Here is a 56,628-nt window from a genome sequence, read left to right on the forward strand (position 1 = left end):
TTGCTTGAGCGCGAGCAGCGATTTCATGGCGCCACCGCCCTGATGGATCAGTTGCTGGAGGATCACGCTGGTGTCGGTGAATTCGTCTACCGCCAGCAGTGTTGCGGTCTTGTGCAGTTCCTGGCCGAGTTCCAGGCCGGAGTCGACCCGCGTCAGGATCAGCCGTAGTTCACTGGTCAGTTCCGGCAGCAGTTGGTGCGCCTCGCTGCTGAGTACACGCAGTGACTGCTCTACGGCCATGCCTGATTCGAAGAGAATTCGCAGTAATGGAATGAACGTCGAGATCTCGATGGCAATGTTTTTTTGCCGACGTTTTACCGCATAGGCCAGTAGCCGTTTGGGTAAGAGATAACCCAGCCCGGCGCCCAGTAACGGCGCGAGCCAGTGGTTTTGCGCAGTGGGGTAGAACACCTGTTGAAAGAACACCGCGAGCCCGAGCACCAGCAGGGGTGTGCCGACCTGGCACGCGGCGAATAACGAGCGCTCGCTGGATTTGCGCCAACCCAGGCGTGCGAGCAAGGTCTGGGTTTCGCTGTCGATGCTGAGCGAGCGCTGGCCAAACCGGCTGTTGCCGAGTGTCCGCAGCCAGTTGCCGAATGCATTGTCGTGCACCACATGCCCTTGCAGGCGTTGGGTGACATGCCGCGCGCGTCGTCGCTGTTCCAGCAGATGACCGAGCACCAGGGCTATGGCTCCGAGAAACAGCAAGGCGCTCACCAGTAAGGCCATCTCAGACACTCCGTAACATGCGCCGTAGCGCCAGGCACCCGACGATCTGTAAGCCAACCGCGGCAATCAGCATGTGCTGGCCGGCAGGGTCGTGCCACATGCTCAGCATGTAACCGGGGTTGGTTAGCATGAAGTAACTTGCGATAAGGACGGGCAAGGCCCCCAGAACCCAGGAGGTCATTCGGGTTTCGCCGGTCATGGCCCGAAGCTGACGGGCGCCTTGCTCGCGTTCGCGAATCAGCTTCATCAGGTTCTCCAGCAGCTCGCTGGCGCTGCCGCCGTAACGGTGATTGACCTTCAATCCGAGGGCAAACATACGCAGTTCATCCTGGTCGTAAAACTCGGCAAAATCGTGCACGGCGTCGGGCAGGTTGACTCCCAATTGCACGTTACGCTGAATTCGCCCCATTGCTCTTTTAAGCGGGTTGGCGCTGGCGTCGATGGCGCCCATCACCGCGTCGGCCAAGGTACGGCCGGATTTGAGACTGCGTATGGTGTGATCGAGCAACGGCGGTAACTGTTCAATCATTCGTCTCAGGCGACGTCGATAACGCCAGAAAATGTACAAGCGCAACGCCATGGGTGGCAGCAGCAAAAGGACGAGCAGCCCCACCCAGCCCCCCAGAAAAAAACCGAGAAACCCGGCGCAAGCCCAGCCGCCCAGCCACATCGGCAGACGCTCCGTCGGGCGGCCCAGGCCTGCGCGCACAAAGGTCCGCTCAAGGTTGGCCCACGCCGGGCTTTCGACGATCAGATGCGGTTGGCCCTGAGCAAGGCGATTCAGCACGCGTTCGTTGCTGGTCTTGCGCAGGCCTTGATAGAACAGCCAGATCGACAGTCCCAGCAACACGAGGAACATCAGGCTGAGCAGTATCGGACCGATCATCGCGCAAGCCTCGTCAAGTCAGTTGAGGGGCAGAGCCAGCTCATGGCGCAGCTTGTCGCCAGCGGGGTTGACCGCCTCGCGCAGAAAGCCGAAACCGGTCCGTCGGTCGAAACGAAACAGGGTGTTGGTGACGTAGATGTCCTCGCGGATCCCCACCACTTCCACCACCTCGCTGACGCAGCGTCGGCCATCGGGCAGGCGCGTCAGTTGAATCACCACGTCGAGTGCCGCGCAAATCATCTGCCGTAGCGTGCGCTCGGCGATTTGACGCCCGGTCAGGCCCACTAACGTCTCCAGGCGCAACAGCGCGTCCTGAGCATTGTTGGCGTGGACGGTGCTCATCGAGCCGTCGTGACCGGTGTTCATGGCGGTCAGTACGTCGAGCACTTCAACGCCACGGATTTCGCCAAGGATGATTCGATCCGGGCGCATCCGCAGGGCGTTGCGGATCAGGTCACTGGCTTTCACTTCGCCGTGGCCCTCGGCGTTCGGCGGGCGGGTTTCCAGGCGCACGACGTGAGGGTGGCCCAGTTGCAGCTCGGCGACATCTTCGATGGTCACCAGGCGTTCGTGAGGATCGATCAGTTGACTGAGGATGTTCAGCAGCGTGGTTTTACCGGTGCCGGTCCCGCCGCTGATGAGGATGTTGCAGCGCTTGCCGACGGCTTTTTCGATGAAGTCGAAAATCGCCTGGTCAATGGTTTGCATCGCCATCAGGTCGCTGCTTTTAAGCATGTCCTTGCGAAATTTACGAATCGACAGGCACGGCCCGTCCAGCGCGATGGGCGGGATGATCGCATTGACCCGGCTACCGTCCGGCATGCGCGCATCGACCATCGGCGATGACTCGTCCAGACGCCGTCCGAGTGGCGCGAGGATCCGTTGCATGACCCGTTCGACATGATGCGCGTCGATGAATCGCAGGTCGCTTTGGTGCAATACACCGTCACGTTCGATGAACACCCGGTGAGGGCCGTTGACCAGGATTTCGGTCACGGCGGGGTCGCGCAGCAGCACTTCCAGTGGACCGAAACCGGTGAGTTCGTCGACGATTTCTTCTGCCAGACGCTCCATTTCGTAGCGCGAAATCGCCAGGTGCAAGCGGGCGATGTATTCGGCGACCTTGTCGGTGACGAATTGCGCAAGGAGCGGGCGCGAACCTTCCAGCAGGTTTTTCCCCGACTCTTCGATGGCATCGATGACATAGCGATGCAGCACCAGCTTCAGGCCCTCGTGGTCGGTGTTGCCGATCGGGCTTTGAGTCTGTGCACCGAAGAGTTTTTCACCGCTCATTTGTGGCCTCGCAAGCGATTCAGCCAACTGATTTTGGGGGTTGCCAGCGTTTCAGAGTGCTTGGCCAGACGTTCGCCCAAGGTGCGCAAGCTTTGGGTCAGGACCTCGCGGGGAGCCAGGTCAAACAGGGTTACGCCCTGGTTTTTGGCGTTGAGCCGAACCTCTGGGCTGTAGGCCAGGACGGCGATGACTTCGAGGCCAAAGGTTTTGCCCAGGGTGTCGGCGTCCGGGGCGGAGTGGCGCAGGTAACGGTCGACCAGCAGTTGGGCGTGCTCAAGCTTCATGCCTTTTTCGCGCCACAGGTTGAGCACCGTGAGGTTGCGTCGGCAGTCGAGCACGCTCTGGTCGGTGTACCACAGTAATTTGTCGCAATGGCTGACGAAGGTGCGCAGGGCTTCGCTGTCAGGTTGGCCGGTGAGGTTCACCACGATGTGTTGAAAGTGTTGTCGCAAGGCGCTGAGCAACATGTACAGCTCGGCGGCGCTGGTGCGCTCCAGCGGTTCGTCATTGTTGGCGTAGGCGAGGATTCGCAATCCGGCTTCGGCGCTGGTGAAGGCGCTGTCGATCAGCGTCGCATCAAGGCGCCGCAGATGCCGCAATGCATCACCAAAATGGAACGAGCTCTCCAGGCCTAACAACGCCAGGCTGTCACCACGGGGCAGGCCGAGGTCGAGCAGCAAGGTGTGCTGGCCACTCTTCTGGATCACCAGGGCCAGGTGTCCGGCGAGCAGAGCGCCGTCGGCGTTGCTTTGGGTGCCGAAGAGCACTGTCAGGCCACCCATTTGGGTAGTGGTTGCGACAGGCGGCAGACGTTTGCTCAGGCGTCGTACCAGGCCCGAAACTTCGCTGGCGCGTGAGCCGTAGGCAACAAAATCCCGGGCCCCGGCGCGCATGGCATTGAGCACCAGCTGATTGTCCATGCCGTCGCCCAGCGCGACGATGGCCAGCATCGGTTTGGCTGCCAGCGCGCCTTCGATCAACGCGCTCTGGGCCACTACATGGTCGCGGTCGAGGCCGATGAACACCAGGCTGGCGAAGGTCACGTCGACCAGCGCGAGCAGTTCATCGAGGCTGCCGCCACCGGCGCTGACCACTTGGCCCAAGGGCGCCAGTGCGCCTTGCAACCATTCAAGGTCAGTGCTGTTGCGAGTAATCGCAAGGAACGTCTGGCTCAGGTTCTGGCTCATGGTGAGAGTCCGATGCGTGTGTCGAAGTTGCCGTTTTTGAGGCCATGCACCCTTGCGCAATCAAGGGGTTTGTTGGGTGACCTGATTGCCGCGTATGACCTCGATGCCGCGCCGCGACACCTCTACCGTGCGGGTGTGGACGATGGTTTTCGGTGCAATGCCCTGGGCCAGTTGATTGAACTGGAATAGCTGACTGTTGGCGCTACTCAGGCGGGTGGATGAGTCGCTTTCACCGGCCCAGTATTTGGCCAGGAGCTGTTCTTCGCTGCTGCGTACGGCCAGGCGCAAGGTGCCGACCTGAGTCGCCAGCATCATTCGGCTGAGAAGCTGTTCGGGTACCGCCAGCACGACGCTGCGGGCCGCGATGCGGCGTTGATCCTGTTTGAGTTTTTCGTCGGTGCTGGCGGTGGGGGAGGCGGGTTTGCCTTCGTTGGTCAAGCCAAATTGTTCGCCAACGCCGAGTACTCGCATGGCCGGAATGACGATTTGCGCCGAGTGCTGCGTATTGATGGCGTCCTGACGCAAGAACAACAGCACGTCGACGTAATCCCCCGGGATCAGTTGTCCGGCAGCGCCAATGACTTCGTCTACCGCCACCGCCAGCGCGCGTTCATCGCTGTGGATCATTCGTGCCAGCGCGCCGCCGGCCTCGAAACTCTCGTTGCTTAGCCAAGTGCCCGCGCTCAGGCGCCGCCAGGGTGTGCGGCCAACGGCCTGGTCCAGGCTGTTCAAGCTGCCGCCGGGGGCGCTGCGGAGTTTTTCCAGGGTCAGGTCGGCGGCGGTGAGGGGGGTAAACGGCAGGACATCATGCACCAGCACAACGACGGCCTGGCGCGTCTGGTCTTCGGCGCTAGCAACGGTTTTTTCCAGCGCAACGGTGACAGGGGGGGTGACGGGTTCGGTTGCTAGCGGTTGCCGGCTCAGCACCAACCCCCAGTACCCGACAATGACGGCTGCGACTAACAGTAGTCCAGCCAGACCCATAGTGACGCGGCTGTTCATGACGGCTCTCCCTTTCCTGCTGCACCATCGGCTCGTGACGTTCAACGAGTTAATTCGCAATCAGGCAGCTATGAACATGCAACTAATTCGCTATTTGAAAGTAGCGCAGCTAAATCAAAACGCCATCACCGGTCAAAAAAATAACTCACAACCGTATGACATTTCGGTTAATCCCCAGTCGCCACCATTCCGGTTAATACTTTGTGATTAATCGCTTATTACAGTTGCTGGCGCGGGGTTTGTTGGCAATGATCCGATGGCAAAGCGCAATCATGTTGTGCACCCGCTACATGTGCGTCCTCGGCGCATAAGGAGAAGTCGTATGTTCCTTAAATTCGTGCGGTATCTGTATATCCGCCTCCAGTTGTTCATGACCAGGACCGAGGGCGCTTCAGCCATTGAATATGCGTTGATTGTCGCGATGGTGGCGTTGATCGTCGTAGCCTTTATCCCAAATATGGGCAAGTCGGTTCATGACACTTTCAACAAAGTCATTACTGCACTGGGGGGGACGGTTGTGGCCTGACCAGTGGGGCCGCGCGCGAACCCGATTGTTTACTCAGTGACAGGAATCGCACATGAACGCTTCTTCAACTGCGCGCCAACAGTTGCTTTTGGTGGACGACGAAGAAGACGCCCTGTTGGAACTTGCGGAATTGCTGGAGGGCGAGGGCTTTTGTTGCTACACCGCAACCTCGGTCAAACTCGCGTTGCAGCATCTGACTCGTCACCCCGATATCGCGTTGGTCATCACCGATCTGTGCATGCCCGAAGAAAGTGGCATGTCATTGATCCGCCGTTTGCGTGAACACACATCCCGACAGCACTTGCCGGTGATCGTGACCTCCGGCCATGCCGACATGGACGACGTCAGCGACATGCTGCGCTTGCAGGTGCTGGACCTGTTTCGCAAACCGATCTATCACGTTCGCCTTCTGGAGACCCTGGACAACCTGTTCCCGCAATCGAAGATGCACCGTGTCAGTCCTTAGAACCTTCAGAGTGTTCTACATCTTGCAGGAGAAGTCGTATGTTCCTTCATTTTGTGCAGTATCTGTCCATTCGATTCCAGCTGTTCATGAGCCGGACCGAGGGTGCTTCGGCGATTGAGTACGCGCTGATCGTTGCGATGGTGGCCCTGGTAGTTGTTTCCTTTATCGCGCCGCTAGGGGATTCGGTGAAAGCCACCTTCAACAAGGTCGTCGGTGCATTGGGCGGCGTGCAGGTCACTTGACCCATTGAAAAAACTGACGTCATTCATTTGGCATTTTTTGGTGGTGTCTAAATGATGGCACCTGTATATTGCCCGCGCCTGAACCAGCCCCCGCTGGTTGGCCGGTATGGATGCCTGAAAGAAGCTGGGCGCGCCTGCTGAAAAACGCGTCTTCCATAGGCTTCTGAAGGGAACCTGCATTGAACACCTCTTGCCTGCGCCGCTCGTTGTTGGCGCTTTCCGTGGCTGCTGCCGCGATTCATACCCCTGTTATTGCCGCACCTTTGAACCTGATCAACGACGGCTCGATCAAGGTCTATGGTGACGGGGCTTTTGGCATCAAGGATCAGGGCAGCGTTGTCACCAACAACGTCCTGAATTCGGGCGATATCGCTGTCAGCGGAATGAACGCGACCGGGATGGCACTGATCGGTACCCGCATAGGTAACGTTGTGATCAACCAAGGCACGATCACCGCCACGGGCGCCAACGCTGAAGCGTTGCGACTGGATGGCGCTTCGTTCGCGCTTACGTCCAGAGACACCTTGTCGAGCATTAACAACACCGGCCTTATCTCCGGCGAAAGGTTTGGCATCCATATTCGTAACCAGGTGAATACCTATCCTCTCCTGTCGATCAGCCAATCCCGTGGCTCGATCGAAGGCGGTGACGCAGCCATTCAGGTCGACGACGGAAACGCCTATTTTTACTGGAATGGCGGTAACGTCAAAGGCAACCTGATGGGCCTTTCCGGCGTGTTGATCAATGGTGATGTGAACTTCGACGGTTCGACCATCAAGGCTGGCTACATCACGGTGGAAAAGGGCGAGCTGACGCTACAGCAGGCCCACACCACGATCATCGGCGAATTTGACATGGAAGAGCCGAGTTCGGTGTTGCATATGTTCCTGGGCAACGACACCAACCCCAATCTTCCGGTGCTCAAGGTCACCGGCCTGGCGGATATCGGCCCAGGTGCTCGTCTTGAGTTGAAGGCGCGCTCCGAAGACTTCCGTACGGCTAATGGCGGTACCCGTTATACCTTGATCAGCTCCGGCAAGCTGGAAGGCGGCGAAAACCTGACGGTTTCGTCTTCTTCGGCGTTGCTGGAAGTGAAGAGCTACGGCGTCGAGGGCAACGACGTGAAGGCATTGGTCGATGCCAAGGGTGAGGCCGTCGTGGGGCAAAACGTTCTGAATGCCGGTGGTTCCTCGAACGCCGCCAGTGCGGCAGCGCGTGTCTCGAATGGCTTGATGACCAAGCTGGATGAACATGATCCAGTGTTCCAGGCCTTCGCCAACGCCAGCAGCGACGCCGAACTGGCCAAACTGGCTGAAAAGCTCACTCCTGACGTCAGCGGCGGTGCGACCCAAGCTGCCGTCAGCGGACAGTCGTTGATCAACAGTGTGATCAACACGCGCTCCAGCAGTGCCCGCAGCGGTTTGTCCTCGGGTGATGTGTTGGCCGAAAAAGGCGTGTGGCTGCAAGCCTTGAACAGCGATGCCGATCAAGGTTCGCGCGGCGGTGTCGCCGGTTATAGCGCCAACAGCCAGGGTATCGCCGTGGGCGCTGATGGTCAGTTGAATGCCGACACCACGCTGGGTATCGCTTACAGCTACCTGAACAGCAACGTGACGTCCGACGCCGGGAGCAAGACCGATGTGATCGGTAACGCGCTGACGCTGTACGGCAACTGGACTCACGACAATTTCTTTGTCGACACCTCGCTGACCTATGGCTGGAATACCAACGAGTCCAAACGCTACATCGCCGGCACCCGTGCCAAAGGCGATTACGACAGTGATATCTTCGGCGTGAACGCGTTGGCCGGTTACACCTTGCGCTTCAATCAGCAGGTAGTGCTGGAGCCGCAGATCGGTGCGCGCTATGCCAACGTGGCGATCGATGCGTACCGCGAGAAGGGCAGTTCGGCCGCGTTGAACGTCGGCAGCCAGCGTTATGAAGTGGGTGAGATGGGCCTCGGTGCACGCCTGGCCGCGGCCTTCGATGTCGGCGCCGGCAGCCTCCAACCCGAAGCCAAGGCCATGGCGTGGCACGACTTCATCGGTGACCAGGCCAACGCGACCTCGACCTTTGTGCTCGGCGGCACACCGTTCACCACCAGCGGTGCGAAACCTGCGCGTGACAGTTATGAGCTGGGTCTGGGCGCCACCTACCGGATCGGGGCGTGGAGCGTGGGCGGTTCGTATGATTACCTGACCAAAGCCGACTTCAATGCAGACACCTTCACCGCCAAGGTTCGCTACGACTTCTGATTGATTGGCTGTCACCCAAGCGACCCGCCATGAGCGGGTCGTTTTGTTTCTGCGGCTCTACAACTGGTAGCTGAAACTGATGCTGTAACGCGTACGCCGATTGAAAGTGTCCAGTGCTTCATCGGACATGGCCTTGCCCGCTTCAAGGGCGATGTTGTAGTACCTGGCGTCACCGAAGCGCAGGCCGACGGCCACCGAGGACAGGTTACTGCCTTGTATCGGCAGGGTGTTGAACCAGGTTTTCGCGCGGTCCAGTACTACGTAGGGTTGCAGGATGCGCACCCAGTTACCGGCGCGATTGAAGCTGTAGTTGACTTCATAAGCCGCGCCCCAGCCCTTGTCGCCGGAGGCCTGGTCGTCGGGGTAGCCACGACCGAAGTTCTGCCCGCCGAATACCGCACGCTCACTGTCAGGCAGGGTGTCGTCGGTCCAGTACAGCGCGGCTGACAGCACACCTTGCCAGTTGTCGAAGAACTTGTTGCTTTGCACACCCGAGAGTCGCAGGCGGAAGAAGTCCAGGTCATAGGTCGGGTTGTTGGTGTTGGCACCCATGCCATTGATGCCCTGGTACACGCCGCCACTGATGATGCGCAGTTGTCGGTCATCGGCTTTGCGCCAGTCACCTTCGAAGGCCAGGGCGCGGACATCGGTTTTTTCATCGACCGTAATCGGATAACCCAGCACTTTGTAGCGGGTCATGTCGTCGACCGCATACAAGCGCGTGGTGAGCGTGAGCAGTTGGGTGGGTGAGGCAATCAGTGGATGGCTGAACCCAATGGAGTAGCGATCGTTTTCGCGGTGTGATTTGAGTTGCAGGCCGTTGTCCAGTTGCACAAGCGTCGCCGGGTCGGCGCGGTAGCTCGAACCGGACAACAATAGCTGCGTGCCTTCGGCATTGAGGAACTGGTTGTAGTCCAGGCGGTAGTATTTTTCGTGGTCATCGCCCGGTGGAAAAAGACCGCTGAGGGTGATCTGCTCACCCATCGACGTTTGCGAGTTGCTGCTGACACCGAGCAAGGCTTTGGTGCCTTTGCGGTTGTCTTCGGTGGTGCTCAGGCTACTGGCGAACGGTTTGCGACTGGCCTGCGCGATCAAGTAGGTCGCGCCGTCGGTAGTGCCCGGTGGCGGCACTTGCGCTTGTACAGTGACGCCGGGAATGCGGCTCATCAAGGTGGTGTAGCGCTCGAAAGTCTTGCGCGTCAGCGGGCGTTCGGCCTGCAGCTTGGCCACCAGTTTGTCGAGCAGGCTCTTTACCCGACCGACATCGCCCTGCAATTGATAGTCCTTGATATAGCCCTCTACCAACACCACGCGCACCACGCCTTTATCGAAGGTTTGCTGTGGCAGAAACGCGTAGGACAGCAAATAACCATCCTCCTGATAGCGTCGGGTGATGCTGCGTGTCGCTTCGATCAGTTGCGCGAGCGTGGTTTCATGGCCAAGCAACGGTTGATAGACGGCCCCCAGTTCGCGCAACGGGTAAAGGGTCCCGCCTTCAATTTGCACGGTGCGCACGCTGACCTTGGTGCCCATCGTCAAGGGTTGTGCCGAGGTGGTGGCAGGCTCCGGGACTTGCAGCTTTGGCGTGGCCGGACGGTAGGCATCGGCAGGCAGGTTGGGGACAGGCAGGTTGCGGGTGGTTTCGTTGCTATTGAGGAAAGCGGGGAGGGAGTCGGCATAAACACCAGAGCAACAGATGAGCAGCAGCAAGCAAGTCAAAGCGCGCATAGAACACCCCATGATCAAAACCGCAGCATTGCGAAAGGATCTTCGATCAGCTGTTCCCGTCAGGTTCTGAGGACGTGATTCGGAGACAGCCGAGGTCTTGCGCCAACATAGAAAAAGACGGAAGACCCATTTGAATCCTCCGTCTCCAACCAAGCGTAGGCGCTGTAGGAATGGCCGTCGAATCGGCCAGGTGCAATGACTACTTGGTACCCGTCAGTGTGCCGGTCAAACTGCCCAGCACGCCGAGCCCACTGGTAGTACCGCCAGAGGTCGTGCCGGTGAGCAGGTTGCTGACGGTAGTCCCTGCGGCGGTCACGGTATTGCTGACCGCAGTGACAACCGGGTTGGTGGCGGCAGCGGTGATGTTGGTGCCTGCGCCGCTGATGGCGACACCGCTGGTGACCGGATTCAACGCAGCACCGAGCGTTGCGCCAACTGCGGCCAGAGGCGCGGTCGGCGCCGTATTGGCGATACCCGTACCACCCAGGAGCGTACCTGTTCCAGCCACCAGGTTACCCGCCGAGCCGCCCGTTACTGCGGCAGAGCTGATCGTTGGGTTGGTGCTGCCGGCGTTGAGTCCGCCAGCGACATTCACGACTGCACCGCCGACGGTTTCCAGCAGCCCGCTGCCCGTCAGACCACCCACTCCACCCGCCGTACCCGACGTGCTCGTCAGGCCACCGGCCGCGCCAGTGGTGGTTGCCGTGTTAGCCAGTGCGCCACCGACGATGTTGGTCAGCGGATTGCTGGTGCTCGAGGTGGCGACATTGCTGCCCAAACCACTGAGTGCGCCGCTGACGTTGTTGAGCAGACCATTGACCGGGGCGCTTAGCCCGGTGGCACTGGCGACCTTTCCAGTCAGTCCTTCAGCCAATGTGACCACCGGAACCAGCGTGTTGGTGCCCACACCATTGCTCAACGAGCTCAGCGGACCACTGCTGGTCACGGTGCTCAAGGTGTTGCCGAGCATGGAAACACTATTGCCTACCCCACTCACCACGGGTGCAACCTGGGTGATCAGGCCGCCGACCAGAGGAATGCTTTGAGTGGTTGTCGACAGTTTGCCGCTCAGATCCGTCACGCCGTTGCCGACGTCAGTCACGACATTACCGACCACCGCTGTGGTGCTACTCACCGCCAATGGGTTGGAAGCCAGTGTTCCCAGCCCGCCGCTCAGGCCGCTGCCCAGGCTATCGACCACATTGCCCGTGGTGTTGACGGCACTTTGGAGGACGCCGCCGACTACCGGAAGGGGCGCGACGGCAGTGCCGAGATCGCTCACGCCAGCACCTACACCGCTGATGGTATTGCCCAGATCGGAAACCAGCGTACTGGTTGTCAGGGCAGGGCTGGTGGTGCCGCCACCGGTTCCGCCAGTCCCGCCGCCTGTTCCTGTCGTGCCGCCGGTAGTGCCACCGGTTCCGCCTGTTCCTGCCGTGCCGCCGGTAGTGCCACCGGTTCCGCCAGTACCTGCCGTGCCGCCGGTAGTGCCACCGGTTCCGCCTGTTCCTGCCGTGCCGCCGGTAGTGCCACCGGTTCCGCCAGTACCCGCCGTACCGCCACCACTGCCGTCCGTACCACCGCTGCTACCCGAACCACTGGAGCCGCCTGCACCTGCGGCACCCGCGGCGCTATCAGGTGATGAGCTGCCGGGACTGCTGTGATGACCGCCACCGCCGCTGCTGCAACCGGTCAGGCTGAGACTCAGGACCAACGCCAATGCAGTACTGGTTTTCAACAAAACGTGAGAGCTCATGAGTAAGTTTCCTTGCACCTGTCACAACGATCACTGTTTTCGATGGCCTGCCAGTTCTGTTGCTGGCAATGCCTCGTCCGTTGCTTATCTATCTAATGCAGGTGCTGTTTCATGCCATTCTCAACTTGGTATTAACCACTTATATATCGCGGATCGGGTTGTACTTGAGGGCTAATACCAACGGTGTGAAATGGTGCGCTTTCTTATAATAAAATCCTTATAAATCAATGAGCGGTGTTTTCTTGAAAGCCGTGAGGCACTTCGAAAAACTTAAGTTATATATATACAATTAACCGGGGGCGATCAGGCGTGGCTGCACGCAAATGTCGCCCACGGTTCATCCGAGGGCGGCGTATACTGCGCGCCTCATTTACTCAGTGGAGAACAGCATGCCGGCCCCCGTCTGGTGGTTGCTTTGCCTGCCTTTTGTCGCGGGTGCGTTTTTGCCCTTGCAGGCCGGTATCAATGGCCAGTTGGCCAAACAGGTGTCGAGCGTACTGGCTGCCGCGCTGATTTCGTTTTTTGTCGGCACCGTGGCGTTGTTTCTGCTGGTCCTGATCCAGCGTGAAACCCCGGCATTGGAGACACTCAAAAGCCTGACCTGGTGGCACTGGAGCGGTGGTCTGCTCGGTGCATTTTTTATTACCACGGCGGCTTTCGCCGGACCGCGCATCGGCGCCATGCTGTTCATGGCACTGGTGCTGGCCGGGCAACTGGGGATGGCGATGACCCTGGATCATTTCGGCTGGGCCGGGTTTCGCGAAGCACCCGTCAGCGCCGGCAAAATTGCCGGGCTGGTGTTGATTATGGCGGGTGTGTTCTTTATCAGGCGCGGCTGATTCGGCGCGGCTGAGCCGTTTCAGGCAAGCGGTCGCCAGGTGCCGGACATGTGTTCCAGATCCCCGGCGCCGATCACCTTGAAGTCACCGCTTGAGCCGGCAACGCTGGTCAGCAAGCAGACCTCGCTGGGCAAGCGCACGGGCTTCTTGAACTGCACGGCAATCTCGATGTTCGACGTCGGCAGATGCCCGCTCAGGGCCGCGAGGGTGCGCGCCTTGATCCACAAACCGTGGGCGATGGCCCGGGGGAAACCGAAGAGTCTGGCGCTGAGAGCGCTCAGGTGAATCGGGTTGTAGTCACCGGAAACCCTGGCGTAGCGCCGGCCAATCTCACTGGGCGCCCACCAGCGGGTGACCTCGTTCATGGTCAGGGCAGAATCCGTCGACGGCTCAATTGCTTCGCCGGGAAGCTTCACGCCTTTGCAGAGCATCTGGCTTTCGGCTTCCCAGAGCGGCCCGAGTGCGTCGTCAATCGTGGTGATCAACTCAAACACCGCGCCCTTGGCGTGGGGTTGCAGGTTCTGCACCCGCACGCTTACCCGCACTCGAGCGACTGCGCCCAAGGGGCGCAGAATACGGATGCGATTGGCCAGGTGAACCAGCCCCAGCAGCGGAAACGGAAACGTCCTGGCCGTGAGCAATTGCATCTGCAGGGCGAACGCCAGCACATGAGGATAGGTCGGTGGCAACAGGCCGTTATCGGTAAACCCGCACACCTTGCGATAGGCTGCCAAACGCTTGAGGTCAACGTTGACCCAGCAACGAAAGCCATCCTCGGGCAGGGTGGTGCCGGTGATCTTGCGCCGCGTCGCCGCCCGCCAATATAACTCGGGCAAGTACGGTGTAGTGCTCTGTGAATGCCAATCTGTTTCCATGTTCAGGCCCCCAAGACACTTTGCCCACACACCCGCAGCGCCTGCCCGCTGACCGCGCCGCTGCCGGGTTGGGCCAGCCAGGCGACGGCTTCAGCAACGTCTTGCGGCAGTCCGCCTTGGCCCAGTGAACTCATGCGTCGCCCGGCCTCACGCAAGGTAAATGGAATCTGTGCGGTCATTCGGGTTTCGATAAAGCCAGGGGCGACGGCGTTGATGCTGATTCCGCGCGCTGCCAACAGTGGCGCCCAGGCCTGCGCCAGACCGATCAGTCCGGCCTTGCTCGCGGCGTAATTGGCTTGCCCGCGATTGCCGGCGATGCCGCTGATCGACGCCAGCAGAATCACCCGAGCGTTATCGTGCAGGGCGCCGCCGTCGAGCAGCGCTTTGGTCAATACTTGCGGTGCATTCAGGTTCACTGCAAGCACCGCATCCCAGAATTCCGGTGTCATGTTGGCCAGGGTTTTATCGCGGGTGATGCCCGCGTTATGAACCACAATGTCGATGCCGTTCGGTAATTGCTCGATCAATTGCGCAGCGGCGTCTTCGGCGCAGATATCGAGGGTGATGCTGTGGCCGCCGAGGCGGGCGGCGAGGGCATCGAGATCGGTCTTGGCCGGTGGTACGTCGAGCAGCACCACCTGCGCACCGTCGCGGGCCAGAGTTTCGGCGATCGATGCGCCGATCCCGCGAGCGGCGCCCGTGACCAGCGCCGTGCGCCCCGCCAACGGGCGAGTCCAGTCCTGGACCTGAGTGTCGCAAGCATTCAGCCGCACAACCTGTCCCGAGACATAAGCACTCTTTGGCGAGAGGAAAAACCGCAGCGCCCCTTCGAGTTGGCCTTCAGCCCCGGCGCCGACATACAGCAACTGCAAGGTGCCGCCACTGCGCAACTCTTTGGCCAGCGAGCGACTGAAGCCTTCGAGTGCACGTTGGGCACTGGCGGCGAACGGGTCACTCAAGGTTTCCGGTGCGCGCCCGAAAATCACCAGATGGGCGCTGTGCTCGAGGTTTTTCATCAACGGCTGGAAGAACTCACGCAGCTGCTTGAGCTGCCCGGTCTGCATCAGGTCACTGGCGTCGAACACCACGGCCTTGAGCTTGGGACCGTGGCCCGGAATCCATGCCTGGGCCAGCAAGGGTTCAGGGCCGTAGCTGTAAATCTGCTCGGTGAGTTTGTTGGCGAACGCGCTGACGTTCTGTGACAGCGGGCCGCCACCGATCAACAGCGCGCCATTGACGGGCCGCAGGCGACCGGCCTCCCAGCGTTCCAGACGAACCGGCGACGGCAGGCCAAGGGCCCCGACCAGGCGGTGGCCGAGGGCCGAATTGGCGAAGTCGATATAGCGGTCAGACATGGAAGGCTCTCCGGCAGTGGGGGTTCAAGGTGTGGACCATGAATCGCGATCAGTCGTTCGACCCACGAGATAAGGCCTACGCTTGTGGGTTATGCCTTTCACAGAATAGGAGCTTTTCATGACTCAGTTGCGCCGCGTTGCGATCATCGGCGGTAATCGCATTCCTTTTGCTCGCTCCAACGGGCCGTATGCCACTGCCAGTAATCAGTCAATGCTGACGGCGGCGCTCGAAGGCTTGATCGAACGCTACAACCTGCATGGCCTGCGCATGGGCGAAGTGGTGGCGGGGGCGGTACTCAAGCTTTCCCGGGACCTCAACTTGACCCGCGAATGTGTGCTCGGCTCGCGACTGTCACCGACCACCCCGGCCTATGACATTCAGCAGGCCTGCGGCAGCGGGCTGGAAGCGGCGTTGCTGGTGGCGAACAAGATTGCCCTGGGGCAGATCGACTGCGGCATTGCCGGTGGTGTCGACACCACATCCGATGCGCCGATCAGTGTCAGCGACGGCTTGCGCAAGATTCTGCTGCAAGCCAATCGTGCCAAGAGCACCGGCGACAAGCTGAAGACTTTCCTGCAATTGCGTCCCCGGCATTTGATCCCCGAGTTTCCGCGTAACGGCGAACCGCGTACGGGGCTATCGATGGGGCAGCATTGCGAGTTGATGGCGCAGACCTGGAACATTCCCCGTGCCGAGCAGGATCAGCTGGCGCTGGAAAGCCACCAGAAAATGGCCGCGGCCTACGCCGAGGGCTGGCAGAACGATCTGATGACCCCGTTCCTCGGCCTGACCCGCGACAACAACCTGCGCCCGGACGTGACGCTGGAAAAACTCGCGTCGTTGAAACAGGCATTCGACAAGAGCGACAAAGGCACGCTCACCGCCGGCAACTCGACACCGCTGACCGATGGCGCGTCGCTGGTGCTGCTCGGCAGTGAGGAGTGGGCGAAAGAGCGCGGCCTGCCGATCCTCGCTTACTGGCGCGACGGCGAAGCGGCAGCGGTGGATTTCGTCAACGGCGCCGAAGGATTGCTGATGGCGCCGGTCTACGCCGTGCCGCGTTTGCTGGCACGCAACGGCCTGACCTTGCAGGACTTCGACTACTACGAAATCCACGAAGCCTTCGCCGCGCAAGTGCTCTGCACCTTGAAGGCCTGGGAAGACCCGGATTACTGCAAAAACCGGCTCGGCCTCGATGCTGCGCTAGGCTCGATCGACCGCAGCCGACTCAACGTCAAAGGCAGTTCACTGGCCGCCGGGCATCCGTTTGCCGCGACCGGTGGGCGCATCGTCGCCAACCTTGCCAAGCTGCTCGACGCCGCCGGGAAGGGGCGCGGATTGATCTCGATCTGCGCCGCCGGAGGTCAGGGAGTGACCGCCATTATTGAGCGCTGAGAACCGCAGTGTTTTGTTGTTCGGCCAATACCCGATTGCGGTTGGCATAACGCTCGGCCATCACCGAGCAGACGATCAACTGCAGCGGGTGATAGATCATGATCGGCAACAGGATCAGACCGAGCCCCGGGTTGGCACCGAAGATCAGCGCGGCCATCGGTGCACCGGCGGCCAGGGATTTTTTACTGGCGCAGAACACAGCAGCGATCTCATCGGCGGGGCTGAACTTCAGGGCACGGGCGGTGCGGGTGGTCATCCACAGAATGATCGCCAGCAACACGGCACTACCGACCAATGCGTTGAGAATCACCGTGTTGCCCTGTTGCTGCCACATCCCGGAAACCATCGAGTTGCAGAACGCCGCGTAGACCAGCAGCAGGATCACCAGTTTGTCGACGATGTTGGTGTAGCGCTTGTGGCGACTGAAAAACTTGCCGAACAGCGGCCGCAGCAACTGACCCAGTACCAGCGGCAACAGCAACATGGCACAGAGATCGAGCAGGGTTGAACCCAGGTCGATGCCGCCAGCGCCGCTGCCCACCACCAGGCTCACCAGTAATGGCGTGAGGAAAATTCCCAGTACGCTGGACAGGCTCGCGTTGAGAATCGCCGCCGGCACGTTGCCACCGGCGCTGCCGGTCAAGGCCACGGAAGAGGAAATGGTCGAGGGCAGGGCGCACAGGTAGAAGAACCCGAGCATCAGCAGCGACGGAATGTGTGAGCCCAGCAGCTTGTCGCTTATCAGCCAGATCAGCGGGAACACCAGAAAGGTGAAGCCCTGGACCATCAGGTGCAGGCGCCAGTTTTTCAAACCGTGGCGGATTTGCTCGCTCGACAGGTTGACCCCGTGCAGGAAGAACACCAGGAACACGCCAATGTTGATCACCCACTCAGCATGCATCGCGCCCCCCGTTGCACCGAAGTGCGGGAAGACCCAGGACAGCAGCGTGGCGATCAGCATCCCGCACAGGAACCAGTCGGTGACCACGCGTTTGAGGTGTTTGAAGGCATGCATAACGGGCACCGAAGGCATTGTCAGAAGGGATGACCTAGCCTAATGTCAAGACTTTCGCCCGTCTTGCGACATAAGGCCAACCAATGCCGGCTAACGGACAAATTTCCCTCGAACGGACCATCCCGACCCTGACAGCGTTGCCGCGCCCGCTGTTTGCCCGTGCGGAGAGCCTCAGCGCCGGCTCGTGGACGCCACCTCATCGCCACGATTGGGTGCAGTTTTCCTACGCCATCAGTGGCGTGCTCGGCGTACACACCGCCGAGGGCAGTTTCTTTGCGCCGCCGCAGTGGGGGATCTGGATTCCGGCTGACCTGGAACACCAGGTGGTGACTTCGATGCGCGCGGAAATGCGCAGTCTCTATGTGCGGCGTGAGGCATGTGCCTGGGCGGACGAGCGTTGTCGGGTGCTGGAAGTCACGCCGCTGGCGCGTGAGCTGATCAAGAGTTTTTGCCTGTTGCCGGTGGACTACCCAGAGGGTGACAGCCGTGAAGCACGCCTGGTCGAGGTGCTGCTGGATCAGCTGGCGAGCCTGCCGGAAGTCGGTTTCTCTCTGCCGTTGCCACGTCACCCGCGTTTGCTTGGGTTGTGTAACGAACTGATCGAAAGCCCTGAACAGAACGTGACGTTGCATGAATGGGCCGAACGATTGGGGACGTCGGAGAAAACCTTGATGCGCCTGTTCCAGCGTGAAACCGGATTGAGTTTCCGCAGCTGGCGCCAGCGCATGCGGCTGTTGTCGTCATTGAGTTTGCTGGAAGACGGTAACAGCGTGACCACGGCGGCGCTGTCCAGCGGTTATGACTCGACGTCGGCGTTTATTGCCGCGTTCAAAAGCCTGTTCGGGTTTACCCCGGGAGAGTTGTTCAAACAGTAATTGTGGCGAGGGAGCTTGCTCCCGCCGGCCGGCCGGTCCGCGCTCGGGCGAAGCAGTCGTAATCCAGAAAATGTGGTCTACCTGATAGACCGCGTTGACTGAATGGGGACCGCTTCGCGCTCCAGCGGGAGCAAGCTCCCTCGCCACAGGGGGCAGTGTCTGCTGGGGCGATCGAGGTGATTAAGTACGGAACCGCCGAACCAACCCGTCCAGCTCATTCGACAACCCCGCCAGACTCTGGGAGTCGAGCCGTGCCGAGTTGGCCAGTTCGGCCACCAACTGCGCATCGCCATGGATCTGGCTGATGTGGCGGTTGATGTCTTCGGCGACCTGATGCTGTTCTTCGGCGGCGGTGGCGATCTGGGTGTTCATGTCGCGGATCACATCCACCGATTCGCGAATCTGCCCGAAACTGTTGCGCGCTTCGCCGATCCGGCTGACCGACTGTTGCGACACCTCGAGGCTGGCGTGCATTTGCTGGGTGACCTGGCTGGTACGCTTGGCCAGGTTGCCGAGCAGTCCGTCGATTTCCGCGGTGGAATCGGCCGTGCGTTTGGCCAGTGCGCGAACCTCATCGGCCACCACCGCAAAACCACGACCCTGCTCGCCAGCGCGAGCCGCTTCGATCGCAGCGTTCAGTGCCAGCAGGTTGGTTTGCTCGGCGATGGAGCGAATGGTGCCGAGGATTGACTGAATGTCATTGCTGTCGCGTTCCAGCTGCTGCATCGACTGCGCCGACTGCTCGATTTCCTGGCTCAACTTGTCGACGCTGTGCACGGCGGCATCGATCTGTTGCTGCCCTTCGCGGGCCTGACGCTGGCCGCTGTCGGCCGACTCGGCGGCCTGGCTACAGGAGCGCGCGACTTCGTTGGCGGTGGCGACCATCTCGTGGAACGCCGTGGACACCATGTCCACCGCTTCACGTTGGCGCCCGGCGGCGTCGGCCATGTCGCTGGAGACTTGGGTCGCGCTTTGCGAGTTGGCAAGAATTTTGGTCGCAGCGCCGCCGATGTGCTGGATCAGGCTGCGAATCGCGGCGAGGAACTGGTTGAACCAGTTGGCCAGTTGCGCGGTTTCGTCGCTGCCCCGGATCTGCAGGTTCTGGGTCAAGTCACCTTGACCTTGGGCGATGCCTTCCAGACCGCTGGCGACGCTGCGGATCGGCCGCACGATGAGGCTGGCGAAACTGGCGCCGACCACGGCGAAGAATACCGCCAGTACGGCGGCGATGATCGCGATCAGCCAAGTCAGCGCAGTGGCAGAGCTCATCACGTCGGTTTGCTTGATCAGGCCGATGAAGGTCCAGCCCAGTTGCTCCGACGGCCAGACGTTGGCCATGTAGCGCTCGCCGTTCAACTCGACTTCGACCAGGCCTTTGCCAGCCTTGGCCAGTTGCGCGTAACCGTCGCCCAGGCTGCCCAGCGCTTTGAAGTTGTGCTCTGGCTGTTTCGGGTCGACCAGCACCGTGCCGTTGTTTTCCATCAGCATCAGGTAGCCGGTTTCACCGAGCTTGATCTGTTTGACGATCTCGGTGAGCTGCTTGAGCGTCACGTCGATGCTGACCACGCCGCCATTGGTGCCGAGCTTGTTGTCGAGGGTACGCACGGTACTGACGTAAGTCGCATCATCCTGAGCCCAGTAATAAGCCTCGGTGCGAAACGGTTTGCCCGGTTTGGCTTGCGCTGCCTTGTACCAGGGACGTTGGCGCGGGTCGTAATTGGCCAGTTTCGGGTCATCGGGCCAGGACACGTAACCCCCGGCACTGGTGCCGACGATGGCGTACGCGTACGACGGATGACTGGCGCCCAGGTCTTGCAGCAAGGCAAACACCTGCTTGTCCATCTCGCCTTGCGGAATTTCCGTCGCATTGGCGCTCATGTAGGTTTTGAGACTGGCGTCGGTGTTTTTGATCAGCGGCTGGGAGGCCAGGTAGTTGACGTTCTGGCTGATGCCGTCGAAGAACAGTTGCATGGCGTTGCTGACCTGGCGGATCTCTCGACCGCTGCCGTCGACAAAGTTATCTTTGGCATCGCTGCGCAGGTTCATGACCACCAGGGTGGCAACCAGCACAACTGGCAAGCAGGCGATGATTGCAAACGCCCACGTCAGTTTTTGTTTGATGTTCATCCGCGCTCCAGTTTTTTTCTTATTAAGCCCACGTAGTGCTGACGCCCCGCGGATTGTCGGACAAACTCCTTTCTCTTTGATGACTTCGGCCGCCAGGGGCGGAAATTGAGGACTATTGGTAAAAATCCTACAAAGAGTGGCTTGTCTGATCTCAGACGCTGTCGCAAATGCCTGCTGATCCAGTCGCCAACGTGCGGCTGACTCTCGGCTATGATCTTCGTCGCTCAACAGGGTTTACCTGATTAATCTGGCACATTGGGTGCATCTGCAACGTTCATAGGTCGGCAACCCCTCCCCGACGGGAGAGGATTGCCGTATAACGAATGACATTCGCGTGTTTGGTAATAAAGGACCCACAATAAAAGCTGATGAAGACTCCAAAACGCATTGAACCGCTGATCGAGGACGGTCTGGTTGACGAGGTGCTGCGCCCACTCATGAGTGGTAAAGAAGCAGCTGTTTATGTGGTGCGCTGCGGCAACGAGTTACGTTGCGCCAAGGTTTACAAGGAGGCGAATAAACGAAGTTTTCGTCAGGCGGCCGAGTATCAGGAAGGTCGCAAGGTCCGTAACAGCCGTCAGGCTCGCGCGATGGCCAAGGGCTCCAAGTTCGGTCGTAAAGAAACCGAAGACGCCTGGCAGAACGCCGAGGTTGCGGCATTGTTCCGTTTGGCCAGTGCCGGGGTGCGAGTCCCCAAGCCGTTCGACTTCCTGGAAGGCGTGCTGCTGATGGAACTGGTGGCGGACGAGTACGGCGATGCCGCGCCGCGTCTCAATGACGTGGTGCTGGAAGCGGATCAGGCGCGTGAATACCACGCCTTCCTGATTTCACAGATCGTGCTGATGCTGTGTACCGGTCTGGTGCACGGTGACCTGTCCGAGTTCAACGTACTGCTGACCCCGGATGGTCCGGTGATCATCGACTTGCCCCAGGCAGTCGATGCTGCTGGCAACAACCACGCGTTCAGCATGCTGGAGCGCGACGTGGGCAACATGGCCTCGTACTTCGGGCGTTTTGCGCCGGAGTTGAAGCGGACCAAGTACGCCAAGGAAATGTGGGCCCTGTATGAAGCCGGCACCCTGCACCCGGCCAGCGTCCTGACCGGTGAGTTCGACGAGCCGGAAGAGCTGGCGGACGTGGGCGGCATCATGCGTGAGATCGAGGCCGCACGCCTTGACGAGGAGCGACGGCAAGCGGTTCGCGCCGCAGACGACGCCCCACCAGGTAAAACCGAAGAACCGCCTCCACCGTGGATGCAGTGATCGGTTGAATAAAAAATCCGGCTTCGGCCGGATTTTTTGTATTGAGCGAATGCAATCAACGCCGGGTCAGCAAGACCCCGGATTCCATGTGGTGCGTCCACGGGAACTGATCGAACATCGCACAGCGGGTGATGCGGTGGGTGTCGTGCAATTGGGCGATGTTGGCCGCCAGCGTTTCCGGATTGCACGAGATATACAGAATGTTCTCGAAGCGTCGGGTCAGCTCGCACGTGTCCGGGTCCATGCCGGCGCGCGGTGGGTCGACGAACACGCTACCGAACTCGTAGCTCTTCAGATCAATGCCGTGCAAACGGCGGAACGGGCGAACTTCATTCAGCGCTTCGGTCAGCTCTTCGGCAGACAGACGCACCAGGGTGACGTTATCCACAGCGTTTTCACTGAGGTTGCTCAGCGCCGCATTCACCGAGGTCTTGCTGATTTCGGTGGCCAGCACTTTGCGCACGCGGGTCGCCAGCGGCAGGGTGAAGTTGCCGTTACCGCAATACAACTCCAGCAAATCGTCGCAACGATCACCCAGAGCGTCGTAAGCCCAGTTGAGCATCTTCTGGTTCACCGTACCGTTCGGCTGGGTGAACGCGCCTTCCGGTTGGCGATAGCTGAAGGTGCGACCACCGACTTCAAGTTTCTCGACCACATAATCATGGCCGATCACTTCGCGTTTGCCCTTGGAGCGACCGATTACGCTGACGTTGAGGTCGGCGGCCAGTTTCGACGCGGCCGCGTGCCAATGCTCGTCCAGCGGGCGGTGATAACACAAGGTGATCATCGCATCGCCGGCCAGGGTGGTCAGGAACTCCACCTGAAACAGCTTGTGGCTCAGGGCGGCGCTGGCTTGCCAGGCGGCCTTGAGCTGCGGCATCAACTGGTTGATGCGCAGGCTTGCGATCGGGAACTCTTCGATCAGGATCGGCGTGCGTTTGTCTTCCTGGGAGAACATCGCGTAATGACGCTCGCCGGCTTCGCGCCACAAGCGGAATTCGGCGCGCAGGCGAAAGTTCGCCAGCGGCGAGTCGAACACCGCAGGTTCTGGTGCATCGAACGGCGCCAGCAGGTCACGCAGGCGCGTGGCCTTTTCTTCGAGCTGAGTGGTGTAAGCCTGGGAATCGAAAGTCATGCGTTGAACCAACCCAACTTGATCACGAACAGAATCGACAGAACCACCAACGCCGAGTTCAGCTCACGGCCACGGCCGGACAGCAACTTGATAGCGGTCCAGGAAATGAACCCGAACGCGATACCGTTGGCAATGGAGTAAGTGAACGGCATGGCCAGCGCGGTAACGACCACGGGCGCGGCAACGGTGATGTCGTCCCAGTCTATTTCCGCCAGGCCGGAGGTCATCAGTACGGCGACGAACAGCAAGGCCGGTGCGGTGGCGAAGGCCGGTACGCTGGCGGCCAGTGGCGCGAAGAACAACGCCAGCAGGAACAGAATGGCCACTACGACGGCTGTCAGGCCGGTACGACCGCCGGCACTGACGCCCGCTGCCGACTCGATGTAACTGGTGGTGGTCGAGGTGCCCAGCAGGGAACCGGCCATGGCCGCGGTGCTGTCGGCGATCAGTGCACGACCCATTTTCGGCATGTGGCCGTCCTTGCCCATCAGGCCGGCGCGCTTGGCGACGCCGATCAGGGTGCCGGAGTTATCGAACAGGTCGACGAACAGGAAAGCGAAAATCACACTGACCAGGCCGATGTCCAGCGCGCCCTTGATGTCCAGTTGCAGGAAGGTCGGCGCCAGCGAAGGTGGCATCGCCATCACGCCGCCGAACGGTGTGAAGCCCAGGGCGATGGAAACGATGGTCACCGCCAGGATGCCGATCAGCACGGCACCGCGCACTTTCAGGGCTTCGAGGGCGACGATCAGCGCAAAACCCAGGGTCGCCAGGATCGGTGCCGGTTGTTTCAGGTCGCCGAGGCCAACCATGGTCGCCGGGTTGCTGACCACGATGCCGGCGTTGTGCAGGGCGATCAGCGCCAGGAACAGACCGATACCGGCGGCAATCGCCGAGCGCAAGGCCAGCGGGATGCTGTTGATGATCCATTCGCGGATGCGAAAGATCGACAACAGGAAAAACATGACCGCCGAGATGAACACCGCCCCCAGCGCCACTTGCCAGGTATGGCCCATGTGCAGGACAACGGTGTAGGTGAAGAAGGCGTTCAGGCCCATGCCTGGCGCCAGCGCGATCGGGTAGTTGGCGATCAGGCCCATCACCGTCGAGCCAATGGCCGCTGCCAGGCACGTCGCGACAAACACCGCGCCCTTGTCCATGCCGGTCTCGCCGAGGATGCTCGGGTTGACGAACAGAATGTAGGCCATGGCCAAAAAGGTGGTGATACCGGCAAGAATCTCGGTACGCACGTTGGTGTTGTGTGCCTTGAGTTGAAACAGCCTTTCCAGCATGCCTGCTCCTCGTGGCGCACCCGGCGCCGTGAATGTATCGACTTCAACAGCAAAGCACAGGCCGTGCCAGGCGCCTGAGTATTTTCTGTCGGTCGGAAAAAGCCGCGCATCATACCAGCAGCGTGCGGCTATGGCTGCCTAATGGCGTTGATCGTCGGCGATGTTTTGCAGTTTGAGGGAGTGGGGCATACTGCGCGCTGGTTTTGGGAGTGGATATGTCTTCTATAAAGAACAGGATGATTCTGGCTTTTGGCTTGTCTGGTGCCATGCTGCTCGGTGCGCACACCGCACTGGCAGCGTCCGCACCACCGCTGAGCGAAGTCAAGGTGCTCAAGGTCCAGTCGACCTCCTGCGGCATTGAAGATATTGCGCCAGGGCAGGACAAGACGAAGTGCGATCACGCAGGCCCCAACATCAAGATCTACGTGCTGGAGATCGGCTACGGCCGCCTGCCGAATGCAACGCTGGACGGCTTTGAAGTCAATGGCGTGCGGGCGCCTGTCTGCGCCTATGGCAACGGCAATCTGACGGAATGCTCCGGGGTGGCCAGCAAAATCGTCGGCAACCTCTACACCTTTGATCTGGCGGGTAAGCAGGAAGGCACTTTCACCTTCAGCAATACCTCGATCAATGCACCGGGCAATACGATGTCGACGCAGCTGTACATCAAGTAACTTTCACTGGGTAACAGCAGGCTCGAACATCTGTCGACAAAGCTGACTACGCTTTAAGGATCACCCTGTGGACGCAGACCATGACCTTTAGAGCCCTGATTACCCTTGCCGAAGGTATCGACGACCTGCAAGCCGTGACACTGATCGACGTGTTGCGCCGGGCGAAAGTCGAAGTGGTGGTGGCGAGCATCGAGTCACGGCGCATGCTCACCTGCGCCCGTGGCACCCGATTGACTGCCGACGCGATGCTGGTCGATGTGTTGGCGCAACCTTTCGATCTGGTCGTTTTGCCGGGTGGCGCCGTCGGCGCACAGCGCCTGGCGGCTCATCAACCCTTGTTACAGCTGGTCCAGGATCAATCCGCCGCCGGGCGCATGTTTGCCGGTATCGCCGAGTCGCCGGCGCTGGCACTGCAAGCCTTTGGCGTATTGCGTCAGCGGCGCATGACCTGTCTGCCTGCGGCCAGTCATCAACTGCTCGGCTGCACATTCGTCGATCAACCCGTGGTCATCGACGGCAACTGCATCACCGCTCAAGGTTCGAGCGCTGCCCTGGCGTTTGCCTTGGTGCTGGTTGAACGACTGTGTGGCAAAGCCGTCAGGGCTGCGGTGGCGGGGGAGTTGCTGGCGTAGCGGCTTTCACGCCTGGGCGGCGAAACGCTCGATGGGGGGCTGTTCGCGGTGCTCGGCTTGCCAGAGATCGTAGTCAGTCTGAACGCCTAGCCAGGTTCTTGCCTTGCCGATACCGGCGCGCTCCAGCCGTACTGCCAGATCCGGGCTGATAGGGGCATGACCGTGAAGCACCCGCGAGAAATGCGGGCGGGCGTAGCCAAGCCGCTTGGCCAGCTCGGTGATACTGACGCCGAGTTCCGGCAACACATCCAGCAGAAGTGTTTCGCCAGGGTGTGGCGGGTTGTGCATAGGCATGTCCTGCCTCCTGTTCAGTGATAGTCCAGATAGTCGACCAGTTCGATGTCTGAACCGATAAAGCGAAAAATCAGCCGCCAGTTCCCGGAAACGTTCAGTGACCAATAGGTCTGAAGATCGCCCTTGAGCGGATGCAGGCGCCAACCGGGAAGGTCCAGGTCGCCCGGGCTCAGTGCACGATCCATGAACGGCAACATGCGGGCCAGGCGTTTCGCATGATCGGTGCGGATCCCACGAGTCGAACCGGTTTCATAGAAGCCACGAAGGCCTTTGTGCTGAAAGGATTTGATCATGGCGTCAGTGTAAGGCGATACATTACACCTTATGCACTAACTATGTACCGCCCTGCGTCGCCTAAATGCTGCTTTGTTCACCTGGCAAACGCTCGGTACTTGCCTTCGTTTCATCTACCGGCACATGCATACGGTCGCGTTGGGCCAGGGTCGGGAACAGTTTGATCCATGTCCCGGTGACCAGCAGCGTACCGATTCCGCCCATGACCACCGCCGGTACGGTGCCGAACCAGTGGGCGGTGAGTCCGGATTCGAATTCGCCCAACTGGTTCGAGGCACCGATGAACAAGCCGTTCACCGCGCTGACCCGGCCGCGCATTTCGTCCGGGGTTTCCAGTTGCACGAAGGACGCGCGGATCACCATGCTGATCATGTCGGCGGCTCCGAGCACCACCAGCACCGCCAGCGAGAACCAGAACGAGGTCGACAGACCGAAGGCGATCGTTGCGACGCCGAACACCCCGACGGCGGTGAACATGACCCGTCCGACGTTGCGCTCCACGGCAAACCGCGCCAGCCATAACGACATCAACAAGGCCCCGACCGCTGGCGCCGAGCGCAGCAGCCCGAGTCCCCAGGGGCCGGTCAGCAGGATGTCCTTGGCAAATACCGGCAGCAGCGCCGTGGCGCCCCCGAGCAATACCGCGAACAAATCCAGGGAGATCGCCCCAAGAATGTCCGGGCGGCTGCGAATGAAGCGAATCCCTGCAAGCAATGAATCCAGGGTCGCCTTGCCCTTGTTCAGCGGGGTTTGTCGTGCGGGCAGGTTGAGCATCAGGCTGCAGGCGATGAGGTACAAAATCACCGTCGGGCCATACACCCAGACGCTGCCGAAGGCATACAGCAAACCACCCAGCGCTGGCGCGACGATGGTTGCCGATTGCTGAGCCGACTGGGACGCGGCCACCGCGCGCGGAAACAGTGCACTGGGGACAATCGTCGGCAATAAGGCCTGGGTGGTCGGCATTTCGAATGAGCGGGCGGCGCCGAGCAGGAACGCGAGGATGAAGATCATCTCGCGGGTGACGTGGTCAGTGGCACTGCCAATCGCCAGGGCGAGCGCGATCATCGCCTGCACGGACTGGCAGATGGCCGCGACCTTGCGCCGGTCATAGCGGTCTGCCACATGCCCGGTGTGGAGCATGAACAACACCCGTGGCGCGAACTCCACGAGCCCGACCAGACCCAGGTCCAGCACGTTGCCGGTGAGTTGGTAGAGATTCCAGCCGATGGCCACGGTAAGCATCTGGAAACCGCTGGCGGTGAACACCCGCGCCAGCCAGAAGGCAATGAATGGGCGGTGATGGCGCAACAACAGCGGGGCTTGGGTCGGCATCGGCGGGTAGTTCTGAGCGAGGAAAAATCGAGATTATCACCAACTTGTAACCTGAAGTTGCGTGTGCGGAGAATTTAGTTAGCTAGACACCTATCCTGAAGCCCGCGTCCTGTCTTCGCCACAGCCAATACCGCAGCCCTGAACAGAACGGTGAGGCAACCTGTCACGCGGCAAAAGACCACACAGTCGGGCGCTGAAAATGGGACTACTCTTTCATCGTTACTTGATCCAGATCAAAACCCTTGGTGGATTTGCTCTGACGGCCAGATGGCCAGACTCCCTGCGTTGCGATGGTTGTAAAAAACAACGAATTTGAATTCGCCACACTCCATAACCGTGGGGGCGGTGGGTGCAGGCTCCCAGCCAGCAGCCGTATTACCAGACAGAGGAAGACTTATGTTCGGTTTGGAGGCACTTGATCTCGCCCGAATTCAGTTCGCGTTCACCATCTCGTTTCACATCCTGTTCCCGGCGATCACCATCGGCCTGGCGAGTTACCTGGCGGTGCTCGAAGGCTTGTGGCTGAAGACCCACAACGATACCTACCGTGATTTGTATCACTTCTGGTCGAAGATCTTTGCCGTCAACTTCGGCATGGGCGTGGTCTCCGGATTGGTCATGGCCTATCAGTTCGGCACCAACTGGAGCCGCTTCTCGGACTTTGCCGGTTCCGTCACCGGGCCGCTGCTGACCTATGAAGTGCTCACGGCGTTCTTCCTCGAAGCCGGTTTCCTCGGCGTCATGCTGTTTGGCTGGAACAGGGTCGGGCGCAAGCTGCACTTTTTTGCCACGGTCATGGTGGCTATTGGCACGCTGATCTCGACGTTCTGGATTCTGGCCTCCAACAGCTGGATGCAAACCCCGCAGGGCTACGAAATCGTTAACGGCCAGGTGATTCCGGTGGATTGGATCGCGGTGATCTTCAACCCGTCGTTCCCCTACCGCCTGATGCACATGGCTACGGCAGCATTCGTTGCCACTGCATTCTTCGTCGGCTCGTCGGCCGCCTGGCACCTGTTGCGCGGCCGTGATAACCCGGCGATCCGCACGATGCTGTCGATGGCCATGTGGATGGCCTTGATCGTTGCACCGATTCAGGCGGTGATCGGCGACTTCCACGGCCTCAACACGCTCAAGCATCAGCCGGCAAAAATCGCCGCGATTGAAGGTCACTGGGAAAACGTCGGCAATGAGCCGACCCCGCTGATCCTGTTCGGCTGGCCGGACATGAAAGCCGAGAAGACCAAATTCGCGGTAGAGATTCCGTACCTGGGCAGCCTGATCCTGACTCACTCGCTGGACAAACAGGTTCCGGCACTCAAGGAGTTCGCGCCTGAAGACCGGCCGAACTCGACCATTGTGTTCTGGTCGTTCCGGATCATGGTCGGGCTGGGCTTCCTGATGATCTTCACCGGTCTGTGGAGTCTGTGGCTGCGCAAGCGTGACAGGCTGTATTCGAACCGTGCGTTCCTCTACCTGGCGCTGTGGATGGGGCCATCGGGCCTGATCGCGATACTCGCCGGTTGGTTCACTACTGAAATCGGTCGCCAGCCGTGGGTGGTGTACGGGCTGATGCGCACTGCCGATGCTTCATCCATGCACAGTTTCCTGCAGATGAGCATTACCCTGGCGCTGTTCGTCGTGGTGTATTTCTCGCTGTTCGGGGTCGGTCTTGGCTACATGATGCGCCTGGTGCGCAAAGGGCCGAAGATCAACGAAGGTGCCGAACCGAGCCACGGTGGTCCCGGGCAGCAACGTACTCCGGCCCGTCCGCTTTCCGCTGCCGATGAAGGCGACGAAAACGGCGACGCCAGCCTGAACAAGGGGAATTGAGTCATGGGTATTGATCTTCCGCTGATCTGGGCCGTGATCATCATCTTCGGGATCATGATGTACGTGGTCATGGATGGTTTTGACCTGGGAATCGGCATTCTCTTCCCCTTCATCAAGGGCCACCGTGACCGCGATGTGATGATGAACACTGTCGCGCCCGTCTGGGACGGTAACGAAACCTGGCTGGTATTGGGCGGCGCGGCGCTATTTGGCGCCTTCCCGCTGGCGTATTCGGTGGTGCTGTCGGCGCTGTATCTGCCGCTGATCCTGATGCTGATCGGCTTGATCTTCCGCGGTGTGGCGTTCGAGTTCCGCTTCAAGGCCAAGGACCACAAACGACACATCTGGGACAAGTGCTTCATCGGCGGCTCGCTGACGGCGACGTTCTTCCAGGGTGTGGCGCTGGGGGCGTTTATCGACGGCATTCCGGTGGTCAATCGGCAGTTCGCGGGCGGCACGCTGGACTGGCTGACACCGTTCTCGCTGTTCTGTGGCGTGGCGCTGATCGTCGCTTATGCGCTGCTCGGCTGCACCTGGCTGATCATGAAGACCGAAGGCAAGTTGCAAAAGCAAATGCACGACCTGGCCCGCCCGCTGGCGTTCGTGGTGTTGGCGGTGACCGGTATCGTCAGTATCTGGACCCCGCTGGCCCATGCCGAGATCGCTGCGCGCTGGTTCACCCTGCCGAACCTGTTCTGGTTCCTGCCAGTGCCAATCCTGGTGCTGGTGACGATGTACGGTTTACTGCGTGCTGTGGCGCGTAACGCTCATTACACACCGTTCCTGTTGACCCTGGTGCTGATTTTCCTCGGTTACAGCGGTCTGGGAATCAGCCTGTGGCCGAACATCGTGCCGCCGTCGATCTCGATCTGGGACGCCGCCGCACCGCCGCAAAGCCAGGGCTTCATGCTGGTCGGCACCCTGTTCATCATCCCGTTCATTCTGGGCTACACCTTCTGGAGCTACTACGTGTTCCGCGGCAAGGTGACCCACGAAGACGGTTATCACTAGCAGGAGCAAAGCTTGCTCGCGATGGCGTCTTGACAGGCGCCATCAAACCCAGACCGAGGACCGAGGCAATGGTTAATAAACATTCTTTGCAGGAAATCGAACAGGCTGAAAAGAAGCCGCTCTGGCAGCGGCTTGGCTGGCTGGTAATGATCTGGACCGGCAGCGTACTGGCGCTGTTTGTCGTAGCCAGCCTGATGCGCATGTTCATGAATGCTGCAGGCCTGACCACTCACTGATCGACCCGAACATCCCATCCCGTGCTTTGCGGCACGGATTTATAACCCTCCACTGGAGGGTTTTTTTTGCCTGGGCGTTGGCCGTTATTTGCGGGCCTTGAGGATCACGAATTTGGGCGTTGCCGCAACCTGCTCGACACCCCGGAACAGACGCGCCAGTTTGCTGTGATAGCCCAGATGACGGTTGCCGACGATGTACAGCGCGCCGCCCACCACGAGGGCTTCGCGAGCTTGCTGGAACATCCGCCAGGCGAGGAAGTCCCCGACCACTTGTTGCTGGTGGAAAGGCGGATTGCACAGCACCACGTCCAGCGACTGCGGCTCCTGCCCGGCCAGACCATCGCCCGCACGCACGATGACTTCGCGCGAACCGAGGGCGGCCCGCCAGTTTTCGGCAGCGGATTGCACGGCCATGAACGATTCGTCCACCAGCGTGTAGTGGGCTTGAGGGTTTTGCAGGGCGCTGGCGATGGCCAAGACGCCGTTGCCGCAACCCAGGTCGGCGACCCGCGCGTTACCGAGGTTTTTCGGCAGGTGAGGGAGAAACGCCCGAGTGCCGATGTCCAGGCCTTCGCGACAGAACACGTTGGCGTGGTTGAGTAACTCGATTGCCGGATCGTCGAGTGTGTAGCGAGTCGGGTAGGGCGACTGCGCGGGTTGCCTGGCATCGGCTGTGGCAATCAGCAAGCGGGCTTTCTTGACCGCCAGCGACGCTTGCACCGGGCCGATGTAGCGCTCCAGCAGATCGCCGGCTGCCCGCGGCAGGTGTTTGACCATGGCCGCAGCAACCACTTGTGCGCCGGGTGCCAGCTGCGTTTGCAGGCGGATCAGTTGCTCTTCCAGCAACGCCAGGGTTTTGGGGACGCGGATCAGTACCCGATCGAACGGACCGACCAGTGGCGCACTGGCCGGCAGCACTGACACAACATCAAAGGGAAGGCCATTGCGTACCAGGTTCTTTTCCAATGCCTGGGCTGCGAGAAACGAATCACCGCTACTGGTGACCTGAGCCTTGCCGACAAGGCTCGCCGCCAGTGCACCAAAACTGTCATTGAGCACCAGAACCCGGGTATCAGCGTTCGGCTGCTGTTCGGCCAGAAAATTAAGCAGGTACTCGTCAGCCGCATCGAAGGCTTGCAGCGGTTCGTTCTGCTGTTCGGGCTGGCGGATCAGGTCAAGTTGGGCGAAGGGGCTTTCGAGCAGGGGCATGGGGCGGGGACTCTGGGTAATCAACGGGTGTCCCGCGGTTTTGCACGTATTCAATGCTGGACGGGACCGTCTGAGTGGACTGCGTTGCGGTGTCGTTCGCTTCATCACTCAGAAGGGGCGTAAATGGTACGTTTTTTTCCGTCGAATTACTCGCAGGTTTTCCGTCGTGTCCAGCGCTGACAAGCACTGGTATTGGGTCAGGCTCAGATATATCTGCACTTCGCGGCCTGTACCACCGCAGAAATTTTGTTGGTGACACCCAGTTTCTTGATCGCATTGCCTATGTGGAAATTTACCGTACGTTGGGTGATGTTTAGGATTATCCCGGTTTCCAATGCGTTCTTGCCTTTCGAAGCCCACTTCAGCACATCTGTTTCCCGCGTCGATAATTGAGTCGCGCTCAAGCCGTCCGGATTCTTGCAGGCCAGCTTTTGCATTGCGAGGACATGCAGCTTATGGCTGATGAACGTTGCATAACCGAGGTTTTCATAGAGTTCGTAAGCCGTGATACGGCAATGGCTTCGGGCGACGCAGAGCATGCCGCTGCTATGGTTGTTCAGCTCATGTAGCGGCAGCGACCAACCGTGCTGCATGCCTTGACCCGCGAGTGCGCGCCGTAGATCGGGGACGTTGGCGAAGGTATCACTGTCCCAGAGAATGGGCAGCATTGAATGATTGCAATGAGCTACTATTGGGTCTATTGCGCAGTAGTTGTTTTGTTCATAACGGGTGTTCCAGTCAGGTGAGTAATTATTAAGGTTCAGGTCATTGTCACAATGATTTGGCGCATGAGAAGTCATTGAAAACGCACAATATTCGTAGCCAAGATTATTAAAGAAGCCAAGTGCTATCGTGTAAGCCTTTTCAAGGCTTGACTCATAAATCAGCTGTTTTAACCGAGTCTCCTTCCAGGTATCCATACAAACTTCTCCCTGTGTTTCGCTTCGTAGGTGTTTATTGGATCCAAAATTGGTACGTTGCGAGTGTAGGGTAAATCCTACAGGTGCGAAGTGAGTTTTTTGCTCTTGATAGGTTCGCAAAATAAATAACCGGTTATTAGAGAAACAGTACCTGTACAGATCATGCGATTTGCTCCGACATCTGTAGAGATATTAATACTATCTTTATATTCAGGTTGCGAACCCTGCCTTTAACTCTTTAGTTAACTGTTAGTCATCTGTTGATTAATACCACTACAAATCGGCGGTGTTTCTTCGTCCGGCTTTGCGGGACACTGGAGCAATCAGACCTATGGAGCGCCCCATGACCGCCAGCGCAGAGAAGTTCACCCGACAAACCCTGCTCGATGTCCAGCCACTGACGTCCAGCCTGTTCACGCTACGTACTACGCGAGATCCGGGTTTTCGTTTTCGTGCCGGGCAATTCGCCCGTTTAGGGGTTACCAAGGCTGACGGCAGCACGGTTTGGCGCGCCTATTCCATGGTCTCTTCACCCCATGACGAGTTTCTCGAGTTCTTTTCCATCGTCGTTCCGGGTGGCGAATTTACCAGCGAACTGAGTCGTCTGGAGGTAGGCGATACCTTGATGGTCGACCGTCAGGCCTTTGGTTTCCTGACCCTTGATCGCTTCGTCGATGGGCGTGATCTATGGTTATTGTCCACAGGGACGGGTATTGCGCCGTTTCTGTCGATCCTGCAGGACTTCGAGGTCTGGGAGAAATTCGAGCGAATCATTCTGGTGTATAGCGTGCGTGAAACGCGGGAGCTGGCTTATCAGGCGCTGATTGCTGAATTGGAAGAGCGTGAGTATTTGGCGGAGCACGCCCATAAACTGCAATTTATCGCCACGGTTACCCGTGAGCCGCATCCGCAAGCATTGAGCGGGCGAATCACCCAGTTGATCAACAATGGCGAGCTGGAGCGGGTGGCTGGCGTCGCCATTACGGCCGAACATTCGCGAGTGATGCTCTGTGGAAACCCGCAGATGATCGATGACACGCGCAACTTGCTGAAAGCGCGCGACATGCAACTGAGTCTGACTCGGCGACCTGGTCAGGTGGCTGTGGAAAATTACTGGTAATGAAAAACGACGCCATCAGGCGCCGTTTATTTCGCAACCCAGCCTTCAGGGCTTATTGTTCTGCGCTTTGAGCAGGTCGCGAATCTCGCTCAACAGTTCTTCTTCCTTGGTCGGAACCGGCGGCAGGCTTGGCGCCACAGCCTCTTCACGCTTCAGGCGGTTGATGGCCTTCACGCCCGCGAAGATCGCGAACGCGACGATCAGGAAGTCGATGATGCTCTGGATGAATTTGCCGTAGGCCAGCACCACGGCCGGGACAGTGCCTTGACCCGCTTTCAGCGTGACCGCCAGGTCCGCGAAGTCCACCCCCCCGATCAGCAGGCCGATTGGCGGCATGACAACATCACCGACAAACGACGAAACGATCTTGCCGAACGCGGCACCGATGATAATACCGACGGCCATGTCGACCACATTACCTTTGACCGCGAAGGCCTTGAACTCACTGAGCACGCCCATAGGTTATTCCTTGTTACAGATGAGGTTGGTGAACGCAGTGTAAATCAGCAAGTCGGGTCTTGCTCGACACAACTACTTACAGTGCTCGCTGCTATCGACCCGCTTACTGGCAAATAGTTTACAAAGTGCCATCAATCGCGCGTGAATACGCGCCAACTCACTGATAGACCAGAAAAAACTCTCAATCGACGCATTGCGTTCTTTCTATTTATGTTTTGACTGTCTGGTCACTAGCCTCTGTTCAGCGCACCTGGATGCGCTACACAAAACCAGAGGAGTTCGACATGACCACCGCCATTAGCCGAGGGGCTTTTTCCCAGCGCCGTGTATTCGGCGTCTTGACCGCCAGCCTGCTGTCATTCTCCGTTCACGCGGCGACCCTGACCCGCGATAACGGCGCTGCCGTGGGCGACAACCAGAACTCGCAGACCGCGGGGGCCACTGGCCCGGTGCTGTTGCAGGACGTGCAACTGATCCAGAAACTCCAGCGCTTTGACCGCGAACGCATCCCGGAGCGGGTCGTACATGCCCGTGGTACGGGTGCCCATGGCAGTTTCACGGTAACCGATGATCTCAGTGACCTGACCAAGGCCAAAGTCTTTGCCGCTGGCCAGACGACGCCGGTGTTCGTGCGTTTTTCTGCGGTGGTGCACGGCAACCATTCCCCGGAAACCTTGCGCGATCCACGAGGCTTTGCCACCAAGTTCTATACCGCAGACGGCAACTGGGACCTGGTCGGCAATAACTTCCCGACCTTTTTCATCCGTGATGCGATCAAATTCCCGGACATGGTCCACGCCTTCAAGCCAGACCCGCGCACCAACCTGGATGATGACTCGCGCCGGTTCGACTTCTTTTCCCATGTCCCGGAAGCCACTCGGACGTTGACCGAGTTGTATTCCAACTCCGGCACACCGGCGAGTTACCGGGAAATGGACGGTAATGGAGTTCACGCCTATAAATTGGTCAATACCAAAGGCGAAGTCAGCTATGTGAAGTTTCACTGGAAGAGTTTGCAGGGGATTAATAACCTTGACCCACAAGCGGTTACCAAGGTTCAGGGGCAAGACTACAGTCATATGACCAATGACTTGGTGGCTCATATCAATAAAGGCGACTTTCCAAAGTGGGACTTGTACATTCAGGTTCTAAAACCACAAGACTTGTATAAGTTTGACTTCGATCCTTTGGATGCTACCAAGATCTGGCCGGGTATCCCTGAGCGAAAAGTTGGACAAATGGTGCTCAATCGTAATCCTGCGAATGTCTTTCAGGAAACCGAACAAGTTGCCATGGCACCGGCCAATCTAGTGCCGGGAATTGAACCTTCGGAAGATCGTTTGTTGCAAGGTCGAGTGTTCTCTTATGCCGATACGCAACTGTATCGCCTGGGCGCCAATGCGTTGCAGTTACCGATCAATGCACCAAAAGTAACGGTGAACAACGGTAACCAGGACGGAGCGATGAACACAGGTCGCAGCAGCGGGGGTGTGAACTATCAGCCGAGTCGTCTGGAGTCACGTGAGGAGCCTCAAGCGGCACGCTACAGCCAGTCGACGCTGTCGGGTACGACCCAGCAGGCGAAGATCCAGCGCGAGCAAAACTTCAAGCAGGCCGGCGATCTGTATCGTTCGTTCAGCAAGAAGGAGCGCAGCGACCTGATCGAAAGTTTTGGTGGCTCGCTGGCCACCACGGATGACGAAAGCAAGCACATCATCCTGTCCTTCCTCTATAAGGCTGACCCGGAATACGGCACCGGCGTGACCAAGGTCGCCAAGGGAGATCTGAGTCGCGTCAAGGCGCTCGCGGACAAACTGGTCGACTGATCGTCATTGCCTCAACCGGCTCTCGCACGACTCAGTGCCGTGCGAGAGCCCAGGAGCTATGCCATGCGAATATATCTTTGCCTGTTTCTGGCCAGCCTGGCGAGCAGCGTTTATGCAGAACCGGGTGCCGACCTGACCAAGGACCCGGTAGCGCTCAAGGCGCAATTGCAGGATTACTACTTTGACGCCGCTCGTCGCGGCGATGTGCCGATGCTCGAGACGTTCATCGAGGCGGGTTATTCCCTCGAGACTCGCGACAGCAAGGGTTACACCGCTTTGATCCTGGCGGCTTACCATGGTCAGTCTGCGGCGGTAGAGCGCTTGCTCGGCGCCGGGGCCAATGCCTGTGCCCAGGACCTGCGTGGCAATACGGCGCTGATGGGGGCGATCTTCAAGGGCGAAGTGCAAATAGCCCGGCGACTGTTGGCGACCGATTGCAGCCCGGAGCAACGTAATGGCGCAGGCCAGACGGCGGCGATGTATGCGGGCCTGTTCAAACGGGTCGAGTTGCTCGACGCGTTGGCTGCCAAGGGGGCCGACCTGAATGCCGAGGATCCGCTGGGTAACAGCGCCGCGCGTCTGGCCGCGGGCGAAATCCGTACCCCGGCGCCGCGCTGATCGTGTCCAGCTGAGCTATCATCGCGGTTTTTTCCGGGAGTTCAGATGGCCAAGGCAAAGCGCATGTACGGCTGCACCGAGTGCGGCTCGACCTTCCCCAAGTGGGCCGGCCAATGCGGCGAATGCGGGGCCTGGAACACCCTGACCGAAACCCTGGTGGAAAGTGGCGGTGCCGCTGCCCCCAGCGGTCGTACCGGCTGGGCCGGGCAGCAGGCGCAGATCAAGACGCTGGCCGAAGTCAGTGTCGAAGAAATTCCACGTTTCTCCACCGCGTCCGGCGAGCTGGATCGGGTGCTCGGTGGCGGCCTGGTCGACGGCTCGGTGGTGTTGATCGGCGGTGATCCGGGGATCGGCAAGTCGACGATCCTTCTGCAAACCCTGTGCAACCTCGCAACCCGGATGCCGGCGCTCTATGTCACGGGCGAAGAATCCCAGCAGCAAGTGGCCATGCGCGCTCGACGTCTGGGCTTGCCGCAAGATCAACTGCGAGTCATGACCGAAACCTGCATCGAAACCATCATCGCCACGGCACGGGTGGAAAAACCCAAGGTCATGGTGATCGACTCGATCCAGACGATTTTCACCGAGCAACTGCAATCGGCACCGGGCGGCGTTTCTCAGGTTCGCGAAAGCGCGGCATTGCTGGTGCGTTACGCGAAACAAAGCGGCACGGCGATTTTCCTCGTCGGCCACGTGACCAAAGAAGGCGCGTTGGCGGGGCCCCGAGTGCTGGAACACATGGTCGACACGGTGCTGTATTTCGAAGGCGAGTCGGATGGACGCTTGCGTCTGTTGCGAGCGGTGAAAAACCGCTTCGGTGCGGTCAACGAGTTGGGCGTGTTCGGTATGACCGACAAGGGTTTGAAAGAGGTCTCCAACCCTTCGGCGATTTTCCTCACCCGCGCGCAGGAAGAAGTGCCGGGCAGCGTAGTGATGGCGACGTGGGAAGGCACGCGACCGATGCTGGTGGAAGTTCAGGCTCTGGTGGACGACAGCCACCTGGCCAACCCGCGCCGTGTCACCCTCGGCCTGGATCAGAATCGCCTGGCCATGCTGTTGGCGGTGCTGCACCGTCATGGAGGCATACCGACTCACGACCAGGACGTGTTCCTCAACGTGGTCGGCGGGGTCAAGGTGCTGGAGACGGCGTCCGATCTGGCGTTGATGGCAGCCGTGATGTCCAGCCTGCGCAATCGGCCATTGCCACATGATCTGTTGGTGTTTGGTGAGGTTGGCTTGTCTGGTGAAGTGCGGCCGGTGCCAAGCGGTCAGGAGCGCTTGAAGGAAGCCGCCAAGCACGGCTTCAAACGCGCCATCGTGCCCAAGGGCAATGCGCCGAAGGAAGCGCCTGCCGGGTTACGGATCATCGCGGTGACGCGACTGGAACAGGCCCTGGACGCGTTATTTGAATAAACCCAGCCCTTGTAGGAGCAGTCTGCGGCAGCTCCTACAAGAGTGGTCTAATGTGGATCAGCGCACCCAGCTCCCGCTCAAGCTCGGCCTGATCGCCCGTGTTGAGTTCGACCAGCCGCCGCAGTTTGCTGACAGACTCCAGATCGATGTACCGACAGACGAAGCCTAACTGGTGGTTATTGTCATGGGACAGTTGCACATCCATGCGGATCTCGGTGTCGCTGCTCAGGTGAATGTCGACCGAAAACATCTTCTCTTCGTCCCCAAGCCAGGGCTCGGGACGTTCGATCAACAGGCCCTTGAGTGACAGGTCGAGCAGTTTCACCGGCCACCGATGCTCGCCTTGGCTGAGCTCGGTTTTGGCATCGAAGGCAATGCGTTTGAAGCGGCGGTGATTGGCGGGGTGGTCCCTCATGGCGCAATCCTCTGGGTGTTCGCTGACTATAGACCAGCATCCGCGCAGGCTGCCACTGTCGGTACGACTCTAGACCTAGGTCGGGGTATGGTCTTTGGCGCCAGTAGCGCTAAACTCGGGGTGGCTGTCTTTTTTGTCCACTCTGGCTGGAATCAAAAATGAAAAATAATAATAGCCTGCTACGCCACTTACCTTGGCTGGTGCTGGCAGTCGTAGGCGCGTGCGCCTTGGGAGTTGTGGCCCTGCGCCGCGGCGAAGCCATCAACGCCCTCTGGATCGTAGTCGCAGCAGTCGCCATTTATCTGGTCGCTTACCGTTACTACAGTCTGTTCATTGCCAATAATGTGATGCAGCTCAATCCGCTGCGAGCCACCCCCGCTGTCGTCAACAACGACGGTCTGGACTACGTGCCCACCAACAAACACATTCTTTTCGGTCACCACTTCGCGGCCATCGCGGGTGCTGGTCCGTTAGTCGGTCCAGTGTTGGCGGCGCAGATGGGCTATTTGCCCGGCACGCTCTGGCTGATCGCCGGTGTGGTGCTGGCCGGTGCCGTTCAGGACTTCATGGTCCTGTTCATGTCGACCCGCCGCAACGGTCGCTCCCTGGGCGACATGGTCCGTGAAGAAATGGGTCAGATCCCCGGGACCATCGCGCTGTTCGGCTGCTTCCTGATCATGATCATCATCCTCGCGGTGCTGGCGCTGATCGTGGTCAAGGCCCTGGCCGAAAGCCCGTGGGGCATTTTCACGGTGATGGCGACCATCCCGATCGCCATGTTCATGGGCGTGTACATGCGCTACATCCGCCCGGGCCGCATCGGTGAAATCTCCATCGTCGGCGTGCTGCTGTTGCTCGGCTCGATCTGGCTGGGCGGGCAGATCGCCGCTGATCCGATCTGGGCCAAGGCCTTCTCCTTCACCGGGATCCAGATCACCTGGATGCTGATCGGCTACGGTTTCGTCGCGGCAGTATTGCCGGTCTGGCTGATTCTGGCGCCACGTGACTACCTGTCGACCTTCCTCAAGATCGGTACCATTGTCGCCTTGGCGATCGGCATCCTGATCACCATGCCCGTGCTGAAAATGCCGGCACTGACCCAATTCATCGATGGCACCGGGCCGGTGTGGAAAGGCGGGCTGTTCCCGTTCCTGTTCATCACCATTGCCTGTGGCGCGGTCTCGGGTTTCCACGCGCTGATTGCCTCCGGGACTACTCCGAAACTGCTGGATAACGAAAGCAATGCCCGTTACATCGGTTACGGCGGCATGCTGATGGAGTCCTTCGTGGCCATCATGGCGATGGTGGCGGCTTCGGTGATCGAACCGGGTGTGTACTTCGCGATGAACAGCCCGGCGGCGATCGTCGGCGGTGAAGTGATGCAAGTCGCGCAAACCGTCAGCAGTTGGGGCTTTGCGATCACCCCGGAAGCCCTGCAAGCGGTGGCCAGGGACATCGGTGAAACCACCGTGCTGGCCCGTGCCGGCGGTGCGCCGACCCTGGCGGTCGGTATCGCGCAGATCCTGCACAGCGTTCTGCCGGGTGAAAACACCATGGCGTTCTGGTACCACTTCGCGATCCTGTTCGAAGCGCTGTTCATCCTGACGGCGGTTGACGCCGGTACGCGTGCCGGGCGTTTCATGCTGCAGGATTTGCTCGGTTCCTTCGTTCCGGCGCTCAAACGCACCGAGTCCTGGACCGCCAACCTGATCGCGACCGCCGGTTGCGTGGCAATGTGGGGTTATCTGCTGTACCAAGGCGTGATCGACCCGCTGGGTGGCATCAACACCTTGTGGCCGCTGTTCGGCATCTCCAACCAGATGCTGGCCGGTATCGCGCTGATGCTCGGCACGGTGGTGCTGATCAAAATGAAACGCCAACGCTACATCTGGGTGACCTTGCTGCCAGCCGCCTGGCTGCTGATCTGCACCACCACCGCAGGCTTCATCAAGCTGTTCGACGCCAACCCGGCGATCGGCTTCCTGTCGCTGGCGAAGAAATACAGCGATGCCCTGGCCAACGGTCAGATCCTCGCCCCGGCCAAGGACATCACGCAGATGCAGCACGTGATCTACAACGCCTATACCAACGCAACGCTGACGGCGCTGTTCCTGTTCGTGGTCTTCAGCATCCTGTTCTATGCGATCAAGGTCGGTATCTCGGCCTGGGGCAGCAAAGAACGCACGGATAAAGAATCGCCATTCCAGGCGATTCCAGAAGCGTAATCGAGGGTTGCAAGCATGTTCAATGACCTGAGTCGCCTCGGTAAATACCTCGGTCAGGCCGCGCGCCTGATGGTCGGCATGCCCGACTACGACACCTACGTCGAGCATATGCAAACCAAACACCCGGACAAACCGGTGATGAGCTACGAGGCGTTCTTTCGGGAGCGCCAGGAGGCTCGTTATGGTGGCAAGGGTGGGCCGAAGTGCTGTTGATGCATGAGGTCTAGGTAACACACGACTGTAGGAACACAGCTTGCTGGCGATGGCGTCTTCAAGATCGCTATCGCCAGCAAGCTGTGCTCCTACAGTTTTTTCAGCGTTTGGGAGATCTTCTTTTGCTACCCCCTATCCCTGTTACGGTCCTCAGCGGTTTCCTCGGCGCCGGCAAAACCACACTGCTGCGTCACCTGCTCAAAGCCGAGCACGGCCTGAAAATCGCCGTGATCGAAAACGAATTCAGCGACGCCGGCATCGACACCCAACTCTTGGGCGATGAGCCGGTGCAAGTCATGACGCTGTCGAATGGCTGCGTCTGCTGCACCATTCACACCGACCTGACCAAGGCCTTGTACCTGTTGCTGGAACGTCTGGACAGCGGCGAAATCGCCTTCGACCGCCTGGTGATCGAATGCACCGGCCTGGCTGATCCGGCACCGGTGGCGCAGACCTTCTTCATCGATGAAGAGCTGCGCGAGCGCTACATCCTCGACGGCATCATCACCTTGGTCGATGCGGCTCACGCCGAGCAGCACTTGACCCAGACCATCGCCCAGGCGCAGATCGGCTTTGCCGACCGCTTGCTGGTGAGCAAGCGCGATCTGGTCGACGAGGTGACGTTCAGCGCGCTGAGCGAGCGTCTGACCCGGATCAATCGTCGTGCGCCGATCCGCGTGGTTGAGCACGGCAAGATCGATCTGGCCGAGTTGCTCGACGTGCGTGGTTTCAACCTCAATGCCGACCTCGGCGGTGGTGTCAGCCTGCGCCCGGTGGGCAAGGCGCCGTCTATCGACCGCATATCGAGCCTGGTGCTGCGGACCGACAAACCGCTGGATATCGACAAGCTCAGCGAATTCATGAACGAACTGCTGGAAGACCATGGCAAGCAGTTGCTGCGCTACAAAGGGGTGCTGAACATCGTCGGCGAACCTCGGCGCATGGTGTTTCAGGGCGTACTGAAGTTGTACGGTTTTGACTGGGATACTGAGTGGGCCGAGGATGAAGGGCGGGAAAGTGTGATCGTGTTTATTGCCGATGAATTGCCGGAAGAGAAAATTCGCGCCGGGTTTGCGCGGGTGGCAGCTGAGTAAGGTCGGATATCTTCCGCGTGTTTGAGACCGTCATCGCGGGCAAGCCTTGCTCCTACAAGGCGTAAGGCGTGCCCGCGATGGCGGTCTAACCGGCGACGCTATCAGGGGCCGATTCCGGGCTCAGTAATTTCTTCTCAAGATGATCCAGATGCTCGGTCATCAGCCCCACGGCAGCCTTGGCGTCTCCGCGCTCTATCGCCTCGACAATCGCCGCATGCTCCTGCCACGCACAATGACTGGGCGACTGTTCTTCGTAGCAGGCGATAGCCAGCGATGTCAGCGGCACCAGGCTGCCGAGAAATTGTGCCAGCGGCGCGTTACCGGCGACGTGCGCCAGTTGCAGGTGGAACTCACCCGACAGGCGAATCGCCGGCCCGCGTTGGTTCTGTTCGATACAGCGGCGTTCGCGTTCGATCAGTTCGCGTAACTGCGGCAGGTGCCGGGAAGTCGGTTGTTGGCAGGCCAGTCGCACCAGGGTGGTTTCAGTCAGCCTGCGGGCGTGGAGTATCTGGCGGGTTTGTTCGGCATCGGGCGCCGCGACTTGCGGACGATGGTTGGGCCGCAGGATGACCACCTGCTGATGGGACAAACGCGCCAGCACCTGGCGGATGATACTGCGGCTGACCCCGAATGCCTGGCCAAGGCTTTCTTCGGTGAAGCGGCTGGCCGGGGCGATGCGTTGTTCGAGAATGGCGTCGAAAATCTGCGGATAGATGTCATCGACGCAACGCTTCTTTTCGCTCTGGCGGCGCAAGGGCAGGGCGGCGGAAATCGAGAAAACGGGATTCTTCAAGGCGTAGGAACTCATGGCCAGTCTCCAGTCCGGTTGCCGATAGGGGATTCTACAAACAGTTATTGGCCCAGATTGTCATCCGGGATATTCAGTTCAATACCCATGCGCTGTCCTTCCTGAAGGATGTGCCGGCGCATTTCGGCGCTGGCCAGGGCGCTGTTTTTGCTGCGGATCGCGCGGACCACGGCTTCGTTTTCTTCCAGCCGCCCGGCCAAGTGTTCCGGGGAATTGCGCAGCATCTCGGCGCTCTGTTTGAGCGCATTGCTGGTTTGCTGCACGACGTTCTGGAAAATCGGGTTCGAGGTCAGGGTGAACAGCTCTTCGTGGAACGCGATGTAGGCGTTCATTCCGGCTTCGCTGTCGTTGGCTTCGAGGGCTTCGCGCATGTCCATCAGCGTCAGGCGCAGTTGGCCGATTTCCTTGCTGCTGATGGACTGGGCAACCAACCCGACAATGAACGGTTCGAGGGTGTAACGCAGTTGCAGCACATCCTCGAGACTGGCGCCGGCTACGCCACTGTCGTTGGCTGGCGCGTCGTTCAGGTTGGCCTCCAGCACCACCACGCCTTTGCCGGGCATGGAGCGCACCAGGCCGAGGGTCTCCAGCACGATCACCGCTTCACGCAGGCTAGGCCGGCTGATACCCAGTTGTTCAGCCAGTTCGCGTTGCCCCGGCAACATGTCGCCCGAGCGCCACTGCCCGCGTGCCAAGGCGGCGCGGAGCTTTTCAACCACTGAATTTACAACTGTCGACGAGGTGATCACTGTTTGCTCCATGAGAGACGGTAAAACGCTGAATTGTTGTGCCTGCCAGTGACAGGCACAAGGTTCGGTCAAAATTCTTGCTGATGCGCCGGCGGCGCTGATTTACGTGACTGGAAGGTGTAGCCCTGCTCGCCGGACAGTACCTTGTTGGCACGCTGGACATCGATGTCTTTTTCCCAGCGGGCGATGGCCACGGTGGCGACGCAGTTACCGATCAGGTTGGTCAGTGCCCGGCCAATGCCCATGAACCAGTCCACCGCCAATACCAGCACCAGGCCCACTACCGGAATCGCCGGGATCGCGGTCAGGGTTGCCGCCAGAATCACCAGGGCCGAGCCGGGAATGCCGTGGGCACCTTTGGAGGTGATCAGCGAAACCAGCAGGATCGTCAGCAAATCGCTCATGGCCAGCGGTGTGCCGGTGGCGTTGGCGATGAACACGATGGCCAGGGTCAGGTAGATCGAAAAACCATCGAGGTTGAACGAGTAACCGGTGGGAATCACCAGGCCAACCGTCGAGCTGCCGATACCCAGGTGCTCCAGTTTGCGCATGATTTGCGGGAGCACGGCGTCGGAGGAGGCGGTACCCAGGACGATCAGCAACTCTTCGCGCAAGTACTTGAGAAAGGGCAGCAGCCGCAGGCCGGAAAGGCGCATCACCAGACCCAGGATCAACGACACGAACACCGTGCACGTCAGGTAGAACAGGCCGATCAGGCTGCCCAGGTGTTGCAGGGAGTCCAGGCCATATTTGCTGGTGGTGAAAGCAATCGCACCGAACACACCAATCGGTGCCAGGCGCACGATCATGCCCATGATGCGGAAGATCACATGGCTGAGCTCGTTGATCAGTCGCGAAATTCCCGAGGCTGCTTCACCCACCAGGTTCAGCGCGCTGCCGAACAGGACCGAGAACAGCAGCACTTGCAGGATGTTGTTGTCGGCAAAGGCGCCAATCACCGAGGTCGGGATCAGGTCCATCAGAAATTGCGTGGTGGTGTGCATGTGCTGGCCGCGCTGGGCGATATCGCCCATGTCGGCGGTGGAAAGCTGATCCAGATGAATGTTCGCGCCGCTGCCGATGCCGGTGCTGAATGCGAACACCAGACCGATCACCAGGGCGATGGTGGTCAGCACTTCGAAGTAGATCACCGATTTGAGGCCGATGCGTCCGACCTTTTTCAGGTCGCCTGCGCCGGAAATACCGCTGACCACCACGCAGAACACGATCAGGCCGATAAGCATTTTGATCAGTTTGATGAAGCCGTCGCCGAGGGGTTTTAACTGGGCGGAGTATTCGGGAAGGGTCAGTCCGCAGATGATGCCGAGCACCAGTCCAAGGACAACTTGAAGGAAGATTGAGCGCGAGCACCATCTGAGCATGGGAGGAATCCTGGTGAGTGTCCTGGGTGCCGTGCGCTGTGCGCATCAGATTCAGGACTTAATTATTGTGGTCTTACCGGTATGTCCAGTGCAGGCGCAGTTTAGGCGCTGTTTTCAGAGGGCTGCAAGCGGAAAATGACGAATTGGCTTTACCGGTCTTACCAGTTGTGCGGTAAGGGCCGATCTTGAGCGGTTTTGCAGGCGAAAAAAAACCGGCCATCTCTGGCCGGTTTCTTTTTGCTGCGGTTAAGCGGGCTGATTAAGCGCCGTATACCGGCAGCTTCTTGCAGATGGCCTTGACCTTCTCGCGAACGGCATCGATCACCGCTTCGTTGGAAAGGTCAGCCAGGATGTCGCAGATCCAGCCGGCCAGCTCTTTGCACTCAGCCTCTTTGAAGCCGCGAGTGGTCACAGCCGGAGTACCGAAGCGCAGACCGGAGGTGACGAACGGGGAGCGTGGATCGTTCGGTACCGAGTTCTTGTTCACGGTGATGAACGCTTTGCCCAGAGCGGCGTCGGCGTCTTTACCGGAGATTTCCTGCTTGATCAGCGACAGCAGGAACAGGTGGTTTTCAGTACCGCCGGAGACCACGTCAAAGCCGCGCTCGATGAACACGCCGGCCATGGCCTGGGCGTTCTTGACCACTTGTTGCTGGTAGGCCTTGAACTCAGGCTGCAACGCTTCCTTGAAGCAGATCGCTTTAGCGGCGATCACGTGCTCCAGTGGGCCGCCTTGGGCGCCCGGGAATACCGCGGAGTTCAGTTTCTTCTCGATGTCGGCGTTGGCGCGAGCCAGGATCAGGCCGCCACGTGGACCGCGCAGGGTCTTGTGGGTCGTGGTGGTGACCACGTCAGCGAATGGCACCGGGTTCGGGTAGACGCCAGCAGCGACCAGGCCGGCTACGTGAGCCATGTCGACGAACAGGTAGGCGCCAACCTTGTCAGCGATTTCACGGAAGCGCGGGAAGTCGAGGATCTGCGAGTAGGCAGAGAAACCGGCCACGATCATTTTTGGCTTGTGCTCAACAGCCAGACGCTCGACTTCGTCGTAGTCGATCAGGCCGTTGCTGTCGATACCGTACTGAACGGCGTTGTACAGCTTGCCGGAGGAGGAAACACTGGCGCCGTGGGTCAGGTGACCGCCGTGGGCCAGGCTCATGCCCAGGATGGTGTCGCCCGCTTGCAGCAGGGCCAGGTAAACGGCGCTGTTGGCTTGCGAGCCGGCGTGTGGCTGAACGTTGGCGTAATCGGCGCCGAACAGTTGTTTGGCACGGTCGATGGCCAGTTGCTCAACCACGTCGACGTACTCGCAACCGCCGTAGTAGCGCTTGCCTGGGTAGCCTTCGGCGTACTTGTTGGTCAGAACCGAGCCTTGAGCTTCCATCACCGCTGGGCTGGTGTAGTTTTCCGAAGCGATCAGCTCAATGTGTTCTTCCTGGCGCTGAGCTTCTTGCTCCATGGCGGCAAAAAGGTCGGCGTCGTACTTGGCAATAGTCAAATCACGGCTGAACATGGCGGTCCTCAAGGATCGGGGGGCAGAAAAGGAAAGCATTCTAACCCAATGGGTTTTGTCTGGCATATGAAAGGACATCATGTCGCAGACAAGTGGTGTTCATGAGCCATTGGGGCGACGAATAACGCCTGTGGCGAGGGAGCTTGCTCCCGCTGGATTGCGAAGCGATCCCAAAATGGGTGAATGTGGTGTGTCAGGTGCAGCACGGTTGTGGTTTTGCGACTGCTTCGCCCGAGCGCGGACCGGCCGGCGGGAGCAAGCTCCCTCGCCACAAGGATTTCAGTCAAACATGAACAACGCATCATTGCTGAACTGCGCTTCGAAACGCGCCGCCGGCATCGGGCGGCCAAACAGATAACCCTGCACCTCGTCGCAGCCGTGTTCACGCAAGAAGTCGAGCTGTTCGTGGGTTTCCACGCCTTCGGCGATCACCGCTAGGTTCAGGCTATGGGCCATGGCGATGATCGCCCGGGCAATCTGCGCGTCCTGTTCGCCGGACGGCAGGCCGTCGACGAAGGTCCGGTCGATTTTCAGCACGTCGATCGGGAACTGCTTCAAGTAGTTCAGCGATGAATAACCGGTGCCGAAGTCGTCGACCGCGATGCTCAGGCCGAGGTTTTTCAGCCCGGCGAGAATCTGCATGGCTTCGCTGACTTCACGCATCAGGATACTTTCGGTCAGCTCCAGCTCCAGGCAAGCTGGTGGCAGGCCCGTGTCCTTGAGGATGGTGGCGATGCGCGTGCCAAGCTGGCCGTCGGAGAATTGCCGTGCAGAGATGTTCACCGAGACTTTCGGGACGCGGACCTTGGCCTGGTGCCAGGTTTTGAGCTGACGGCAGGCCTCGCTGATCACCCAGTCACCGACATCCACCACCAGTCCAAGCTCTTCGAGCACTGGAATGAAGTCTCCCGGTGGCACCAGTCCGCGACGTGGATGCCGCCAGCGCAGCAGGGCTTCGGCGCCGGTCAGGCGTTTACCGTCGCCGCTGAATTGCGGCTGGTAGTACAGAACGAATTCGTTTTGCTCAAGGGCGTGGCGCAGGTCGCTTTCCAGTTCCAGGCGCTCCAGGGCGCTGGCGTTCATGTCCGCCTGATAGAACTGGAAGTTGTTCTTGCCGCGCTCCTTGGCGTGGTACATCGCCGTGTCGGCGTTCTTCATCAACTGACTCAGTTCATTGCCGTCCTGCGGACTCAAGGCGATGCCGATACTGGCGGTGACAAAGAACTCGCGGCCTTCGAGGACAAACGGTTTCACCAGGCTGGCAAGGATTTGCTCGGCGACATGAATCGCCCGGTTCAGCGCGATCTCGCGGCTGGCACGCGGTTGCAGGAGCAAGGTGAACTCATCGCCGCCCATGCGCGCCACCGTGTCGTCATCGTCGACGCAAGCGAGCAGGCGGGTCGCCATTTCCTTGAGCATGCGGTCGCCGGCGGCGTGGCCGAGGGAGTCGTTGATCGGCTTGAAACGGTCGAGATCGAGGAACATCAGCACGACCCACGACTTCTGCCGCTCCGCCGATTGCAGCGCGGTGTGCAACCGGTCCTGGAACAAGGTGCGGTTGGGCAGGTGGGTCAGGGCGTCGTAGTAGGCGAGGCGGTGAATCCGCTGTTCGCTGGCCTTGCGCTCGCTGATGTCACTGAAAAAGCACACGTAGCTGGCGAGGTCGCCTTCGTCATCGAGTACTGCCGTAATGCCGACCCACGCCGGGTAGTGTTCACCGTTGCGGCGCTTGAGCCAGACTTCGCCTTCCCAGGTGCTGTGCTGGTGCAATTGCTTGAGCACATAGCGCAGGTGGGCTTCCTGTTGGTCATCGACGGTCAGCATGTTCGGCAACTGGTCCAGGACCTGCGCCACTTCGTAACCGCTGACGCGGCTGAAGGCTTCGTTGGCCTGCACGATGTAGCCGGCCGGGTCGGTGATCAGAATCGCCGACGTCGAGTGCTCGAAAACCGTGGCCGCCATGCGCAGGTCTTTCTCGGCGCGGCGCTGCTGGCTGATATCGCGACCGACCCCGAGCACACCTTCGAACGCGCCATGTTCATCCCAGACCAGGACCAGGCGCAGTTCGATCGGGATCTTGCGCCCGTCGGCGCGCAAGCAGTCGAACAGGAACAGCTGGGTTTGCACCTGGCTGCGCAGTTGCGCCAGTTGCTCGGGTTTATCCAGGGCTTTGCTGACCCGGTCCATCAGGCTGTAGATGCCGGTCAATTGTTGCGGGTTGGCGATGGTTGATTGCCAGCCATTCTGGAAGATCCAGTCAACGTCATAGCCGAGCACGGCGTTCACTGACGGGCTGACGTAATTGAGCGAGAGTTTGCTGTCGGTGGAGAAAATCACGTCGCTGATGCTTTCAGCGAGCATCCGGTAACGCTGCTCGCTGTCGCGCAAGGATTCGCTGGCTTCGATCTGATCGGTAATGTCTTTGGCCACGCCAATGATGCGGGTGACCTGGTCATGTTTGTCCCGCGCCAGCGCCTGTTCGCGGATTTCGAAACGTCGCCATTTGCCGTCGCGGTGACGGAAGCGCAACTGGCACTGCATCAGTTGGGTGTAACCGGCCTGGCGCTGTTCCTGCCGCAAGCGGTGGTAGTGATCGGCATCTTCGGGGTGCAGCAGAATCTCCCAGAAGTATTCGCCCATCTGGTGCAGTTCGGTTTTGCTGTAACCCAGCGTCTGGCCCAGGTGGTGGTTACTGAAAATCATCCGCTGGCTGATCACGTCCTGTACGTAGAGATGATCAGGGACGGTACGCACGACATCCGACCAGAAACCTTCACGCTCCAGCAGCGACAACTCGACAATTTTACGGCTGGTGATATCGCTGATGCTGAGGATCACCGCTTTGGCGTCGTGCTGTGCTTGCGGCAAATGCAATACCAGCCACAGATGCTGGTCGCGGCCCTGGGTGTCCCTGAGCTTGATCTCCAGTTCCAGCTGTTTCTGCTGGTTGAGCACGGCATCGAGTAACTGGTTGCCGATAGCGTTGCCATCCAGTGGCCCGCCTTCGATCAACAGCTTCCAGGCTTGCTCGCTGGACTGGACGTTGAGCAGGTGCAAGGCGACCTGGTTGACCTCGGTGATGCGCAACTCCTGTAGCAACTGTCGGCGTTGTTCGGGGTTCTCCAGCCACCGCTGCAATTGCTCGCTGGTGTGCAGTTGCGCCTTGTCGAGGCAGGCTTTGAGTCCGGAGAGATCCAGTACACAGAGCGCAACACCGGTGCCGTCGAAAATGTCCCGATAGCGCCGACGTCCGTCGTGCACCTGACGCTGGCGTCGGCGCATATTCAACAATGCGATGAGTGGTAGCAGCGAGAAGGCCAAACCCAGCAGGCATTTGCCGATAAACACCGGCAGCAGTTGTTCGAACACTCGTTGCCGGTCAAACAGCCCGCGTAATTGCCAGTCGCTGTTACTGAGGGGGACGACCAGTACGCTGTTCGCCAGGTCATTGGCGTTTACCGTGCCCGGTTTGTTCGAGGGTAATCCGTCGTCGCGGCTGACGATCTGTTGGTTGATGCGGTTTTCCACCACCCACAGCGGACGGATTCCTGTGTCACTCTGCTTGGTCAGTGAAGAGAAAAACGTCGGCCGCAGGCGCAAGACCCAGTAGTCGCGCGTGCTGCCGCTGGCCTGGTGCAGCAACAGGTTCACCACCGAGCCGTCGTTGGCGTTGCTGAAGTAATGCACCTGCGCGTGACTGCGCCGGACCAGCTCGCTCAGGTAGCCGGCATCCTGGCTGTCGCTGGCGCTGTCACTGAGGATTTTCCCCGAGGGGCTGAGCAGCGCGAGGCTGAGTAAATCAGGTAGCGATTGCTGCAGTTTGCGCAGCAGCGCCTGTTGCTGATCAACGGTCTGCGGTTTTTCGACGATCGGTAGCAGATTCAGTGCGATCTGGGCGTTGAGCGTCATGTTCAGGCTGACTTGCGCGGCCAGATCGGCGGTGTAGTCAATGGTGTACTGGCGCTGGCTGTTCTGGGTTTCGCTCAGTTGGTCGAATAATTGCCAAAGCAGCAGTCCGATCAACAGTAGGACAAGCGTCGCCAATGCGCCTTTCAAGGTGCCGCGCAGGGGCGATCCGGTCGCAGAACTCAGTGCGCTCACGGACGAAGGCGGAGTGACATTGGACAAACTGTGATCCTGCGGTTTGGCTGGATTGGCGCGACGTGCACTATAAGCCGGACGCCCGGAGGGCGGCTAGCATGCCTTGAGTTGTGGCAAAGTGCCAGCCCCTCTCGGCTGGACTGCCTTCCGTCATTAAGGTAGCTTTGCCGGTTACGCGGGAGCGTTCCAGCTCTTAGACTCAGGCTTTTTTCGCGCGCACGTATTGATAGCAATCAATCGCAGGCGGCGCGTATGGCCTGGCCCGGGCTTCGCCCGTGCTTATATTCATCAGTCACTGACCCTAGGTTCTCCATGGCTCAATACGTCTTCACCATGCATCGGCTGGGCAAAGTTGTTCCGCCGAAGCGGGAAATCCTGAAAAACATTTCGCTGTCGTTCTTCCCGGGCGCCAAGATCGGCGTACTCGGCCTCAACGGCTCGGGTAAATCCACACTGTTGAAAATCATGGCCGGCGTCGACACCGAGTTCGACGGCGAAGCCCGTCCGATGCCGGAATTGAACATCGGCTACCTGCCGCAAGAGCCGCTGCTGGATCCGACCAAGACCGTGCGTGACGTGGTCGAGGAAGCGGTCAGCGTGATCAAGGACGCGCAAGCGCGTCTGGATCAGGTCTACGCCGAATACGCCGACCCGGATGCCGACTTCGACAAGCTGGCCTCCGAACAGGCCAAGCTCGAAGCCATCCTGCAGGCGGGCGACGGTCACAACCTGGATCGCCAGCTGGAAGTCGCCGCCGACGCGCTGCGTCTGCCGGCCTGGGATGCGAAGATCGAACACCTGTCCGGTGGTGAAAAGCGTCGTGTGGCCCTGTGCCGCCTGCTGCTGTCCGCCCCGGACATGCTGCTGCTCGACGAGCCAACCAACCACCTGGACGCCGACTCCGTGGCCTGGCTGGAGCATTTCCTCCACGACTTCCCGGGTACCGTGGTTGCGATCACGCACGACCGTTACTTCCTGGACAACGTTGCCGGCTGGATTCTGGAACTTGACCGCGGCGCCGGTATTCCTTATGAGGGCAACTATTCGGGCTGGCTTGAAGCCAAGTCCGACCGTCTGGCCGCCGAATCCAAGCAGCAGTCGGCCCATGAAAAGGCCATGAAGGAAGAGCTGGAGTGGGTGCGCAAAGGCGCCAAGGCCCGTCAGTCGAAATCCAAGGCGCGTCTGCAACGCTTCGAAGAAATGCAATCGCAGGAATTCCAGAAGCGTAGCGAAACCAACGAGATCTATATCCCGGCCGGTCCTCGCCTGGGCGACAAGGTCATCGAATTCAAGAACGTTACCAAGGGCTATGGCGATCGCGTGTTGATCGACAACCTGTCGTTCTCCATGCCTAAAGGCGCCATCGTTGGCGTGATCGGTGGTAACGGTGCGGGTAAATCCACGCTGTTCCGCATGCTGATGGGCAAGGAACAACCGGATTCGGGCAGCATCGAAGTCGGTGAAACCGTGCAACTGGCCTGCGTCGACCAGAGCCGTGAAGACCTGGACGGCAGCAAGACTGTGTTCCAGCAGATCTCCGACGGTTCCGACCAGATCCGCATCGGCAACTACGAGATCCCGTCGCGCACCTACGTGGGTCGCTTCAACTTCAAGGGCGGCGATCAGCAGAAGTTCGTCAAGGACCTGTCCGGTGGTGAGCGTGGTCGCTTGCACCTGGCCCTGACCCTGAAAGAGGGCGGCAACGTCCTGCTGCTCGACGAACCGTCCAACGACCTCGACGTTGAAACCCTGCGTTCGCTGGAAGAAGCCCTGCTGGACTTCCCGGGCGCCGCCATTGTGATCTCTCACGATCGGTGGTTCCTTGACCGCGTCGCGACTCACATCCTGGCGTACGAAGACGACTCGCAAGCGGTGTTCTTCGAAGGTAACTACACCGAGTACGAAGCCGACCGCAAAAAGCGTCTTGGCGATGCCGCTTCCCAGCCACACCGGGTGCGTCACAAGAAACTGGCCTGATCGGCTGGTTACATGAAAAACGGAGCCTTCGGGCTCCGTTTTTTTTTGCGTGAGCTTTCTCTGGCTCCGGGCGCGGTTCAGTTCGGTTCGATGCGGATGATTTCGATCAACTGATCGCCGGCGGGTCGTTGCCAGAGCACTTCGTCATTCAACTGTGCACCGAGCAGCGCCCGTCCCAGCGGTGAGCTCCAGTTGATCAGGCCTTTGGCGGCATTGGCCTGGTCTTCGCCAACCAGTTGCACGCGTCGTTCGGTGCCCCGTTCATCGGCGTAGGTCACCCAGCTGCCAATCTGAACCTTCTTGGTGGAAGTGGCCGGTGTCACCACTTGAGCGCTTTGCAGGCGTTGCTTGAAGTAACGCAGATCACGCTCGAGATCGGCCAGCCACTGTGGGTCAGCCTCCTCGCGGGCCGATTGTTCGCCGTGCTGGTTTTGCAACTCGGCGACTTTGGCCTGCAGCAGGGCGAGGCCTTCGGGCGTGACGTAGTTGGGCTGCGTGCTGACCTGGCGTTCTACCGGCTGGTCGGCTTGTGGGGTGGCGTTATCTTCATTGACGAAAGCGCGGCTCATGGCGGTTCTCCCTGAATGGGGTTTTGGCCATCGTCGCAGGCTTCTGGTTTCCAAGGTTGTCCGAAAACGACCTGCTGCGAGCGATAGCCCCTTGCTACACCCGTGGAAGGGTGCTGATCAATCCATCGTCGTGGTTGCAAGGTGAGCGTGTTCAGCCAGTTCCTGTTCGATGAACGCGGCGATCATGGCTCGATACACCTGCTCGATGACCTGCGGGTTGGCACCGACCTCTTCAGCCAGTGCCCGGACTTTGGCGATGACCTGTTCAACACGCTGCGGTGCTTTCACCGCGTCGCTGTCTTTCTTGAAGCGAGCGGCCTGCGACACATAAGCGCCGCGCGCGGCCAACAGGCTGACAATTTGCCGATCCAGCCGGTCAATGTTTTCGCGTACTTCCTCGAGGGAGCGGCAGTTGGCATCCATGTAGTTTGAGCTCCTTGTATAAACATAGTCTTTAACGTCGGGGGATTCACACTCCCCTTGTAGGAATACAGCTTGCTGGCGATGCAGGCTCCTCGGTCTGCCAGTAGAACGGCAGTGATCCCTTCGCCAGCAAGCTGTGCTCCTACAAGGGCGCGGGGTTCAATAGTGATACCACTTCACTTCCAGCATAACCTCGTTTTCGGGGGACGCGATGTGGCTGAACTCCCGTTGGGCGCTCAGGCGCAGGCCGAGGTTACGCGACAGCTCCCACTGCTGGTTCAGACTCAGGCTACGTCGCACTTCACCGTTGGTGAAGTAATCACCTTTGGTTTCCAGGCTCAGATTGCCCAGCGGGTTCTTCCACAGAACACCGCTGTTGAAGCCGGCGGCGGGCGCGATGAAACCGGCAAAGTCGCTGTTGTGCTCAATGCGCACGGTGCCAAGGGCGAAGCCCAGTACGTCGTCGCCCAGTTGCCAGGTGCCACCGGCACCGCCGTTGACATGGCTGACCAGGGTTTCATCGTCGTGCTTTCCCGGTACTCGCTCCAGGCCGCCGGTCACCTGCCAGGACCACGGTTGCAGCAGCTCGTTGCGCGGGGTCAATGAGCGGATGGTCGCGAGGTCCAGTTGCTGCAATTGCCAGTGATTGCCTTCGTACTGGCGCAGCTTCATCTGGAGAATTTCAATCTGCGCACCGAGTGGAAAGCTTTCGGCGTTGTCGTTGAGGTCGTGATAGGCCATGCGCAGGCCATATTCACCAAAGGCTTTGTCGCCACGGGTGCCGATGCCGGCCTGCCAGGTGCGCGATTCGTGGCCGTTTTCCGGCAAGCCCGGGCGTTCGATGGATAACTCCGGTGGCGGGTTCTGGTTGATCGCCCGCAGCAGCTCGAAGCTGCGTTGCGCGCGCTGTGGATCGCGTTCCTGGCCGTTGGCGCGGTAGCGCTCAAGACGGTAGGCCGCGTCGATAATCAATGCCTGACGATCACGTGGCAGCGCCTTGAAGGTCGGCTCCTGCAAGCGTTTCTGGTCGGCGCTGACCTTCAACACCCATTGCTGCTCATCGCCTGAGAGCGGTTTGGCGCGGCTCAACAGCTCACGTTCGCGGGATGGACGGTAATCGATTTTTTCCACCAGCCCGGCGTCTTTCACGGCTTTGACGGTGTCGGTGGGGATCGCCGTCAGCGGGAATTGTTCGGTGAGCCTGAGGCTCGGTCTTGCGACTTGCAGCAACTCCAGCAAGCGGTAGGAGCAGTTTTCATCGAAGAAGAAATAATCGAACTGAATCTGCTTGAGCTCCCAGACATGCTCGACCATGCGCTCGGTTTCTGCCTGCGTCAGGTTCAACCGGTACTCCCACAGATCGCGGTTTTCCAGGCTGCGGTATTCCGAGAGTTTTTCCTGATAAGGCACCAGCGCGAACAGCCCCGGATAGCCGCCCATCAGGCCTTTCCAGGCATACAGAATGCTGTTGTCCGAACCTTCGATATAGGCACCGAAATTGATCGCGTAACTGAGCAGGGCCGTGTGGTCGGTTTGCACGTCAGCCTGATCGATGCGCAACAAGGTATGACCGAACATCGATGACGGGCTGTTCAGATAGGCTGCCGGAAAAATCATCACCGCGCTGTGGGGTGATACGTCCTTGAACCATTGTTTGAACTCGCTGCAATCCACCGTCGGCAAATCGTTCAGGTTCAGTTGGGCTTTCAACCAGCGAGTACGCGCCGGGTAAATACATTGCGCGTGCTGCTGGCCTTTACTGGCCGGGGCATAGAGCGCTTGTACGGTGGCCGCCAGCTCTGCGTCGGGATGTTCGGCACCATTGGCTGCCAGGAAGAACTTCTTGTCGCTGACATAGCTGCGCCAGCCGCCGAGTTTTGCGCTTTCGTAATGGCCCAGGGAAATCCAGAACTGGTCGTTGGCCAGTTGCTGCAAACGTTGGTTGTCGATCAGAGGCGCGGCGGACAGCGGGGCGCAGGCAAACAGCGCCAGACAGGCAAGGCGTTTGAGCATGGTGGGCTACTTAATTAAAAAACCCCAAAGCAGGTCGGGTTCAAAAAACAAAACCCGCCCGGGTGAGGGGCGGGTGAGGCCGAGCTTAAGCCGGGGTGGCATATTTGGCCAGACGAGCATCGCCTTTGAGTACCGCCAGGGTATTGGTGTGCACGTCTTCAGCAGTCACATCAGCCTTGCTGAAAATCTGCTGGAAGTGCTCGTGGGTGACGGTGGCGAAATACGCACGGTCTTGCGGTGCGACGCCCAGTACCACTGCATAAGTGGTCAGCGCTTCGCCGGAGCCCTTGGCCATGTCTTCGGACAGTTCGTTCATCATGCCGTTCATGGCGATCCAGGATTTGCCGCCATAGGTCAGCGCGGCGTTGGTTGCGCAACCGTTGGTGCCGGATGTCATGCCGAAAGTGGCGTTGCCAGAAGTGCCGTTGGTGGTGGATGCCAGGAAGTGTGCCGGGGTGCCACGCTGACCTTCGAACAGCATGTTGCCCCAACCGCAATCCGGGCCGCCTGGCGCCTGGGCCATGGCGTTGAGGGATGCAACGGTGAAGAGAGTACCAAGAAGAATCCGTTTCATAGCTGTGTTCTCTTTTGTTTGCGTACCAATGGACAGGGGTTCTGGCGCCGCTCCGACGCCATTTGGCTGGTGATTGGTCCAGCCGCGCAGTTTGGAGTCTAGGCACGATCCGGGGGTTCCGTGATTTTTTGCCAAACATTCCCAGTAACCATTGATTTAGCCCTGGCCCGTCCAGGGTTTGGCGCTTGACTATGCTTTTACCCAAGGCGCGCCTTGCCAGTCGGGCACGGGCAGCGCCAGAATGCCTTTAATTGCCCCGCCTGATGTAAGGAAGCCCGATGCCCGATCCTGTTGCTGCCAGCTTGCGTCTAGCGCCTGAAGCGCTGACCCGTCCGTTTTCCGCTGAACAGTTCAGCTTCTCTACCACCAATGAGCTGGAGCCTTTTCGCGGCGTGCTCGGCCAGGAACGTGCGGTTGAAGCCTTGCAGTTTGGTGTGGCCATGCCACGCCCCGGTTA

The 56,628-nt window shown here is 59.6% G+C and carries 51 protein-coding genes (2 of these 51 only partly in view); 22 read left to right on the forward strand and 29 right to left on the reverse strand.

The features are described 5' to 3' along the window. The 5 genes in view from AABM55_RS03260 to cpaB are tightly spaced (at most 60 nt apart) and all read right to left on the reverse strand, a layout consistent with a single transcriptional unit that may run on beyond the window. Positions 1-729 carry the 5' portion of a type II secretion system F family protein gene (locus AABM55_RS03260; RefSeq protein ID WP_347928812.1) on the reverse strand. The gene continues 156 nt to the left of window position 1, outside the view, so 729 of the gene's 885 nt are visible here — the first part of the coding sequence; it begins with the start codon at positions 727-729; its stop codon lies off the left edge, out of view. Between the two features lies 1 nt (position 730). Next, the gene (locus AABM55_RS03265) at positions 731-1,615 is read right to left on the reverse strand and encodes a type II secretion system F family protein (protein ID WP_347928813.1); all 885 of its coding nucleotides are present in this window, start codon (positions 1,613-1,615) and stop codon (positions 731-733) included. An 18-nt stretch (positions 1,616-1,633) separates the two neighbouring features. Beyond that, positions 1,634-2,908 (reverse strand): CpaF family protein, encoded by a 1,275-nt coding sequence (locus tag AABM55_RS03270; RefSeq protein WP_054595466.1) that lies wholly within the window; start codon positions 2,906-2,908, stop codon positions 1,634-1,636. Beyond that, positions 2,905-4,095 (reverse strand): pilus assembly protein, encoded by a 1,191-nt coding sequence (locus AABM55_RS03275; protein ID WP_054595467.1) that lies wholly within the window; start codon positions 4,093-4,095, stop codon positions 2,905-2,907. Before AABM55_RS03275 ends, AABM55_RS03270 begins: the two co-directional genes overlap by 4 nt. A gap of 60 nt (positions 4,096-4,155) precedes the next feature. After that, complete coding sequence (gene cpaB, locus AABM55_RS03280) at positions 4,156-5,097, reverse strand: Flp pilus assembly protein CpaB (RefSeq protein WP_347928814.1); 942 nt, start codon at positions 5,095-5,097, stop codon at positions 4,156-4,158. 322 nt (positions 5,098-5,419) lie between these two features. Here cpaB and AABM55_RS03285 point away from each other — a divergent pair, with 322 nt between their 5' ends. The 4 genes from AABM55_RS03285 (at position 5,420) to AABM55_RS03300 (ending at position 8,586) form a co-directional block, all read left to right on the forward strand. Beyond that, positions 5,420-5,623: a Flp family type IVb pilin gene (locus AABM55_RS03285; RefSeq protein WP_054595469.1), complete on the forward strand. Its 204-nt coding sequence runs from the start codon at positions 5,420-5,422 to the stop codon at positions 5,621-5,623. Between the two features lie 52 nt (positions 5,624-5,675). Beyond that, positions 5,676-6,089, forward strand: a complete 414-nt coding sequence (locus AABM55_RS03290; protein ID WP_054595470.1) for a response regulator — start codon at positions 5,676-5,678, stop codon at positions 6,087-6,089. Between the two features lie 38 nt (positions 6,090-6,127). Continuing rightward, positions 6,128-6,331 (forward strand): Flp family type IVb pilin, encoded by a 204-nt coding sequence (locus tag AABM55_RS03295; RefSeq protein WP_347928815.1) that lies wholly within the window; start codon positions 6,128-6,130, stop codon positions 6,329-6,331. 179 nt (positions 6,332-6,510) lie between these two features. Continuing rightward, on the forward strand, positions 6,511-8,586 hold the full coding sequence (locus AABM55_RS03300; RefSeq protein WP_347928816.1) for an autotransporter outer membrane beta-barrel domain-containing protein: 2,076 nt from the start codon (positions 6,511-6,513) through the stop codon (positions 8,584-8,586). A 57-nt stretch (positions 8,587-8,643) separates the two neighbouring features. Here the strand turns inward: AABM55_RS03300 and AABM55_RS03305 are convergent, their stop codons facing one another. Both AABM55_RS03305 and AABM55_RS03310 read right to left on the reverse strand, forming a co-directional pair. Continuing rightward, positions 8,644-10,314, reverse strand: coding sequence for a POTRA domain-containing protein (locus tag AABM55_RS03305; RefSeq protein WP_347928817.1), 1,671 nt, complete (start codon positions 10,312-10,314; stop codon positions 8,644-8,646). Between the two features lie 199 nt (positions 10,315-10,513). Then, a complete protein-coding gene (locus AABM55_RS03310; RefSeq protein WP_347928818.1) occupies positions 10,514-12,070 on the reverse strand; it encodes a collagen-like triple helix repeat-containing protein in 1,557 nt (518 codons plus the stop codon). Between the two features lie 389 nt (positions 12,071-12,459). On the opposite strand from AABM55_RS03310, the gene AABM55_RS03315 reads away from it, so the two are divergent. After that, on the forward strand, positions 12,460-12,909 hold the full coding sequence (locus AABM55_RS03315; protein WP_103316900.1) for a DMT family transporter: 450 nt from the start codon (positions 12,460-12,462) through the stop codon (positions 12,907-12,909). Between the two features lie 20 nt (positions 12,910-12,929). Here AABM55_RS03315 and AABM55_RS03320 read toward each other — a convergent pair whose 3' ends face one another. Together AABM55_RS03320 and AABM55_RS03325 are read right to left on the reverse strand one after the other, a co-directional pair. Next, complete coding sequence (locus tag AABM55_RS03320) at positions 12,930-13,784, reverse strand: MaoC/PaaZ C-terminal domain-containing protein (protein WP_347928819.1); 855 nt, start codon at positions 13,782-13,784, stop codon at positions 12,930-12,932. A gap of 2 nt (positions 13,785-13,786) precedes the next feature. Continuing rightward, positions 13,787-15,139 (reverse strand): 3-oxoacyl-ACP reductase, encoded by a 1,353-nt coding sequence (locus tag AABM55_RS03325; protein WP_347928820.1) that lies wholly within the window; start codon positions 15,137-15,139, stop codon positions 13,787-13,789. Between the two features lie 118 nt (positions 15,140-15,257). Between AABM55_RS03325 and AABM55_RS03330 the strand changes: the two genes are divergently transcribed. Then, the gene (locus tag AABM55_RS03330) at positions 15,258-16,535 is read left to right on the forward strand and encodes an acetyl-CoA C-acetyltransferase (protein ID WP_347928821.1); all 1,278 of its coding nucleotides are present in this window, start codon (positions 15,258-15,260) and stop codon (positions 16,533-16,535) included. Here the strand turns inward: AABM55_RS03330 and AABM55_RS03335 are convergent. Then, entirely contained in the window at positions 16,522-17,550 is a 1,029-nt protein-coding gene (locus AABM55_RS03335; RefSeq protein ID WP_347928822.1) for a bile acid:sodium symporter family protein, read from the reverse strand. The genes AABM55_RS03330 and AABM55_RS03335 overlap by 14 nt on opposite strands. Positions 17,551-17,633: 83 nt before the next feature. Here AABM55_RS03335 and AABM55_RS03340 point away from each other — a divergent pair, with 83 nt between their 5' ends. After that, positions 17,634-18,425: a helix-turn-helix transcriptional regulator gene (locus AABM55_RS03340; RefSeq protein ID WP_054595480.1), complete on the forward strand. Its 792-nt coding sequence runs from the start codon at positions 17,634-17,636 to the stop codon at positions 18,423-18,425. Between the two features lie 180 nt (positions 18,426-18,605). Here the strand turns inward: AABM55_RS03340 and AABM55_RS03345 are convergent, their stop codons facing one another. Further along, positions 18,606-20,552: a methyl-accepting chemotaxis protein gene (locus AABM55_RS03345; protein ID WP_347928823.1), complete on the reverse strand. Its 1,947-nt coding sequence runs from the start codon at positions 20,550-20,552 to the stop codon at positions 18,606-18,608. 368 nt (positions 20,553-20,920) lie between these two features. Here AABM55_RS03345 and AABM55_RS03350 point away from each other — a divergent pair, with 368 nt between their 5' ends. Then, positions 20,921-21,814 (forward strand): PA4780 family RIO1-like protein kinase, encoded by an 894-nt coding sequence (locus tag AABM55_RS03350; RefSeq protein WP_054595482.1) that lies wholly within the window; start codon positions 20,921-20,923, stop codon positions 21,812-21,814. Between the two features lie 55 nt (positions 21,815-21,869). On the opposite strand, the gene trmA is transcribed toward AABM55_RS03350, so the two are convergent. Beyond that, complete coding sequence (gene trmA / locus AABM55_RS03355) at positions 21,870-22,949, reverse strand: tRNA (uridine(54)-C5)-methyltransferase TrmA (protein ID WP_347928824.1); 1,080 nt, start codon at positions 22,947-22,949, stop codon at positions 21,870-21,872. Next, positions 22,946-24,241 (reverse strand): NCS2 family permease, encoded by a 1,296-nt coding sequence (locus AABM55_RS03360; protein ID WP_019691579.1) that lies wholly within the window; start codon positions 24,239-24,241, stop codon positions 22,946-22,948. The genes trmA and AABM55_RS03360 overlap by 4 nt, the downstream gene beginning before the upstream one ends. 215 nt (positions 24,242-24,456) lie before the next feature. On the opposite strand from AABM55_RS03360, the gene AABM55_RS03365 reads away from it, so the two are divergent. Next, positions 24,457-24,915, forward strand: coding sequence for a DUF4879 domain-containing protein (locus tag AABM55_RS03365; protein ID WP_347928825.1), 459 nt, complete (start codon positions 24,457-24,459; stop codon positions 24,913-24,915). Positions 24,916-24,995: 80 nt separating this feature from the next. Then, entirely contained in the window at positions 24,996-25,547 is a 552-nt protein-coding gene (locus AABM55_RS03370) for a DJ-1 family glyoxalase III (protein WP_103316880.1), read from the forward strand. 6 nt (positions 25,548-25,553) lie between these two features. Here AABM55_RS03370 and AABM55_RS03375 read toward each other — a convergent pair whose 3' ends face one another. The 3 genes from AABM55_RS03375 to AABM55_RS03385 form a co-directional block, all read right to left on the reverse strand. Beyond that, entirely contained in the window at positions 25,554-25,841 is a 288-nt protein-coding gene (locus AABM55_RS03375; RefSeq protein ID WP_173860029.1) for a HigA family addiction module antitoxin, read from the reverse strand. 14 nt (positions 25,842-25,855) lie between these two features. Continuing rightward, positions 25,856-26,134, reverse strand: coding sequence for a type II toxin-antitoxin system RelE/ParE family toxin (locus tag AABM55_RS03380; protein ID WP_054595487.1), 279 nt, complete (start codon positions 26,132-26,134; stop codon positions 25,856-25,858). Positions 26,135-26,195: 61 nt separating this feature from the next. Continuing rightward, the gene (locus AABM55_RS03385) at positions 26,196-27,470 is read right to left on the reverse strand and encodes an MFS transporter (RefSeq protein WP_347928826.1); all 1,275 of its coding nucleotides are present in this window, start codon (positions 27,468-27,470) and stop codon (positions 26,196-26,198) included. A gap of 396 nt (positions 27,471-27,866) precedes the next feature. On the opposite strand from AABM55_RS03385, the gene AABM55_RS03390 reads away from it, so the two are divergent. The 3 genes from AABM55_RS03390 (at position 27,867) to AABM55_RS03400 (ending at position 30,550) form a co-directional block, all read left to right on the forward strand. Then, positions 27,867-29,303: a cytochrome ubiquinol oxidase subunit I gene (locus AABM55_RS03390; RefSeq protein WP_103316873.1), complete on the forward strand. Its 1,437-nt coding sequence runs from the start codon at positions 27,867-27,869 to the stop codon at positions 29,301-29,303. A 3-nt stretch (positions 29,304-29,306) separates the two neighbouring features. Beyond that, positions 29,307-30,314: a cytochrome d ubiquinol oxidase subunit II gene (gene cydB / locus AABM55_RS03395; protein ID WP_054595490.1), complete on the forward strand. Its 1,008-nt coding sequence runs from the start codon at positions 29,307-29,309 to the stop codon at positions 30,312-30,314. A 68-nt stretch (positions 30,315-30,382) separates the two neighbouring features. Next, complete coding sequence (locus AABM55_RS03400; protein WP_081013729.1) at positions 30,383-30,550, forward strand: DUF2474 domain-containing protein; 168 nt, start codon at positions 30,383-30,385, stop codon at positions 30,548-30,550. Positions 30,551-30,634: 84 nt separating this feature from the next. Here AABM55_RS03400 and AABM55_RS03405 read toward each other — a convergent pair whose 3' ends face one another. Both AABM55_RS03405 and AABM55_RS03410 read right to left on the reverse strand, forming a co-directional pair. Further along, complete coding sequence (locus tag AABM55_RS03405; protein WP_347928827.1) at positions 30,635-31,759, reverse strand: methyltransferase; 1,125 nt, start codon at positions 31,757-31,759, stop codon at positions 30,635-30,637. Positions 31,760-31,962: 203 nt separating this feature from the next. Then, positions 31,963-32,679, reverse strand: a complete 717-nt coding sequence (locus AABM55_RS03410) for an autoinducer binding domain-containing protein (protein ID WP_054595492.1) — start codon at positions 32,677-32,679, stop codon at positions 31,963-31,965. Positions 32,680-33,022: 343 nt separating this feature from the next. On the opposite strand from AABM55_RS03410, the gene AABM55_RS03415 reads away from it, so the two are divergent. Continuing rightward, positions 33,023-33,799 carry a ferredoxin--NADP reductase gene (locus tag AABM55_RS03415; protein ID WP_054595493.1) on the forward strand — a complete coding sequence of 259 codons (777 nt, stop codon included), beginning with the start codon at positions 33,023-33,025 and terminating at the stop codon, positions 33,797-33,799. 45 nt (positions 33,800-33,844) lie between these two features. On the opposite strand, the gene mscL is transcribed toward AABM55_RS03415, so the two are convergent. Next, positions 33,845-34,258: a large-conductance mechanosensitive channel protein MscL gene (gene mscL, locus AABM55_RS03420; protein ID WP_347928828.1), complete on the reverse strand. Its 414-nt coding sequence runs from the start codon at positions 34,256-34,258 to the stop codon at positions 33,845-33,847. A gap of 284 nt (positions 34,259-34,542) precedes the next feature. On the opposite strand from mscL, the gene katB reads away from it, so the two are divergent. From katB to radA, 3 genes are all read left to right on the forward strand, one after another. Continuing rightward, entirely contained in the window at positions 34,543-36,084 is a 1,542-nt protein-coding gene (gene katB / locus AABM55_RS03425) for a catalase KatB (protein ID WP_347928830.1), read from the forward strand. 63 nt (positions 36,085-36,147) lie between these two features. Beyond that, on the forward strand, positions 36,148-36,702 hold the full coding sequence (locus AABM55_RS03430; protein WP_347928831.1) for an ankyrin repeat domain-containing protein: 555 nt from the start codon (positions 36,148-36,150) through the stop codon (positions 36,700-36,702). A 45-nt stretch (positions 36,703-36,747) separates the two neighbouring features. Next, positions 36,748-38,115, forward strand: a complete 1,368-nt coding sequence (gene radA, locus AABM55_RS03435) for a DNA repair protein RadA (RefSeq protein WP_019691594.1) — start codon at positions 36,748-36,750, stop codon at positions 38,113-38,115. 34 nt (positions 38,116-38,149) lie between these two features. Here radA and AABM55_RS03440 read toward each other — a convergent pair whose 3' ends face one another. Then, entirely contained in the window at positions 38,150-38,530 is a 381-nt protein-coding gene (locus AABM55_RS03440) for a PilZ domain-containing protein (RefSeq protein ID WP_347928832.1), read from the reverse strand. A gap of 158 nt (positions 38,531-38,688) precedes the next feature. Between AABM55_RS03440 and AABM55_RS03445 the strand changes: the two genes are divergently transcribed. From AABM55_RS03445 to yjiA, 3 genes are all read left to right on the forward strand, one after another. Beyond that, complete coding sequence (locus AABM55_RS03445) at positions 38,689-40,755, forward strand: carbon starvation CstA family protein (RefSeq protein ID WP_347928833.1); 2,067 nt, start codon at positions 38,689-38,691, stop codon at positions 40,753-40,755. A 15-nt stretch (positions 40,756-40,770) separates the two neighbouring features. Beyond that, positions 40,771-40,968 (forward strand): YbdD/YjiX family protein, encoded by a 198-nt coding sequence (locus tag AABM55_RS03450; RefSeq protein WP_010448516.1) that lies wholly within the window; start codon positions 40,771-40,773, stop codon positions 40,966-40,968. Between the two features lie 122 nt (positions 40,969-41,090). Next, entirely contained in the window at positions 41,091-42,062 is a 972-nt protein-coding gene (gene yjiA, locus AABM55_RS03455) for a GTPase (RefSeq protein ID WP_347928835.1), read from the forward strand. An 85-nt stretch (positions 42,063-42,147) separates the two neighbouring features. Here yjiA and AABM55_RS03460 read toward each other — a convergent pair whose 3' ends face one another. The 5 genes from AABM55_RS03460 to AABM55_RS03480 all read right to left on the reverse strand — a co-directional run bounded on the left by AABM55_RS03460 (position 42,148) and on the right by AABM55_RS03480 (position 50,642). Next, on the reverse strand, positions 42,148-42,870 hold the full coding sequence (locus AABM55_RS03460; protein WP_054595499.1) for a GntR family transcriptional regulator: 723 nt from the start codon (positions 42,868-42,870) through the stop codon (positions 42,148-42,150). A gap of 44 nt (positions 42,871-42,914) precedes the next feature. Then, entirely contained in the window at positions 42,915-43,619 is a 705-nt protein-coding gene (locus AABM55_RS03465; protein ID WP_054598230.1) for a FadR/GntR family transcriptional regulator, read from the reverse strand. A 68-nt stretch (positions 43,620-43,687) separates the two neighbouring features. Further along, positions 43,688-45,001: a C4-dicarboxylate transporter DctA gene (locus AABM55_RS03470; protein ID WP_019691600.1), complete on the reverse strand. Its 1,314-nt coding sequence runs from the start codon at positions 44,999-45,001 to the stop codon at positions 43,688-43,690. A 259-nt stretch (positions 45,002-45,260) separates the two neighbouring features. Further along, a complete protein-coding gene (gene glyA, locus AABM55_RS03475) occupies positions 45,261-46,514 on the reverse strand; it encodes a serine hydroxymethyltransferase (RefSeq protein ID WP_054595500.1) in 1,254 nt (417 codons plus the stop codon). A gap of 279 nt (positions 46,515-46,793) precedes the next feature. Beyond that, positions 46,794-50,642: an EAL domain-containing protein gene (locus tag AABM55_RS03480; RefSeq protein ID WP_347928836.1), complete on the reverse strand. Its 3,849-nt coding sequence runs from the start codon at positions 50,640-50,642 to the stop codon at positions 46,794-46,796. Positions 50,643-50,927: 285 nt separating this feature from the next. On the opposite strand from AABM55_RS03480, the gene ettA reads away from it, so the two are divergent. Beyond that, complete coding sequence (gene ettA, locus AABM55_RS03485; RefSeq protein WP_347928837.1) at positions 50,928-52,592, forward strand: energy-dependent translational throttle protein EttA; 1,665 nt, start codon at positions 50,928-50,930, stop codon at positions 52,590-52,592. Positions 52,593-52,669: 77 nt separating this feature from the next. Here the strand turns inward: ettA and AABM55_RS03490 are convergent, their stop codons facing one another. The 4 genes from AABM55_RS03490 to AABM55_RS03505 form a co-directional block, all read right to left on the reverse strand. Next, complete coding sequence (locus AABM55_RS03490; protein WP_347928838.1) at positions 52,670-53,161, reverse strand: GreA/GreB family elongation factor; 492 nt, start codon at positions 53,159-53,161, stop codon at positions 52,670-52,672. A 117-nt stretch (positions 53,162-53,278) separates the two neighbouring features. Next, positions 53,279-53,584 (reverse strand): chorismate mutase, encoded by a 306-nt coding sequence (locus tag AABM55_RS03495; RefSeq protein WP_347928840.1) that lies wholly within the window; start codon positions 53,582-53,584, stop codon positions 53,279-53,281. 159 nt (positions 53,585-53,743) lie between these two features. Next, positions 53,744-55,597 (reverse strand): DUF4105 domain-containing protein, encoded by a 1,854-nt coding sequence (locus AABM55_RS03500; protein ID WP_347928841.1) that lies wholly within the window; start codon positions 55,595-55,597, stop codon positions 53,744-53,746. Positions 55,598-55,682: 85 nt separating this feature from the next. Continuing rightward, entirely contained in the window at positions 55,683-56,171 is a 489-nt protein-coding gene (locus tag AABM55_RS03505; RefSeq protein ID WP_054595506.1) for a DUF3015 domain-containing protein, read from the reverse strand. A gap of 278 nt (positions 56,172-56,449) precedes the next feature. Between AABM55_RS03505 and AABM55_RS03510 the strand changes: the two genes are divergently transcribed. After that, positions 56,450-56,628 carry the 5' portion of a Lon protease family protein gene (locus AABM55_RS03510; RefSeq protein ID WP_054595507.1) on the forward strand. The gene runs 2,266 nt beyond the window's last position, so the window shows 179 of its 2,445 coding nt (coding positions 1-179); it begins with the start codon at positions 56,450-56,452; its stop codon lies beyond the right edge, outside the window.

This window comes from Pseudomonas helvetica, from assembly GCF_039908645.1.
Taxonomy (GTDB): domain Bacteria; phylum Pseudomonadota; class Gammaproteobacteria; order Pseudomonadales; family Pseudomonadaceae; genus Aquipseudomonas; species Aquipseudomonas helvetica.

What these genes read in the sequence shown, in the direction of transcription:
- AABM55_RS03375 (WP_173860029.1), bottom strand. Translation starts at nt 25,841, where the DNA reads ATGCCTATGCACAACCCGCCACACCCTGGCGAAACACTTCTGCTGGAT.
- AABM55_RS03325 (WP_347928820.1), bottom strand. Translation starts at nt 15,139, where the DNA reads ATGTCTGACCGCTATATCGACTTCGCCAATTCGGCCCTCGGCCACCGC.
- AABM55_RS03405 (WP_347928827.1), bottom strand. Translation starts at nt 31,759, where the DNA reads ATGCCCCTGCTCGAAAGCCCCTTCGCCCAACTTGACCTGATCCGCCAG.
- AABM55_RS03430 (WP_347928831.1), top strand. Translation starts at nt 36,148, where the DNA reads ATGCGAATATATCTTTGCCTGTTTCTGGCCAGCCTGGCGAGCAGCGTT.
- AABM55_RS03370 (WP_103316880.1), top strand. Translation starts at nt 24,996, where the DNA reads ATGACCTTTAGAGCCCTGATTACCCTTGCCGAAGGTATCGACGACCTG.
- cydB (WP_054595490.1), top strand. Translation starts at nt 29,307, where the DNA reads ATGGGTATTGATCTTCCGCTGATCTGGGCCGTGATCATCATCTTCGGG.
- AABM55_RS03295 (WP_347928815.1), top strand. Translation starts at nt 6,128, where the DNA reads ATGTTCCTTCATTTTGTGCAGTATCTGTCCATTCGATTCCAGCTGTTC.
- AABM55_RS03490 (WP_347928838.1), bottom strand. Translation starts at nt 53,161, where the DNA reads ATGAGCCGCGCTTTCGTCAATGAAGATAACGCCACCCCACAAGCCGAC.
- mscL (WP_347928828.1), bottom strand. Translation starts at nt 34,258, where the DNA reads ATGGGCGTGCTCAGTGAGTTCAAGGCCTTCGCGGTCAAAGGTAATGTG.
- AABM55_RS03460 (WP_054595499.1), bottom strand. Translation starts at nt 42,870, where the DNA reads ATGAGTTCCTACGCCTTGAAGAATCCCGTTTTCTCGATTTCCGCCGCC.
- AABM55_RS03445 (WP_347928833.1), top strand. Translation starts at nt 38,689, where the DNA reads ATGAAAAATAATAATAGCCTGCTACGCCACTTACCTTGGCTGGTGCTG.
- cpaB (WP_347928814.1), bottom strand. Translation starts at nt 5,097, where the DNA reads ATGAACAGCCGCGTCACTATGGGTCTGGCTGGACTACTGTTAGTCGCA.
- AABM55_RS03415 (WP_054595493.1), top strand. Translation starts at nt 33,023, where the DNA reads ATGACCGCCAGCGCAGAGAAGTTCACCCGACAAACCCTGCTCGATGTC.
- AABM55_RS03310 (WP_347928818.1), bottom strand. Translation starts at nt 12,070, where the DNA reads ATGAGCTCTCACGTTTTGTTGAAAACCAGTACTGCATTGGCGTTGGTC.
- AABM55_RS03440 (WP_347928832.1), bottom strand. Translation starts at nt 38,530, where the DNA reads ATGAGGGACCACCCCGCCAATCACCGCCGCTTCAAACGCATTGCCTTC.
- AABM55_RS03270 (WP_054595466.1), bottom strand. Translation starts at nt 2,908, where the DNA reads ATGAGCGGTGAAAAACTCTTCGGTGCACAGACTCAAAGCCCGATCGGC.
- AABM55_RS03350 (WP_054595482.1), top strand. Translation starts at nt 20,921, where the DNA reads ATGAAGACTCCAAAACGCATTGAACCGCTGATCGAGGACGGTCTGGTT.
- AABM55_RS03320 (WP_347928819.1), bottom strand. Translation starts at nt 13,784, where the DNA reads ATGGAAACAGATTGGCATTCACAGAGCACTACACCGTACTTGCCCGAG.
- glyA (WP_054595500.1), bottom strand. Translation starts at nt 46,514, where the DNA reads ATGTTCAGCCGTGATTTGACTATTGCCAAGTACGACGCCGACCTTTTT.
- AABM55_RS03380 (WP_054595487.1), bottom strand. Translation starts at nt 26,134, where the DNA reads ATGATCAAATCCTTTCAGCACAAAGGCCTTCGTGGCTTCTATGAAACC.
- AABM55_RS03290 (WP_054595470.1), top strand. Translation starts at nt 5,676, where the DNA reads ATGAACGCTTCTTCAACTGCGCGCCAACAGTTGCTTTTGGTGGACGAC.
- AABM55_RS03285 (WP_054595469.1), top strand. Translation starts at nt 5,420, where the DNA reads ATGTTCCTTAAATTCGTGCGGTATCTGTATATCCGCCTCCAGTTGTTC.
- AABM55_RS03390 (WP_103316873.1), top strand. Translation starts at nt 27,867, where the DNA reads ATGTTCGGTTTGGAGGCACTTGATCTCGCCCGAATTCAGTTCGCGTTC.
- AABM55_RS03305 (WP_347928817.1), bottom strand. Translation starts at nt 10,314, where the DNA reads ATGCGCGCTTTGACTTGCTTGCTGCTGCTCATCTGTTGCTCTGGTGTT.
- AABM55_RS03400 (WP_081013729.1), top strand. Translation starts at nt 30,383, where the DNA reads ATGGTTAATAAACATTCTTTGCAGGAAATCGAACAGGCTGAAAAGAAG.
- AABM55_RS03345 (WP_347928823.1), bottom strand. Translation starts at nt 20,552, where the DNA reads ATGAACATCAAACAAAAACTGACGTGGGCGTTTGCAATCATCGCCTGC.
- AABM55_RS03335 (WP_347928822.1), bottom strand. Translation starts at nt 17,550, where the DNA reads ATGCATGCCTTCAAACACCTCAAACGCGTGGTCACCGACTGGTTCCTG.
- AABM55_RS03410 (WP_054595492.1), bottom strand. Translation starts at nt 32,679, where the DNA reads ATGGATACCTGGAAGGAGACTCGGTTAAAACAGCTGATTTATGAGTCA.
- ettA (WP_347928837.1), top strand. Translation starts at nt 50,928, where the DNA reads ATGGCTCAATACGTCTTCACCATGCATCGGCTGGGCAAAGTTGTTCCG.
- AABM55_RS03360 (WP_019691579.1), bottom strand. Translation starts at nt 24,241, where the DNA reads ATGCTGGAAAGGCTGTTTCAACTCAAGGCACACAACACCAACGTGCGT.
- AABM55_RS03495 (WP_347928840.1), bottom strand. Translation starts at nt 53,584, where the DNA reads ATGGATGCCAACTGCCGCTCCCTCGAGGAAGTACGCGAAAACATTGAC.
- AABM55_RS03330 (WP_347928821.1), top strand. Translation starts at nt 15,258, where the DNA reads ATGACTCAGTTGCGCCGCGTTGCGATCATCGGCGGTAATCGCATTCCT.
- AABM55_RS03385 (WP_347928826.1), bottom strand. Translation starts at nt 27,470, where the DNA reads ATGCCGACCCAAGCCCCGCTGTTGTTGCGCCATCACCGCCCATTCATT.
- AABM55_RS03265 (WP_347928813.1), bottom strand. Translation starts at nt 1,615, where the DNA reads ATGATCGGTCCGATACTGCTCAGCCTGATGTTCCTCGTGTTGCTGGGA.
- AABM55_RS03275 (WP_054595467.1), bottom strand. Translation starts at nt 4,095, where the DNA reads ATGAGCCAGAACCTGAGCCAGACGTTCCTTGCGATTACTCGCAACAGC.
- radA (WP_019691594.1), top strand. Translation starts at nt 36,748, where the DNA reads ATGGCCAAGGCAAAGCGCATGTACGGCTGCACCGAGTGCGGCTCGACC.
- AABM55_RS03315 (WP_103316900.1), top strand. Translation starts at nt 12,460, where the DNA reads ATGCCGGCCCCCGTCTGGTGGTTGCTTTGCCTGCCTTTTGTCGCGGGT.
- AABM55_RS03450 (WP_010448516.1), top strand. Translation starts at nt 40,771, where the DNA reads ATGTTCAATGACCTGAGTCGCCTCGGTAAATACCTCGGTCAGGCCGCG.
- AABM55_RS03505 (WP_054595506.1), bottom strand. Translation starts at nt 56,171, where the DNA reads ATGAAACGGATTCTTCTTGGTACTCTCTTCACCGTTGCATCCCTCAAC.
- AABM55_RS03470 (WP_019691600.1), bottom strand. Translation starts at nt 45,001, where the DNA reads ATGCTCAGATGGTGCTCGCGCTCAATCTTCCTTCAAGTTGTCCTTGGA.
- trmA (WP_347928824.1), bottom strand. Translation starts at nt 22,949, where the DNA reads ATGACTTTCGATTCCCAGGCTTACACCACTCAGCTCGAAGAAAAGGCC.
- AABM55_RS03500 (WP_347928841.1), bottom strand. Translation starts at nt 55,597, where the DNA reads ATGCTCAAACGCCTTGCCTGTCTGGCGCTGTTTGCCTGCGCCCCGCTG.
- katB (WP_347928830.1), top strand. Translation starts at nt 34,543, where the DNA reads ATGACCACCGCCATTAGCCGAGGGGCTTTTTCCCAGCGCCGTGTATTC.
- AABM55_RS03340 (WP_054595480.1), top strand. Translation starts at nt 17,634, where the DNA reads ATGCCGGCTAACGGACAAATTTCCCTCGAACGGACCATCCCGACCCTG.
- AABM55_RS03365 (WP_347928825.1), top strand. Translation starts at nt 24,457, where the DNA reads ATGTCTTCTATAAAGAACAGGATGATTCTGGCTTTTGGCTTGTCTGGT.